This is a genomic window from Plastoroseomonas arctica (genome assembly GCF_018128965.1).
Taxonomy (GTDB): Bacteria; Pseudomonadota; Alphaproteobacteria; order Acetobacterales; family Acetobacteraceae; genus Plastoroseomonas; species Plastoroseomonas arctica.
Genome location: NZ_JAAEDH010000023.1, coordinates 1 through 55,430, shown reverse-complemented (window position 1 = coordinate 55,430; position 55,430 = coordinate 1). Strand labels below are relative to the sequence as shown.

At 70.1% G+C, this 55,430-nt stretch carries 55 protein-coding genes and 1 pseudogene (1 of these 56 running past the window's edge); 26 read left to right on the top strand and 30 right to left on the bottom strand.

The features are described from left to right. The 3 genes from GXW79_RS17695 to GXW79_RS17685 all read right to left on the bottom strand — a co-directional run. Positions 1-198, bottom strand: partial view of an ABC transporter substrate-binding protein gene (locus GXW79_RS17695; RefSeq protein ID WP_211875768.1) — the beginning only. 1,383 nt of this gene lie to the left of the window's left edge; 198 of the gene's 1,581 nt are visible here — the first part of the coding sequence; its start codon is at positions 196-198; its stop codon lies off the left edge, out of view. 113 nt (positions 199-311) lie between these two features. Then, positions 312-557 (bottom strand): phage baseplate assembly protein V, encoded by a 246-nt coding sequence (locus tag GXW79_RS17690; protein WP_211875767.1) that lies wholly within the window; start codon positions 555-557, stop codon positions 312-314. A 62-nt stretch (positions 558-619) separates the two neighbouring features. Next, positions 620-1,267 carry a Tat pathway signal protein gene (locus GXW79_RS17685; protein WP_211875766.1) on the bottom strand — a complete coding sequence of 216 codons (648 nt, stop codon included), beginning with the start codon at positions 1,265-1,267 and terminating at the stop codon, positions 620-622. Between the two features lie 153 nt (positions 1,268-1,420). On the opposite strand from GXW79_RS17685, the gene GXW79_RS17680 reads away from it, so the two are divergent. From GXW79_RS17680 to GXW79_RS17670, 3 genes are read left to right on the top strand one after another with little or no spacing between them, the layout of a single operon-like run. Continuing rightward, complete coding sequence (locus GXW79_RS17680) at positions 1,421-2,077, top strand: glutathione S-transferase family protein (protein WP_211875765.1); 657 nt, start codon at positions 1,421-1,423, stop codon at positions 2,075-2,077. 40 nt (positions 2,078-2,117) lie between these two features. Beyond that, positions 2,118-2,450: an FKBP-type peptidyl-prolyl cis-trans isomerase gene (locus GXW79_RS17675; RefSeq protein ID WP_367614950.1), complete on the top strand. Its 333-nt coding sequence runs from the start codon at positions 2,118-2,120 to the stop codon at positions 2,448-2,450. Further along, positions 2,443-3,069 (top strand): NeuD/PglB/VioB family sugar acetyltransferase, encoded by a 627-nt coding sequence (locus GXW79_RS17670; protein WP_211875764.1) that lies wholly within the window; start codon positions 2,443-2,445, stop codon positions 3,067-3,069. The genes GXW79_RS17675 and GXW79_RS17670 overlap by 8 nt, the downstream gene beginning before the upstream one ends. Here GXW79_RS17670 and GXW79_RS17665 read toward each other — a convergent pair. Next, a complete protein-coding gene (locus GXW79_RS17665; RefSeq protein WP_211875763.1) occupies positions 3,066-3,956 on the bottom strand; it encodes a fumarylacetoacetate hydrolase family protein in 891 nt (296 codons plus the stop codon). The two genes, GXW79_RS17670 and GXW79_RS17665, sit on opposite strands and share 4 nt — an antisense overlap. Before the next feature lie 67 nt (positions 3,957-4,023). Further along, positions 4,024-4,974, bottom strand: coding sequence for a M14 family metallopeptidase (locus GXW79_RS17660; protein ID WP_211875762.1), 951 nt, complete (start codon positions 4,972-4,974; stop codon positions 4,024-4,026). Between the two features lie 155 nt (positions 4,975-5,129). Here GXW79_RS17660 and GXW79_RS17655 point away from each other — a divergent pair, with 155 nt between their 5' ends. Then, complete coding sequence (locus tag GXW79_RS17655; RefSeq protein WP_211875761.1) at positions 5,130-6,653, top strand: M81 family metallopeptidase; 1,524 nt, start codon at positions 5,130-5,132, stop codon at positions 6,651-6,653. Positions 6,654-6,889: 236 nt separating this feature from the next. After that, complete coding sequence (locus GXW79_RS17650) at positions 6,890-7,969, top strand: Hint domain-containing protein (RefSeq protein ID WP_211875760.1); 1,080 nt, start codon at positions 6,890-6,892, stop codon at positions 7,967-7,969. 39 nt (positions 7,970-8,008) lie between these two features. Here the strand turns inward: GXW79_RS17650 and GXW79_RS17645 are convergent, their stop codons facing one another. From GXW79_RS17645 to GXW79_RS17630, 4 genes are all read right to left on the bottom strand, one after another. Further along, entirely contained in the window at positions 8,009-8,350 is a 342-nt protein-coding gene (locus GXW79_RS17645) for a hypothetical protein (RefSeq protein ID WP_211875759.1), read from the bottom strand. 106 nt (positions 8,351-8,456) lie between these two features. Next, a complete protein-coding gene (locus GXW79_RS17640) occupies positions 8,457-9,647 on the bottom strand; it encodes an MFS transporter (protein ID WP_211875758.1) in 1,191 nt (396 codons plus the stop codon). A 1-nt stretch (position 9,648) separates the two neighbouring features. Beyond that, positions 9,649-12,447 carry a DNA polymerase I gene (gene polA / locus GXW79_RS17635; protein ID WP_246504092.1) on the bottom strand — a complete coding sequence of 933 codons (2,799 nt, stop codon included), beginning with the start codon at positions 12,445-12,447 and terminating at the stop codon, positions 9,649-9,651. Next, positions 12,434-12,661, bottom strand: coding sequence for a zinc-finger domain-containing protein (locus tag GXW79_RS17630; RefSeq protein ID WP_211875756.1), 228 nt, complete (start codon positions 12,659-12,661; stop codon positions 12,434-12,436). The genes polA and GXW79_RS17630 overlap by 14 nt, the downstream gene beginning before the upstream one ends. Before the next feature lie 197 nt (positions 12,662-12,858). On the opposite strand from GXW79_RS17630, the gene GXW79_RS17625 reads away from it, so the two are divergent. The 3 genes from GXW79_RS17625 to GXW79_RS17615 all read left to right on the top strand — a co-directional run bounded on the left by GXW79_RS17625 (position 12,859) and on the right by GXW79_RS17615 (position 15,623). Then, positions 12,859-14,181 (top strand): NAD(P)/FAD-dependent oxidoreductase, encoded by a 1,323-nt coding sequence (locus GXW79_RS17625; RefSeq protein WP_211875755.1) that lies wholly within the window; start codon positions 12,859-12,861, stop codon positions 14,179-14,181. 98 nt (positions 14,182-14,279) lie between these two features. Continuing rightward, the gene (locus tag GXW79_RS17620; RefSeq protein WP_211875754.1) at positions 14,280-14,828 is read left to right on the top strand and encodes a papain-like cysteine protease family protein; all 549 of its coding nucleotides are present in this window, start codon (positions 14,280-14,282) and stop codon (positions 14,826-14,828) included. A gap of 153 nt (positions 14,829-14,981) precedes the next feature. Continuing rightward, positions 14,982-15,623, top strand: a complete 642-nt coding sequence (locus GXW79_RS17615) for a tetratricopeptide repeat protein (protein WP_211875753.1) — start codon at positions 14,982-14,984, stop codon at positions 15,621-15,623. A 52-nt stretch (positions 15,624-15,675) separates the two neighbouring features. Here GXW79_RS17615 and GXW79_RS17610 read toward each other — a convergent pair whose 3' ends face one another. Genes GXW79_RS17610 through GXW79_RS17600 form a run of 3 tightly spaced genes read right to left on the bottom strand, consistent with a single transcriptional unit; the run spans position 15,676 to position 17,542 of the window. Continuing rightward, the gene (locus GXW79_RS17610; RefSeq protein ID WP_211875752.1) at positions 15,676-16,449 is read right to left on the bottom strand and encodes a substrate-binding domain-containing protein; all 774 of its coding nucleotides are present in this window, start codon (positions 16,447-16,449) and stop codon (positions 15,676-15,678) included. 20 nt (positions 16,450-16,469) lie between these two features. After that, complete coding sequence (locus GXW79_RS17605; RefSeq protein ID WP_211875751.1) at positions 16,470-16,985, bottom strand: chromate transporter; 516 nt, start codon at positions 16,983-16,985, stop codon at positions 16,470-16,472. Continuing rightward, positions 16,985-17,542, bottom strand: coding sequence for a chromate transporter (locus tag GXW79_RS17600; RefSeq protein ID WP_211875750.1), 558 nt, complete (start codon positions 17,540-17,542; stop codon positions 16,985-16,987). The genes GXW79_RS17605 and GXW79_RS17600 overlap by 1 nt, the downstream gene beginning before the upstream one ends. Before the next feature lie 100 nt (positions 17,543-17,642). Between GXW79_RS17600 and GXW79_RS17595 the strand changes: the two genes are divergently transcribed. Then, entirely contained in the window at positions 17,643-18,668 is a 1,026-nt protein-coding gene (locus tag GXW79_RS17595; RefSeq protein WP_246504090.1) for an alpha/beta hydrolase family protein, read from the top strand. Positions 18,669-18,736: 68 nt separating this feature from the next. Beyond that, positions 18,737-20,182, top strand: a complete 1,446-nt coding sequence (locus tag GXW79_RS17590) for an MFS transporter (protein ID WP_211875749.1) — start codon at positions 18,737-18,739, stop codon at positions 20,180-20,182. Here the strand turns inward: GXW79_RS17590 and GXW79_RS17585 are convergent. Both GXW79_RS17585 and GXW79_RS17580 read right to left on the bottom strand, forming a co-directional pair. Further along, positions 20,179-21,138 (bottom strand): L-threonylcarbamoyladenylate synthase, encoded by a 960-nt coding sequence (locus tag GXW79_RS17585; protein WP_367614948.1) that lies wholly within the window; start codon positions 21,136-21,138, stop codon positions 20,179-20,181. The two genes, GXW79_RS17590 and GXW79_RS17585, sit on opposite strands and share 4 nt — an antisense overlap. Beyond that, positions 21,135-21,908, bottom strand: a complete 774-nt coding sequence (locus GXW79_RS17580) for a 3'(2'),5'-bisphosphate nucleotidase CysQ family protein (protein ID WP_246504089.1) — start codon at positions 21,906-21,908, stop codon at positions 21,135-21,137. The genes GXW79_RS17585 and GXW79_RS17580 overlap by 4 nt, the downstream gene beginning before the upstream one ends. A gap of 90 nt (positions 21,909-21,998) precedes the next feature. Between GXW79_RS17580 and GXW79_RS17575 the strand changes: the two genes are divergently transcribed. The 3 genes from GXW79_RS17575 to GXW79_RS17565 are packed head-to-tail and all read left to right on the top strand — an operon-like array spanning position 21,999 to position 25,368. Further along, positions 21,999-23,489: a leucyl aminopeptidase gene (locus GXW79_RS17575; protein ID WP_211875747.1), complete on the top strand. Its 1,491-nt coding sequence runs from the start codon at positions 21,999-22,001 to the stop codon at positions 23,487-23,489. Further along, complete coding sequence (locus GXW79_RS17570; RefSeq protein ID WP_211875746.1) at positions 23,489-24,919, top strand: M17 family metallopeptidase; 1,431 nt, start codon at positions 23,489-23,491, stop codon at positions 24,917-24,919. The genes GXW79_RS17575 and GXW79_RS17570 overlap by 1 nt, the downstream gene beginning before the upstream one ends. Then, complete coding sequence (locus tag GXW79_RS17565; protein WP_211875745.1) at positions 24,919-25,368, top strand: DNA polymerase III subunit chi; 450 nt, start codon at positions 24,919-24,921, stop codon at positions 25,366-25,368. Before GXW79_RS17570 ends, GXW79_RS17565 begins: the two co-directional genes overlap by 1 nt. Before the next feature lie 18 nt (positions 25,369-25,386). Here GXW79_RS17565 and GXW79_RS17560 read toward each other — a convergent pair whose 3' ends face one another. The 6 genes from GXW79_RS17560 to GXW79_RS17535 all read right to left on the bottom strand — a co-directional run bounded on the left by GXW79_RS17560 (position 25,387) and on the right by GXW79_RS17535 (position 34,243). Then, positions 25,387-26,013, bottom strand: coding sequence for an ankyrin repeat domain-containing protein (locus GXW79_RS17560; RefSeq protein ID WP_211875744.1), 627 nt, complete (start codon positions 26,011-26,013; stop codon positions 25,387-25,389). A 38-nt stretch (positions 26,014-26,051) separates the two neighbouring features. Continuing rightward, entirely contained in the window at positions 26,052-28,124 is a 2,073-nt protein-coding gene (locus GXW79_RS17555) for a hypothetical protein (RefSeq protein WP_211875743.1), read from the bottom strand. Then, a complete protein-coding gene (locus GXW79_RS17550) occupies positions 28,121-29,296 on the bottom strand; it encodes a low temperature requirement protein A (RefSeq protein ID WP_211875742.1) in 1,176 nt (391 codons plus the stop codon). The genes GXW79_RS17555 and GXW79_RS17550 overlap by 4 nt, the downstream gene beginning before the upstream one ends. Continuing rightward, positions 29,296-32,028: a DUF4159 domain-containing protein gene (locus GXW79_RS17545; RefSeq protein WP_211875741.1), complete on the bottom strand. Its 2,733-nt coding sequence runs from the start codon at positions 32,026-32,028 to the stop codon at positions 29,296-29,298. The genes GXW79_RS17550 and GXW79_RS17545 overlap by 1 nt, the downstream gene beginning before the upstream one ends. A 303-nt stretch (positions 32,029-32,331) precedes the next feature. After that, the gene (locus tag GXW79_RS17540; RefSeq protein WP_367614947.1) at positions 32,332-33,213 is read right to left on the bottom strand and encodes a DUF58 domain-containing protein; all 882 of its coding nucleotides are present in this window, start codon (positions 33,211-33,213) and stop codon (positions 32,332-32,334) included. 22 nt (positions 33,214-33,235) lie between these two features. Further along, a complete protein-coding gene (locus GXW79_RS17535; RefSeq protein WP_211875740.1) occupies positions 33,236-34,243 on the bottom strand; it encodes an AAA family ATPase in 1,008 nt (335 codons plus the stop codon). Between the two features lie 166 nt (positions 34,244-34,409). Here GXW79_RS17535 and GXW79_RS17530 point away from each other — a divergent pair, with 166 nt between their 5' ends. The 3 genes from GXW79_RS17530 to GXW79_RS17520 all read left to right on the top strand — a co-directional run bounded on the left by GXW79_RS17530 (position 34,410) and on the right by GXW79_RS17520 (position 35,975). Next, complete coding sequence (locus GXW79_RS17530) at positions 34,410-35,006, top strand: DUF1285 domain-containing protein (protein WP_246504088.1); 597 nt, start codon at positions 34,410-34,412, stop codon at positions 35,004-35,006. Next, positions 35,003-35,590: a CoA pyrophosphatase gene (locus GXW79_RS17525; protein ID WP_367614945.1), complete on the top strand. Its 588-nt coding sequence runs from the start codon at positions 35,003-35,005 to the stop codon at positions 35,588-35,590. The genes GXW79_RS17530 and GXW79_RS17525 overlap by 4 nt, the downstream gene beginning before the upstream one ends. A gap of 205 nt (positions 35,591-35,795) precedes the next feature. Beyond that, positions 35,796-35,975, top strand: coding sequence for a hypothetical protein (locus GXW79_RS17520; protein ID WP_211875738.1), 180 nt, complete (start codon positions 35,796-35,798; stop codon positions 35,973-35,975). Positions 35,976-36,003: 28 nt separating this feature from the next. Here the strand turns inward: GXW79_RS17520 and GXW79_RS17515 are convergent, their stop codons facing one another. The 4 genes from GXW79_RS17515 to GXW79_RS17500 are packed head-to-tail and all read right to left on the bottom strand — an operon-like array spanning position 36,004 to position 39,367. After that, positions 36,004-36,300 carry a hypothetical protein gene (locus tag GXW79_RS17515; protein ID WP_211875737.1) on the bottom strand — a complete coding sequence of 99 codons (297 nt, stop codon included), beginning with the start codon at positions 36,298-36,300 and terminating at the stop codon, positions 36,004-36,006. A gap of 60 nt (positions 36,301-36,360) precedes the next feature. Further along, positions 36,361-36,528, bottom strand: coding sequence for a hypothetical protein (locus tag GXW79_RS17510; RefSeq protein ID WP_211875736.1), 168 nt, complete (start codon positions 36,526-36,528; stop codon positions 36,361-36,363). Continuing rightward, positions 36,528-38,063, bottom strand: coding sequence for a UxaA family hydrolase (locus GXW79_RS17505; RefSeq protein ID WP_211875735.1), 1,536 nt, complete (start codon positions 38,061-38,063; stop codon positions 36,528-36,530). The genes GXW79_RS17510 and GXW79_RS17505 overlap by 1 nt, the downstream gene beginning before the upstream one ends. Before the next feature lie 59 nt (positions 38,064-38,122). Next, entirely contained in the window at positions 38,123-39,367 is a 1,245-nt protein-coding gene (locus GXW79_RS17500; RefSeq protein ID WP_211875734.1) for a Zn-dependent hydrolase, read from the bottom strand. A gap of 90 nt (positions 39,368-39,457) precedes the next feature. On the opposite strand from GXW79_RS17500, the gene GXW79_RS17495 reads away from it, so the two are divergent. Further along, positions 39,458-40,246 (top strand): aldolase, encoded by a 789-nt coding sequence (locus tag GXW79_RS17495; RefSeq protein ID WP_211875733.1) that lies wholly within the window; start codon positions 39,458-39,460, stop codon positions 40,244-40,246. Continuing rightward, positions 40,234-41,112: a DMT family transporter gene (locus tag GXW79_RS17490; protein WP_367614951.1), complete on the top strand. Its 879-nt coding sequence runs from the start codon at positions 40,234-40,236 to the stop codon at positions 41,110-41,112. Before GXW79_RS17495 ends, GXW79_RS17490 begins: the two co-directional genes overlap by 13 nt. Before the next feature lie 68 nt (positions 41,113-41,180). Here GXW79_RS17490 and GXW79_RS17485 read toward each other — a convergent pair whose 3' ends face one another. Next, positions 41,181-42,164 (bottom strand): Bug family tripartite tricarboxylate transporter substrate binding protein, encoded by a 984-nt coding sequence (locus tag GXW79_RS17485; protein WP_211875732.1) that lies wholly within the window; start codon positions 42,162-42,164, stop codon positions 41,181-41,183. Between the two features lie 240 nt (positions 42,165-42,404). Between GXW79_RS17485 and GXW79_RS17480 the strand changes: the two genes are divergently transcribed. From GXW79_RS17480 to GXW79_RS17465, 5 genes and pseudogenes are all read left to right on the top strand, one after another. Continuing rightward, positions 42,405-43,565 (top strand): class I SAM-dependent rRNA methyltransferase, encoded by a 1,161-nt coding sequence (locus tag GXW79_RS17480; protein ID WP_246504086.1) that lies wholly within the window; start codon positions 42,405-42,407, stop codon positions 43,563-43,565. A gap of 57 nt (positions 43,566-43,622) precedes the next feature. Next, positions 43,623-45,263 (top strand): annotated as a pseudogene (locus tag GXW79_RS17475) (N-acyl-D-amino-acid deacylase family protein); the annotation flags it as partial. Beyond that, positions 45,157-45,471 carry a four-helix bundle copper-binding protein gene (locus GXW79_RS21835; RefSeq protein ID WP_367614943.1) on the top strand — a complete coding sequence of 105 codons (315 nt, stop codon included), beginning with the start codon at positions 45,157-45,159 and terminating at the stop codon, positions 45,469-45,471. The pseudogene GXW79_RS17475 and the gene GXW79_RS21835, both read left to right, overlap by 107 nt. Beyond that, positions 45,417-46,127, top strand: a complete 711-nt coding sequence (locus tag GXW79_RS17470) for a metal-dependent hydrolase (protein ID WP_211875729.1) — start codon at positions 45,417-45,419, stop codon at positions 46,125-46,127. The genes GXW79_RS21835 and GXW79_RS17470 overlap by 55 nt, the downstream gene beginning before the upstream one ends. Before the next feature lie 142 nt (positions 46,128-46,269). Beyond that, positions 46,270-46,743: a VOC family protein gene (locus GXW79_RS17465; RefSeq protein ID WP_211875728.1), complete on the top strand. Its 474-nt coding sequence runs from the start codon at positions 46,270-46,272 to the stop codon at positions 46,741-46,743. A gap of 89 nt (positions 46,744-46,832) precedes the next feature. Here GXW79_RS17465 and GXW79_RS17460 read toward each other — a convergent pair whose 3' ends face one another. Beyond that, positions 46,833-47,663, bottom strand: a complete 831-nt coding sequence (locus GXW79_RS17460; protein WP_211875727.1) for a sugar phosphate isomerase/epimerase family protein — start codon at positions 47,661-47,663, stop codon at positions 46,833-46,835. A 143-nt stretch (positions 47,664-47,806) separates the two neighbouring features. On the opposite strand from GXW79_RS17460, the gene GXW79_RS17455 reads away from it, so the two are divergent. Genes GXW79_RS17455 through GXW79_RS17445 form a run of 3 tightly spaced genes read left to right on the top strand, consistent with a single transcriptional unit; the run spans position 47,807 to position 51,652 of the window. Next, entirely contained in the window at positions 47,807-48,844 is a 1,038-nt protein-coding gene (locus GXW79_RS17455) for an ABC transporter substrate-binding protein (protein WP_246504085.1), read from the top strand. Positions 48,845-48,848: 4 nt separating this feature from the next. After that, positions 48,849-50,582, top strand: a complete 1,734-nt coding sequence (locus GXW79_RS17450; protein WP_367614942.1) for an ABC transporter permease — start codon at positions 48,849-48,851, stop codon at positions 50,580-50,582. After that, entirely contained in the window at positions 50,582-51,652 is a 1,071-nt protein-coding gene (locus GXW79_RS17445; RefSeq protein WP_211875726.1) for an ABC transporter ATP-binding protein, read from the top strand. Before GXW79_RS17450 ends, GXW79_RS17445 begins: the two co-directional genes overlap by 1 nt. 81 nt (positions 51,653-51,733) lie before the next feature. Here the strand turns inward: GXW79_RS17445 and GXW79_RS17440 are convergent, their stop codons facing one another. From GXW79_RS17440 to GXW79_RS17425, 4 genes are all read right to left on the bottom strand, one after another. Beyond that, positions 51,734-52,210: an RNA pyrophosphohydrolase gene (locus tag GXW79_RS17440; protein ID WP_211875725.1), complete on the bottom strand. Its 477-nt coding sequence runs from the start codon at positions 52,208-52,210 to the stop codon at positions 51,734-51,736. Further along, positions 52,207-53,001, bottom strand: a complete 795-nt coding sequence (locus tag GXW79_RS17435) for a divergent polysaccharide deacetylase family protein (protein ID WP_211875724.1) — start codon at positions 52,999-53,001, stop codon at positions 52,207-52,209. The genes GXW79_RS17440 and GXW79_RS17435 overlap by 4 nt, the downstream gene beginning before the upstream one ends. 325 nt (positions 53,002-53,326) lie before the next feature. After that, positions 53,327-54,712, bottom strand: a complete 1,386-nt coding sequence (locus tag GXW79_RS17430; protein ID WP_246504084.1) for a S41 family peptidase — start codon at positions 54,710-54,712, stop codon at positions 53,327-53,329. A gap of 188 nt (positions 54,713-54,900) precedes the next feature. Further along, the coding region (locus GXW79_RS17425) for a murein hydrolase activator EnvC family protein (protein ID WP_211875723.1) at positions 54,901-55,430 on the bottom strand (530 nt) is incomplete at its 5' end.

Below are 55,430 nucleotides of genomic sequence, written 5' to 3'. Positions count from 1 at the left end.
CGCGCCATCCATGCCGTAGAGCGTGTCGAACACCATGTAGCCGTGGTTGCGGCTGACATAGGCGGTGGTCGTCACCGGATCGAGCGTGACGAGGTCCTGCTGCGGGGTGAAGCGCAGCGTCGTCGCGGATTGCGCGCGCAGGGCGCGGGGCGCTGCGAGCGTCGCCGCCGCGGCCGTCATCAGGGTGCGTCGCTGCATCATCCGCCATCCTTTGAAGCTGGGCATGAGGCGCGACGACGCGACGGCGTCGGGCAACCCATGCAGTCCAGCCTGGGATCAAGCAGGATTCATACCGCACGCCACGGCGAGGACTATCCGACGAAGCCCATCACCACGGGAAAGGCGGGATCGCCGCCTTCGAACGCGACGATACAGCTCGCACCCACCCGCACCGCCGAGCCCACGCTACCCGCCGGCCGGCACACCGGCGCCCACTGGCTGCTGATGCCCATCGCGGGGATGGTCACCTGCACCCGCCCCTGGCTGAGCGGATCGCCCGCGCCCTGCACCGTTCCGCGGTAGACGCCGGAGTAGCGCCGGCCCGTATCACCTGCCATCAGAACACACTCCTCATGCCGGTTGGAGCGGGTGGACCCGGGCGATCAAGGCGCCCGGGGCGTTACCGCCAGGTGAGTTGCTGGATCGAGCAGGTCTCCACACCACGCCGTTCGTTCGCCGCGCCATTCATGTAGACGACGCGGATATCGGCCGTGCAGCCACCGCCCTGCGGTAGCGGGATGAACAGGCTGCCACCGGGCTGAAGCGTATTGGCGCCCAGACGGTCCGGGCCCCAGTCGCGCTGGCTGGAGAGCGAGCTGTAGATCTCGCGGATGACCGTCCCAGTCCCGTTCACGATCGTGAAGGAAGGATTGCCCGTGGTCGCGCGGCCATAGCCCGGGCCGCCGCCGATCGCCGCACCGGGTGCCACGGGTGCGACGCCCCCGCCGCCGAACACGACACGGCTGATGTTGCAGGCATTGACCTGCATGCGCGTGTCATCGGTGCCGTTCGCGTAGCGGACGCGGACGTCGAGCACGCAGTCGGGGAAGTTCGGCGTCACCCAGACCTGGTTGCCGACCGGCAGCACGCCGGCGCCGAGGATGTCCGGCCCCCACTCGGAAATGCGCGAGGGCGAGACATAGGCTTCTTGGATGACCTGACCGGAGCCGTTCACCAGGTAGAAGCGGTTCTGCGCCGCCGCCGGCCCCGCGCCCATGAGCAGGGTCGCGAATGCCAGGAGCCCCGCCAAAATCGGGATACGGACCATTTTGTTTGCCTCCGGTCATTATCGATGCGTCATGCGGAACGATATCATGGGATGCGCGCGCCGCAAGCACGCTCAAGCAAGAGTTTACCGCGCCACGCGGCTTGACGGCGGCCCCCGCTGCCGGGATCGTCAATCGCCATCGGGGGACGGGCAGTGTTCACGATCTACGGGGTCTATCGCTCGCGCGCGTCGCGCAACATCTGGCTCGCCGAAGAGATGGGCGTGCCCTGGCGGCATGTGCCGGTCATCCAGCACTACCGGCTGGGCGACTGGGCGGCCGATGGGGCGCCGCTGAACACCCGTTCGGCGGAGTTCCTCGCGCTGAACCCCCGCGGCCAGGTACCGGCCCTCGATGATGACGGGCTGGTGCTCTGCGAATCCCTTGCCATCAACCTCCATCTCGCCAAGCGGCATGGTGGCGCGCTGGGGCCCGCCGATGTCGCCGAGGACGGGCTGATGACCATGTGGTCGCTCTGGGCGGCGACCGGCGTGGAGCCCCACGCCATCGAGGTGCTCTACAACCTCGTCGCCAAGCCACCCGGCGAGCGCGACGCAGGCCTGGCCGAGCGCTCGATCGCCGCGCTCGACGCCCCCTTCACGGTGCTGGAAAGCGCGCTCGAAGGCCGTGGCTATCTCGTCGGCGGCCGCTTCACAGTGGCCGACATCAACGTCGCCGAGATCGTGCGCTATGCGGCGCCGGCGAAATCCCTGTTCGAGAACCGGCCGGCCATCGCAGCCTGGCTCGAGCAATGCCACGCGCGCCCGGCCTTCCAGCGCATGTGGACCACCCGCGACGCCGAGCCCGCCTGAGGGCAATGACGGTGCAGCGACTCACGAAAGGAATAAATCCGTGACGGATACCAGGGTTGGCGACGGCGAGGAGGCCCTGCCGGGCATGCCGGTGGCGGTGCACTATTCCGGCTGGCTGTTCGACGAGAACGCCCCCGACAACAAGGGCACGAAGTTCGACAGCTCGCACAATCGCGGCACGCCGTTCCGCTTCGAACTCGGCGCCGGGATGGTGATCCAGGGCTGGGATGAGGGCGTGGCCGGGATGCGCGTCGGTGGTGCCCGTACGCTGATCATCCCGCCCGAGAAGGGCTATGGCGCGCGCGGCGCCGGCGGCGTCATCCCGCCCAACGCGACGCTGCTGTTCGAGGTCGAGCTGCTCGAGATTGGCTGAACGCGCCATCCTGGTGCTCGGCGCGGGCGGGCACGGCAAGGCCGTGCTCGACCTGCTGCTGGCGTCGGGTGATTTCGTTGTCGCCGGCGTGGTCGACGCCGCGCCGCGCGTCGCTTCGGTGCTGGGCATCGCGGTGCTGGGCGACGAGGCGGCGGCGCCACGCATCCTCGCCGAAGGGGTGGGCGACGCGCACCCGGCGATCGGCGCCAATGCCGCACGGCTTTCCGCCGGTGCGCGGCTGGAGGCGATGGGGTTCGCGCTGCCGGCGCTGGTCCATCCGAGCGCGGTGCTCGGTCGTGGCGCCACGCTCGGCGCCGGCGCGGTCGTGATGGCGCGTGCCGTGGTGGGGCCGGACGCGTCGATTGGCCGCCTCGCGCTGATCAATACCGGCGCCATCGTCGAGCATGATTGCGTGGTGGAGGAGGGGGCGCACCTGGCACCCGGCGTGGTGCTGGCCGGCGGCGTACGGGTCGGCGCGCGCGCCATGCTGGGGGCGGGGGCGGTGGTGCTGCCCGCCGTCAGCATCGGCGCCGACGCGATCATCGGTGCCGGAGCGGCGGTGATCGCCGACGTCGCACCCGGCCTCACCGTGACCGGGGTGCCGGCGCGCGCGGTCTAGGCGCCGACCGGGTTGTCCAGCCGCCCGATGCCCTCGATCTCGATCTCGACCATGTCGCCGGTGGTTAGGATGCGCGGCGGTACCATCGCGTAGCCCACGCCCTCGGGCGTGCCGGTCATGATCACGTCGCCGGGCAGCAGGGTGAACCCCTGGCTAAGCTGGCTGATGATCTCGGGCACGTCGAAGATCATCTTGCTGGTGCGGCTGGACTGCCGCTGCTCGCCATTGATCCACAGCTTGATCGCAAGGTCCGAGGCATCGAGATCCGCCGCGGGGATGATCCAGGGGCCGAGCGGACAGGAGCGGTCGAGCGACTTGCCCTTGAACCACTGCCCGTGGCGGCGCTGCAGGTCGCGACCCGTCACGTCGTTCGCGATGGTCCAGCCGAACACGTGCTTCAGCGAATCCTCGCGCGCGATGTCGCGCCCGGCGGTGCCGATGACCAGCGTCAGCTCCGCCTCGTAGTCGAGGTACTTGGTGACGTCCGCATGGCTCGGGATCTCGGCATGCGGTGCGATCACCGTGTCCGGCGCCTTGGTGAAGAATTGCGGGTATTTGGGCAGTTCGGAATTGGTGATGCCACGCGTGCGGTCGCCTTCCGCCACATGGTCCATGTAGTTGCGCCCGACGCAGAAGACGTTGCGGTGCGGGCGGGGAATCGGGGCGAGGAGCGTGACGGCGGCAGCATCGAGCAGCGCGGCTTCGGGCGGCGCTTCGGCCAGGCTGCGCAGGGCGGGCACCACGAAGGGACCCGCCTCGATCAGCGCCTGCATCGTGGCGAAGCGCACGCCGGCGGCGGCCAAATCCAGCACGCGGCCGCCTTCGAGCATCAGCCCGGGGCGCGCGCCTTCGGCATCGGAGAAGGTGATCAGGCGAAGCTGGGACATGGGCGGTTTCCTGGCCGGTGTTTCGAGCAAGGGAGCGCGGGTGCGACGCCTTGTCCAGAGGCGCCGGTCAGTCGAACTGCGCGAGGCGCACCGCGGTGTGTCCGCGCAGCGTGCGCGGGGACGGCATCACCAGCAGGCAGTCGTCGTGCGGCGTGCGGATCTCGGCCTCGCCATCCAGCGCGATCAGCGTGTTGCGCTCGGCGATGACCTCGCCGCCGCGATAGTCGCGCAGGAAGGCGAAATTGTCGGTCTGCGCGGTGACCGTGCGGGTGACGTGCGCAAGGCGCCCGGGCGGCAGAGCGGCGACCGGTGCCAACAGGCCCAGCCGGCCGGCGAGCTGGCGGAAGCATCCCTCCATGGTGGCGACGGTCGCGGCCTCCCAGTGCTGCCCGGCCTCGACCAGCAGCGCGCCGCGGCCGGGCGCCGGCTCGGCCAGGCGGTGATAGTCGATCAGGCGGCGGCCCCCGGTGTGGCCGTCATCGGCGACGACGGTGGGCGGCAGGCCGATCGCGACACCCAGCGCCGCCGCCTGCGCCGAGCGCCCGGTGAGGATCAACGGGTCCGAGGGCCACAGCATCGAATGCAGGTCGAGCACGACATCCGCCTGGTCGACCACCGGGCGCAGTTCGCGCGCGCGGCGCAGCTCGGCGGTGCGGCCCGAGCCATCGAGCACATGCTCCTCCCAGACGCGGTTCATGTCCTCGTCGATGAAGCGGCTGGCGGTCGGGTCCTCCGGCTGGAAGCGGGCGAAGGCATCGAGATTGGCGAGAGCGAGGGTGATGCGACCGCGGCGCGGCGTGAGCGTCGCGCGCAGCAGGCGGTCAAGCAGGATGGCCCCCGCGATCTCATTGCCATGGATCAGCGCGGTGACCAGCAGGTGCGGCCCGGCCGCATCGGCGGCGAAGCTGTGGACGCCCGCGATGCCGGTGTTGCCGATCCGCCAGCGCGTCAGGTCCGGCGCTGCCAGATTGACCGGAAACCGTGGCGTCGGCGTCGGGACCTCCCGATCAAGCGGCATGGCGAAGGGCTCAGACACGCGCGAGCGTGGCCGGCACGGCGGCAACGACGTGATGCGGCGAGTTCGAATGAGCGCCCATCGGTCCCAAAGCGGTCTCCCCTCGGAGTGCCATACTCTATACGGGTGTTTGAACCTGTCCAACGGGAGGCCAAGGGATGCCACTCACCGCGCCGCGCGTCGCCGTTCTCGGACTGCATCTGGAGGCGAACGCCTTCGCCCCGGTCACCGTGCTCACCGACTTCGCGCAGCAATGCCTCGAAGACGGTGCCGCGATCACGACGCTGGCGCGGGCGGAGGTGTCGCACCTGCCGGCCGAGTTTCCCGGCTTCTATCGCCGCATGGACGCGACCGGGCCCTGGCAGCCGGTGCCGATCCTCGTCGCGGCGGCACCGCCGGGCGGGCCGATCGCGCAGGATGTCTTCACCGGCTTCCTGGACGCGATGCGCACCGGGCTCGCGGCGGCGCTGCCGCTCGACGCGGTCTATCTCGGCAGCCATGGCGCCGCCTCGGCCACCGGCGACGAGGACCCCGATGGCACCATCGCCGCGATGATCCGCCAGGTCGTCGGCCCCGCGGTGCCGATCGCCGTGAGCCACGACCTGCATTGCAACCTCTCCGAGCGGCTGGTCGCGAGCGTGGATGCCTTCGTGGGCTATCGCACCAACCCACATGTGGACATGGCCGCACGCGCGGCGGAATGCGCGGATCTGATCCGCGAGATGCTGGCGGGGATGCGCCCCATGCGCCACTTCATCCGCCTGCCGATGGTGCCGCCCACCGTGACGCTGCTGACGAAATCCGGCCCCTATGCCGACCTGATCGCCGATGCCGAGGCCGCCATGCGCGACGACCCCGGCGTGCTCAACGCCTCGGTCACCGGCGGGTTCGTCTATTCGGATCTCCCCAAATGCGGGCTCTGCGTCACGGTCACCGCGCGTGACGCCGTGACGGCCGAGGCGACGGCGCAGCGGCTGGCGGCGCGCGCCTGGGCGGAGCGGGGCCGCCACACGCGCCGCCTGCTCTCGGTGGCCGAGGCCACGGCGATGGCGGTTGCGGCCGGCGAGGGACGCGAGGCGCCGGTGATCTTTTCCGACGCCGGCGACAATCCCGGCGGCGGTGGCCGCGGCAACACGGCCTGGCTGCTCACCGCTCTGCACGAGGTCGGCGCGAAGGGCGTCGCACTCGGCAACTTCATTGATCCGGAGCTGGCGTCCGAAGCCCATGCGCTGGGCGAGGGCGCCAGCTTCCAGGCGGTGTTCAACCGGACCGAGAGCGCCTTCTCCAAGCGGTTCAGCGCGCGGGCGCGCATCGTGGCGTGCGGCGACGGGCGCGGCGTCGGCCGGCGCGGCACCATGGCCGGGCGCGCCTACAACCTCGGCGCCGCAGCCCTGCTGGAACTCGACGGCAGCGGCCTGCGCGTCGTCGTGGCGAGCCTGCGGCGGCAACTGCTGGAGCCGCGCATGCTGGAGATGTTCGGCATCGACATCGGCGCCGCGCGGACGGTGGTGGTGAAGAGCCGCGGCCATTTCCGCGCCGGCTTCGACGAGTTCTTCCCCGACGACCGCATCTTCGAGGTTGACGCTCCGGGACTGACCTCGCCGGTGCTGGCGAATTTCGCCTGGAAGCGGCTGCCGCGGCCGGTGTTCCCGCTTGATGCCGAGGCGCGCTGGCCCGCATGAAGGATGCTGTTTCGCTCGGGGAGCAAGCGTGGCGGCGTCGGGCCGTCTCTGATACAGGGGTCGTGTGAAACCGGCATCACGGACCCCGGCATGCCCGTAAGCCCTGTGCTGATCCGGACTGATCGCGTGCATCCGGGTGCATGCGTCGGGGTGAGGCGGCGGGTCATGCGCCCGGAATCCACCCGGCGCGCCGCAGGGCCCGACCGAGCCTCGCCGGCGCAGGGCGAAGGGGTGCGATGAGCGGCGTTATCGGCACCGAATTCGCTGAATTCACCGGCGACGTCGCCGCGGCGTCGATCGTGTGTTTTGCCGCCGGCACGCGCATCGCCACGATGCGCGGACAGGTCGCGATCGAGCGGCTGCGCGTCGGGGACATCATCAGGCTCGCCGATGGCGGCGTGCAGCCGGCGCTCTGGATCGGGCAGGTCGAGATCGCGATCACGCGCCATCCCCATCCGGGCACGGTGCGCCCGGTGCTGATCCGCGCCGGCGCGTTTTCCGACGGCGTGCCGCTGCGCGACCTGCGCGTCTCGCCCGACCACGGCATGCTGTTCGGCGACGTGCTGGTGCCCGCCGCGATGCTGGTCAATGGTGCGACGATCCTGCAGGAGCCGTTCTGGGAGACCATCACCTACTGGCATGTCGAGGTGCCGGAGCATGCCATCCTGCTTGCCGAAGGCGCGCCGGCGGAGAGCTACCTCGATGATGGCGGTCGCGCCGCCTTCGACCATGCCGGCATCGCCGCGCAGTTCATCGATTTCGCGGTGCGCCGCGAGGCGGGGCTGTCCACCACGCTGCCCTGCCGCCCGGTGCTGCGCGATGCGGCGCGCAGCGCACCGTTCCGCCGCCATCTCGCCGCCCGCGCGCGCCGGCTCGGCGCCGACACGGTGGGCGACCCTGGGCTGCGCCTGATCGTGGGCGGCGCGGTACTGCCCTTCGCCGGCGCCTCGGTGAGCCTCAACGCGGCGGAGGCCGCCATAGCCCGCGCGCAGGGCGCGGTGCTCGCATCGCGCATATCCCTGGCGACGGCGGCGGCGGGCATGATGCGCGGCGTCGGGCTTGCGGGGCTGGTGCTGCGCGGCGGCGCCGAATTGCTGCGCTTGCCTGCCGAAGACATGCGCCTGCGCGGCGCGCGCGGGCTCGGGCCGCTGGAGGGCGGGTTGCGCTGGACCGACGGTCAGGCCTGGCTGCCGGGCGCGGTGTTTGCCGCCATGTCGCCTGGCGAGGTGACGGTCGACGCCATCCTCGCGCCAGGCGGCGAGTACTGGCGGCTCGAGGAGGCGCGGGACAGCCTGCCCCGCGCGGAGAACGCCTGAGGCGTGACACGCTGATGCGCGCCACGCCCGCGGATCGCGTTACTGCGCGTTGATGGCCGACGCGGTCACGGTGATGGTGCTGACGGCGCAGATATCGACGCCGCGGCGTTCCACCGGCGCGCCGCCATCGAACACCATGCGGAAGTCGTAGGCGCCGCCGACGGTGGGGCGGAACGCCTTGCTGGCGCCGGCCGCGAGCACCTCGGTGCCGAGCTGGTCGACGCCCCAGCTGTTCTGGCTCGCGGGGCTGAAATAGATCTCCATGATGGTGCGGCCGGAGCTGTTGACCACCGTGAAGCTGGTATCGCAGTTCTGCGCGAGCGCAGGCAGGGAAAGCGTGGCGCTCAGCAGGGCGAGCGCGAGGACTGCACGACGGAACATGGGATTCTCCAAAAAACCCGTCCGGGGATGGCGGGGCGATGTTTGATAGAGGATGGCAAGCGACGCTGGCGTTAAATTGTTGAGAGGCTTTTTTTGCCCCGTTGCGCTATTCCGCGGCGGCCAGGGTCGCTCTGCGGCGGGCGCTGAACTCCTGCCGGATGGCCATGGCCGCTGTCATCGCCGTGAAACACGCGGCCAGGAGGAAGACGAGGTTGGGGCGGCCGCCATCGAGGATCGCCCCGAAGATCAGCGGTCCGATCGCGCCGCCGATGTTGAAGCCGGTCGACACGATGCCGAACACCCGGCCCTCCATGCCGCGCGGCGCCGCGGCGCGCACCATCATGTCCCGCGAGGGCATGATGGCGCCGGTCATGAGTCCGGACGCACCCATCAGTAAAATAATCGCGATCCCGGGCAGGGGCAGCAATGCGATGGCCAGGATCAGCACGGTGGCCAGGGCGAAGCCCACGGCGGCCACGACGCCATGCTGCCGGGTGCGGTCGGCGATGAAGCCGCCGGCCAGCACGCCGATGGCGCTGAGCGTGAGCCAGGCGGTCAGCGCCGCGTTCGCGACACCCAGCGACAACCCGCGTCCTTCGGTGAAGGCCACGATGGAAAAGCTCTGCAGCCCTCCGGAGGAGAGCGACAGCAGGACGAAGAAGCCGGTCAGCGCGAGGATCGCCGGCGACAGGATCCTTCCCATCGGCACGGCCTGCGCGGCCTTGTTCACCGCGCGGGCGGCGGGCGTCTCGGCCATCGCGCCGCGCACCAGGGGCAGCGCGGCGAGCGGCCCGATGAGGCCGGCGATGAATAGCGCCGCACCCAGCCCGAATTGCGTGGCGAGGACCAGCATCAGCACCGGCGTCACCGCCCCGCCGAAATAGCCCGACGCGGTGTGGATGGAAAACGCGCGCCCCATGCGCCCCTCGCTCATGCTGCGCGACAGGATGGCGTAGTCGGAGGGGTGGTAGACCGCATTGGCGAGCCCGGCCATCAGCGCGGCGGCCAGCAGCACCGGGTAGCTCGGAAACAGGCCCAGCAGCATGAAGGCGGCTCCGCCCAGGCTCAGTCCGCCGACCAGCACGCGCCGGGCGCCCACCCGGTCCACCAGGAACCCCATCGGCGCCTGGGTAAGGCCGGAGACGATGTTGAACAGCGTCAGCGCGAAGCCGAGCTCGACGAACCCCACGCCGAGCGCATCGCGCAGCTGCGGGAACAGCGGCGGCAGCACCAGGATGTGCAGGTGGGAGGTGAAGTGGACGGCGCAGATCGCGGCCAGGGTGCGGCGCTCGCTCACGTCAGTGCGCGTCCGACCAGCTGCGCCCGGCGCCGATATCGACGGCGAGCGGCACCCGCAGCTCGGCCACCGTCTCCATGATGCGCTTCACGATCATGCTGGTCGCCTCAAGCTCCGCGTCGGGCACTTCGAAGACCAGCTCGTCATGCACCTGCAGCAGCATCCGCGCGCCGAGCCCCGCCTCGCGCAGCGCGCGGGGCAGGCGGACCATGGCGCGCTTGATGACCTCGGCCGCACCGCCCTGGAAGGGTGCGTTGATGGCGGCCCGCTCGGCGCCGGCGCGGCGCTGCGGGTCGCGCGAGCCGATCTCGGCGATCCACAGCTTCTTGCCGAAGCTGGTGCGGACATAGCCATGCTCGCGCGCCTCGGCCTTGAGGCGCTCCATGCAGTCGCGGATGCCCGGGTACTGGCCGAAATAGGCGTCGATGATGCCGCGCGCCTCGCCCGCGGTGATGCCCAGGCGCCCCGCCAGGCCGAAGGCGGACATGCCGTAGATGATGCCGAAATTGATGGTCTTGGCGCGTCGCCGCGCTTCCTTGTCCACCTGGCCCGCGGGGATGCCGAAAATCTCCGAGGCGGTGCGGCTGTGGATGTCCTCACCGCGGGCGAACGCCTCGCGCAGGGTCGGCACGTCGGCCAAATGGGCGAGCAGGCGCAGCTCGATCTGGCTGTAGTCGGCGGCGAGCAGCACGTGGCCGGGCTCGGCGACGAAGGCCGCGCGGATGCGCTGGCCTTCTTCGGAGCGCACCGGGATGTTCTGCAGGTTGGGCTCGGTCGAGGCGAGGCGTCCGGTCGAGGTATTGGCCAGGGAATAGTTGGTGTGCACGCGCCCGGTGCGCGGGTCGAGCTGCGCCTGCAGGCCATCGACATAGGTGGATTTCAGTTTTGCGATCTGGCGCCAGTCGAGCACGGCGCGGGCGAGGTCGATGCCCTGCGCGGCCAGGTCCTCCAGCACCGTCACGTCGGTGCCCCAGGCGCCGGCCTTGCCCTTCTTCCCACCCGGCAGCTTCAGCTCGTCGAACAGGATCTCGCCCAGCTGCTTCGGTGAGCCGACATTGAAGGGCTTGCCCGCGAGCGTGTGGATGCGGGCCTCCATGGTCACCAGGCGCTGGGCGAAATCCTCGCCGATGCGGGCGAGCTCGGCGCCATCGACCTTGATGCCGGTGGTCTCCATGGCCTGCAGCACGCCGATGATGCGGCGGTCCACCTGTTCGTACAGCGCGAGCGTCTGTTCCGCGCGCAGCCGCGGCTTCAGCACGTGCCACAGCCGCAGCGTGACGTCGGCATCCTCGGCGGCATAGGCGGTGGCCTTGTCGAGCGGCACCTCAGCGAAGGGGATGCGCGCGCGGCCGGTGCCGGTCACGCTGTCATAGGTGATGGGCGTGTGGCCGAGATGGCGCTGCGACAGCTCGTCCATGCCGTGGCCGTATCTCCCGGCCTCCATGGCGTAGGAGATCACCATGGTGTCGTCGATCGGGGCGACGGCGATCGCGCCATTCTCCGGCCGCGCCAGCACCTCGAGGTCGTATTTGGCGTTCTGCAGCACCTTCAGCACGGAGGGGTCTTCGAGCAGGGGCTTGAGGGCCGCCAGCGCCGCCTCGGGGCTGATCTGCGTGGGCGCCGGCGCGCTGAGCATGTCCTGCGCCACGGCACCGTGGCGCAGCGGGATGTAGCAGGCGCGCCCGGGCCGGGTCGCGAGCGAGATGCCGCTGAGGGCCGCGCGCAGCGAATCGAGGCTGTCCGTCTCGGTGTCGAGCGCCATGATCCCGGCAGCCTTCGCCTCGGCGATCCAGCGGCCGAGCGTGTCGAGGTCGGTGACCGTCTCATAGGGGCCGAAGGGCGGCGCCTCGGCGGGGGCCTCCGGCATCGGCGTCGAATCGCGCCGGGCGGCGGGGTGCAGCGCGGCCTCGCCAAAACCCAGCCGCGCCAGCAGGCTGCGGAAGCCCTGGGTGCGCAGGAAGAACTCGAGCGCCGCGGGGTCCGGCGAGCGTGCGACCATCGCCTCGATCGCGAGCGGCATCGGCGCGTCGTCGTCGAGCAGCACCAGGCGCTTGGAAATGCGCGCGAGCTCGGCATTCTCCATCAGCGCCTCGCGCCGCTTGGGCTGCTTGATGGTGTGCGCGCCGGCCAGCAGCCCTTCGAGGTCGCCGAATTCCGCGAGCAGCGCGGCCGCGGTCTTCACCCCGATCCCCGGCACGCCCGGCACATTATCCGTCGCGTCGCCGGCGAGCGCCTGGACATCGGCCACCAGGCGCGGCTCGACGCCGAATTTCTCGAACACCTCGGGGGCGCGGATCGGCTTCTGCTTGATCGGGTCGAGCATCTCGACGTCGTCGCGCACCAGCTGCATCAGGTCCTTGTCGGAGGAGACGATGGTCACGCGGCCGCCTTCCTCGGTGAAGGCGCGGGCATAGGTCGCGATGAGGTCGTCGGCCTCGTAGCCGTCGAGCTCGATGCGCGCCACACCCACGGCATCCGTCGCCTCGCGGATCAGGATGAACTGCGGGATCAGCTCGGGCGGGGCTTCCGGGCGGTGCGCCTTGTAGCCAGCGTAGATGGTGTTGCGGAAGGTCATCCGCCCGGCGTCGAACACCACGGCAATATGGGTGCCAACGTGCTTCTGCAGGAACTGGGTCAGCATCTGGGTGAAGCCGAACACCGCGTTCACATGGGTGCCGTCGGGCCGCGTCATCGGCGGCAGCGCGTGGAAGGCGCGGAAGATGTAGCCCGAGCCATCCACCAGGATCAGGTGGCGCTCCCCGGGCGGGGTGGGCGGCAGCTCCGCCTCAGTGGTGGCCATCGCCGCCCGCGCCATCCTTCAGAACATAGGTGATCGAGCAGTAGGGGCAGGTGACCTCGTGCCCCTCGATCCGCAGCCAGACACGGGGATGGCCAAGCGCGCCGGCCACCTCGCCGTCGCAGGGCACGGCGCGGCGATCGACCATGACGCGCTGGTCCGGCGTGATCCCGGCGATCGCATGCGGGGTGTAGCCGGTCTGGTTCGGGTCGCGCATGGCATTCCTCGAGGCGGGCTTCGGCGTCGCGGCGCACCTTACTGAGGGATGCCGCGCCCGGCCAGGGGAGGGGCAGGGGCGCCAACGCGCGCTTTGTCTTGGCGCCGGTCCCGGCGCGGGCCAGGATGGCGGTCGCGGCACCAGGGCTGCCGAGGCTATCACGCCCCCGGCCTTACCCGCGGGGGGGATCAGGGCCGATGGGTCAAGCCGGCGAACGTCATCGCATCGTCATCGTCGGCGGCGGCGCCGCGGGCCTGGAACTCGCGACCCGGCTCGGCAACCGCTACGGGCGCGGGACCCGGGCGAGCGTCACCCTGGTCGAGCGCGCGCGCACGCATCTGTGGAAGCCGCTGCTCCACTCCGTGGCGGCCGGCAGCCTGGACCGCGCGCAGCACGAGCTGAACTACATGGCCCAGGCGCATTGGCACCATTTCACCTACAGCTTCGGCGAGATGGTCGGACTCGACCGCGCTGCGCGAGAGATCGAACTCGGCGCCATGTCTGATGATGAGGGACGTGAGATCACGCCGGCGCGGCGCGTCGGGTACGACACGCTCATCATCGCGGTGGGCAGCGTGACCAATGATTTCGGGACGCCCGGCGCGGCGCAATTCGCCATCCCGCTGGAGACGCCCGACCAGGCGAGCCGCTTCCACCGCCGCCTGGTGAACGCGTGCCTGCGCGCGAATTCACAGCCCGAGCCGGTGCGCCCGGGCCAGCTGCACGTCGCCATCATCGGCGCGGGGGCCACGGGCACCGAGCTCGCGGCCGAGCTGCACCGCACCGTGCGCGCCGTCGTCGCCTATGGCCTGGATCGCATCCTGCCCGAACGCGACATCCGCATCGTGCTGGTCGAGGCGGCGCCGCGCATTCTGCCCGCACTGCCCGAGCGCATCTCCACCGCGACCGCCGACCTGCTGGGACAGCTCGGCGTGGAGGTGATGGCCGGCACCCGCGTCTCGGAGGTGCGGGCCGATGGCGTGGTGATGGCCGATGGGGCGGTGGTGCCGGCGGAACTCGTGGTCTGGTCGGCGGGGGTCAAGGCGCCGGATTTCCTGCGTGAGATCGGCGGGCTCGAGACCAACCGCATCAACCAGGTCGTCGTGCTGCCGACGCTGCAGACGACGCGCGACCCGGCGGTCTTCGCGATCGGCGACTGCGCATCCTGCCCGCGCGAGGGCCACCCGGCGCCGGTGCCGCCGCGTGCCCAGGCGGCGCACCAGCAGGCCAGCCACATGATCGCGCAGATCGATCGGATGCTGAGCGGCAAGCCGCTCACGCCCTTCGTCTATCGGGATTTCGGCTCGCTGGTCTCCTTGGGCAAATACAGCACCGTTGGCAGCCTGATGGGCTTCCTGGTCGGGAAAAGCATGTTCATCGAGGGCTACTTCGCGCGGCTGATGTACCGCTCGCTCTACAAGATGCACCTCACGGCGTTGCATGGCGGGGCGCCGACGCTGTGGCGCACCATCGCGGGCCTGCTCTCCCAGCGGGCGGAGCCGGGGGTGAAGCTGCATTGAGGGCACTGGTTGCCGTTGTTTCACTACCGGCAGCCGGAAGATCTCGCCTATCGTTCCGTGCCCGATACAGGGCCCGCTGGGATCGCAGGGAGGATACCATGGCCGACGCGCTTCAGATGGCACCGAACTGGGAAACCATGAAGCAGTACGCCCAGACCATCAACACCGAGTGCTGGTTGATGTGCCTGCGCATGATGTATTCGTACAAGAACTGGGATGAATTCACCATCGAAGGCAAGCTCAGTGGTGCCGGCATTCAGGTCGATTCCGCCAAGAAGACCACCGGGTTGCTGACGCGGGACTACATGAAGGCGGCCAAGGCCGTGGGCCTGCATCCCTGGGGCGCCGGACAGTCCTGGAGTGCGAGCGATTTCCGCAAATGGCTGACCATGGGCCCCGTCTGGGTCGCGGGCCGGTGGAACCCGGCGGGGTCGCACAATGTCGTCGTGGTGGGCGCGAGCGACACCAAGATCCGCTTCATCGACCCGTGGAACGACGTGATGCCGGTGGCCGAGGACCGCACCTGGGACGCGGACACCTTCATCAAGGGCAACCCGGCCAATCGCGCGAGCGCGCCGGGGACGGATTTCTACATGACCAAGATCGGCGCGATCATGAACTTCGCGTCCTTCAAGGACATCTACTGACGCGCCGGCTACAGCCCCGTCGCATGGATCGCCTCGACCACCTCCGGCCCGGTCGGCAAACCAAGCATCGCGCGGCCGCATGGACGCCACTGTATTGACGAAACGATGCGAATTGCTACGATATAAAAACAATTTATGGTAACGAGGCCTGTCTTGCGAACGCTCTTTAATATCGTCACCGGTTTTGCCCTTCTGGTGGCGCTGATCGGCATCGGCACCCGCTGGCTGCTGAAGGATGATGACGGTTCGCGGGCCTGCCAGCGCGTGAACGAGGCGCCGGCAGCCGCGGTCGCCGCCTGTACCGTCCTCCTCGATCGCGGCGCCGAGATCCGCGCCGCGCGCCGCGCCGTGGCCTTTGGCAATCGCTGCGTCGCCTACGAGAATTTGGGCAACCGGGATGCGGCGCTTGCCGATTGTGACGAAGCGATCCGTCTCGATCCCCGCCTCGCCGGGCCCTACAACACGCGCGGCGTCGTCCATATCAACCGCGGCAACCTCGATGCGGCCTTCGTTGACCTCAACGAAGCCGTTCGCCTCGATCCGCGCTCGCCGCGCCCCTACAACAACCGCGGCAACCTCCATGGGCTGCGCGGCAATGCCGATGCCGCCATCGCCGATTACAGCGAGGCGATCCGGCTCGACCCAACCTATGCACTGGCGTTCCACAATCGCGCGCGCGTGCATGCGTCTCGGCGAGACATCGAGGCAACGCGCGCAGACCTCGCGGAGGCCAACCGCCTCGGCCGCACCGAAGCTGGCGCCGAACTGGCGTTGATCGAGCAGAGGCTGCGGTAGCCGCGAACGAGGGCGCGGCGGTTCGGACGGACGTCCTCTCCGCCGGCTTTGCCTAGCGCAACGGCTCCAGACCCGCCGCACGGATCGCTTCCACCACCTCCGGCCCGGCGAGGAAAGCCACCAGGGCGCGCGCTGCTGCCGGCTCCTCGGCGCGCGTGCCGATGCCGGCCGAGAAAATCGTCGCCTGCTGCACCGAGGGCGGCAGCACGCCGATGAAATCCAGCCCCGCGATCGGGAGCAGCTCGCTCACCTGCTGAAGTCCCAGCTCGGCATCGCCGCGCGCCACCACCGCGCCCACCCGCTCGCTCAGGATACGGCGCGCCTTGGGGCCGATCTCGGCCTCGAGGCCCATGCGCTGGAGTAGCGTCTGAGAGAAGTAGGTGCCGCTCGCGCTTGCCGAATAGGCGATGGAACTCGCCTCGCGCAGCGCGCGCACGAAGCCTTCTTCGGTCGAGATGTCCCACCGCCGCGCGCCCGCGCGCACGCTCATCCCGATCAGGCTGCGCACGAGATCGACGCGGCTGCCCGGGGCCGCCTGGCCCGAGGCGATGAGTGCATCCAGCGCCGGCGCGGCGAGGATCATCACCTCCGCCACCTCGCCACGCGCAAGGCGTACCGGGATGGCGTCCGGCGCATTGCCCATCGACGCACCCTGGATGGTCACGACGCGGTGGCCGGTCGCGCGCTCGAATTGCGGCACCACCTGGCGAAACGGTTCGAAGAAGGCGCCCGAGATCATCACGCGGATGTCTGCGGCCGTCGCAAGGCCCGGCATCGCCAGCAGAAGCGCAGCGAGGCAGGCGCGCCGCAGCATCATCATCGTCATTCCTCGTATCCTTCCCCGTTTCAGCCGATGATAAGCCCGAGAACGGCGCCGCACGCCAGCATCCACAGCGGCGAAAAATTCGTCCGCCAGACGAAGGCGGCGCTCAGCGCCGTCATGCCGATCCAGCCCCAGCCATGCGCGGCGGCGGTCGCCGCCAGCGTCACCCCGCCGGCCAGGATCAGCCCGACGGCCAGCGGCACCAGCCCGCCATTGATCGCCTTGAGCGCCGGATGCCCCTTCAATCGCTGCGCGAGGCCGCCGACGAAGAAGGCCAGCGTGCCGGCCGGCAGCAGCATCCCCGCCGTTGAGGCTGCCAATCCCGGAAGGCCGGCGATCCAGTAGCCGAACAGGCTCACGGCCAGCACGTTCGGCCCGGGCGCGGCCTGGGCGAGGGCGAACAGCTGCCCGAAGGTGCGGTCGTCGAGCCAGTGGCGGTTCTCAACCAGCTGCCGGTGGATCTCGTTCAGCGAGGACGTCGCCCCGCCCACGGCGATGAGCGAGATGGACGCAAATATGACGAACAGGCCCCAGACCATCAGTGCGCCGCCTCGGGGCGCTGCCGGCGCCAGGCACAGAAGATGCCGACCGGCCCGAGCCCGAGCACGATCAGTGGCAGCGGCACCCGCCACCAGAACGCCGCGGCGGCGGCGAGCAGCCCGAGCGCAACCATCTCGGGTGGCGCCTTCAGCCGCGACCCCATCTTGATCGCGGTCCCGATCACCATGCCGGCGGCCGCGGCCGCGATGCCCTGCATCAGCGCGCCGATGCGCGGCACCTGGCCATAGGCATCGTAGAAGGCCGCCAGCAGCAGCAGGATGCACAGCGGACCGATGTAGAGCCCGGCGGTGGCGCAGAGCGAGCCGGGAAGGCCATGAAAGCGCCGCCCGATCATGACCGCCGCATTGCCCACATTGGGTCCCGGCAGCACCTGGCCCAGGCCAAGAACCTCGGCGTATTCGCGCTCGGTCAGCCAGCGCCGCTCCTCGACGATGATGCGCCGCGCCCAGGCCGCCACACCCCCGAAGCCGAACAGCCCCGCCTTGGCATAGCCGAGGAACAGCTCCCCCCGCGTCGGCACAACCGTCTCGTTCACCCGAATCCCCCCCCGCCCAGCACGGCACAGCCAAGGACCGTTCCGCCCCCTTCGCAAGCCCCCGGGCCTGCGCCATCATTCGTGCGCCGGGAGAACGAGCATGAAGAACACGATCCGCGCCGCCGCCATCGCCGCCGCCCTGCTGCCGGGCGCGGCACCGGCCGACGAGCCCCTCACCCTCGCGCGCTGGGGCAGCTTCCATGTCGGCGGGCGCGAGGTGGTGGTCTCGGGCCAACCGATCCGCGAGGTGCTGTTCGCACCCGGCGGCGTTCCCGCCCGCGTCGACCCCAACGGCACCTACCTGATGGGCGGCATGTACGCCCAGTACATGGTGCCCGCGCCGATGCGCGGTCGCGTGCCCTTGCTCATGTGGCATGGCGGCGGCCTCACGGGCGTGACGTGGGAGACGACGCCCGATGGCCGCGAGGGCTGGCAGCACTTTTTTCTGCGCCGCGGCTGGGCCACCTATGTGAGCGACGCGGTCGAGCGTGGCCGCGCGGGATGGAGCCAGATCCCGGAGCAGACCGGCGGCCAGGCGCTGACGCTGACCCTGGACAACCCCTATGAGCGCTTCCGCATCGGCGCCGGGCAGGGGTCCTATCGTCGGCAGGAGCTGCTGCCGGGCAACCAGTTCCCCGCCGATCGCGAGAGCTACCTGGCCTTCATGCGCCAGGTCGTGCCGCGCTTCACGACCACGGATGCGCTCGCGCTCGACGCCTACCTGGCGCTGCTCGACCGCGTCGGGCCATCGGTGGTGATGGTGCACAGCCAGGCCGGTCTGTTCGGCTGGCGCGCGGCGCAGGAGCGGCCGGAGGCGGTGCGCGCGCTGGTGCTGATCGAACCGGCCGCGGTTGGCGACCCGGCAAAGGTCGCCGCGCTCCGCAACATCCCCATCCTTATGGTGTATGGCGACTACATCGCGGGCGATCCGCGTTGGCCGACCATCCGCGCCAACGGCGTGCGCTTCGCCGAGGCGGTCCGCGCCGCCGGCGGCAGCGTCGACGTGGTCGACCTTCCCGAGCGCGGGATCCGCGGCAACAGCCACATGATCATGATGGACCGCAACAGCGACCAGGTGGCGGCGCTGGTGCAGGACTGGCTGGCGGCGAAGGGGCTGTGGCAGTGATCGCCGGCTGAGCCGCAACATTCCTGGCTGCCTCGCGTTCTGCCCCGGACGCAAGGGGAGCGCGGCGCATGTCGGAACGCAGCCAGCACGGCACAGTCTTTTCCACTGATGTGCCGGCCCGGCTCGATCGCCTGCCCTGGTCGCGCTTCCACTGGCTCGTCTGCGTCGGGCTCGGCATCACCTGGACGCTCGACGGGCTGGAGGTCACGCTGGTCGGCTCGCTCGCCCCCGCGATCCACAACAGCCCTTCGCTTGCGCTCACGGAATCCCAGGTCGGGCTGACGGCTTCGGCCTATCTGCTCGGCGCCGTGGTGGGCGCGCTGTTCTTCGGCTGGCTGACCGATCGGCTCGGGCGCAAGCGGCTGTTCACCATCACGGTGCTGGTCTACCTGCTCGCCTCGATGGCGACCGGGCTGTCCTGGGACGTGTGGTCCTTCACCTTCTTTCGCTTCCTCACTGGCGCGGGCATCGGGGGCGAATATTCGGCGGTGAACTCGGCCATCCAGGAGCTGATCCCGGCGCGTCGCCGCGGTGCCACGGACCTTGCCATCAACGGCACCTTCTGGCTGGGCGCGATGGTGGGTGCCGGCGCGTCGTTGCTGCTGCTCAACCCCGCGGTGATCGACCCCGAGCTCGGCTGGCGCCTGGCCTTCCTGATCGGCGGCGCGCTGTCGGTCGTGGTGATCTTCCTCCGCCGCTGGATCCCCGAGAGCCCCCGCTGGCTGATGACCCATGGCCGCAACGCCGAGGCCGAGGCGATCGTCGCGCAGATCGAGCGCGAGGTCGCCGCCGAGCGCGGCCCGTTGCCGCCGACGGAGTATGGCGCCATCCGGCTGCGCACCCGTGGCCATGTCTCGATCGCCGAGGTCGTGCAGGTGATGTTCCGGCAGTACCGCGAACGCAGCATCCTCGCGCTCACGCTGATGGCCTGCCAGGCCTTCTGCTACAATGGGGTGTTCTTCACCTATGCACTGGTGCTGACGAAGTTCTACGGCGTGCCGGCGCAGGACATGGGCTGGTACATGCTGCCCTTCGCCGTCGGCAACCTGCTCGGCCCATTGCTGCTCGGGCCCCTGTTCGACAGCGTGGGGCGCCGCATCATGATCACCCTCACCTACGGCGCCGCGGGGCTGCTGATGGCAGCGACCGCCATCCTGTTCCAACAGGAGATGGTATCGGGCACGATGCTTACGCTGCTGTGGACCTGCATCTTCTTCGTGGCCTCGGCGGGCGCCTCGGCCGCCTACCTAACGGTCGGCGAGAGCTTCCCGCTCGAGATGAGGGCGATGGCCATCGCGCTGTTCTACGCGATCGGCACGGCGGCGGGCGGCGTGGTGGCGCCCTTCCTGTTCGGCGCGTTGATCCAGGGCGGCGAGCGGATGGACGTGCTGTGGGGCTACATGGCGGCGGCGGCGTTGATGCTGGTGGCCGCGGCGACCGAGTGGAAGCTGGGCTTCGCGGCAGAGGGACAGCCGCTCGAGAGTGTGGCAGCGCCGATGGGGCGGGCCGATTAGCGGGGTGCGGCGGCGCGGGCCAGCCGGTCGTTGATCGCCGCGCCAAGCCCGGTCTCCGGCACCGGCATTACGGCGATGGCGCGCAGCCCGGGCAGCGCGTCCAGCGCGCGCAGCCCGGCAAAAAGCCGCGCCGCCGCTTCGCGCAGATCGGCAGCCGCGCTCAGCTGAAACACCGCGCCGGCGCCCGGCAACGCGCCGCCAAAGGCGAGCAGCCCCTCATCGGCCAAAACGTCCATGGCGCCGAGCCGTACCGGCAGGCCCGGCGCGTAGTGGGACAGCATCATGCCCGGGCTTCGAAACGTGCGCGCGGCCGCGCCCGCACTGAGCGGCAACGGCCGCCCGACCGGGCCGATCACCGCCTCGATCGCCTCCACCGGCACCCCGCCATGGCGCAGCAGCACGGCGCCGCCGGTGAGGTCGAGCACCGTGCTCTCCACGCCCACCGCGCAGGGGCCGCCATCGATCACCGCCGCGATCCGCCCGTCGAGACCCGCGAGCACATGCTCGGCCGTCGTGGGGGAAACACCGCCCGAGCGATTGGCCGACGGTGCCGCGACGGGACCGTCCATGGCCGCAATCAGCGCGAGCGCGATGGGATTCGCCGGCACCCGCACCGCCAGGGTGTCCAGCCCGGCACCGGCGAGCAGGTCGACCACGCAGCCGGGCTGGCGCGGCAGCACCAGGGTCAACGGTCCGGGCCAGAACGCCGCGGCAAGTGCCCGCGCCCGCCCATCCGCCTCGACCTCGGCGAAGGCGGCGTCCGCGTCGGCGAAGTGGCAGATGAGCGGGTTGAAATGCGGCCGGCCCTTGGCCTCGAACACGCCGGCCACGGCGCGTCCGTTCCGCGCATCCGCGCCCAGGCCATAGACGGTCTCGGTGGGGAAGCCGACAAGGTCCCCCGCCCGCAGCATGGCCGCGGCGCGTGCGATATCCCCGGGGCCGAGGCGCTCCGTCACGCCGCGCCCGTCACCAGGTAGCCGGGGTTTTCCCAGCCCGGCTTGCCGTAGCGCAGCGCGCCGCCACCCCAGAGCCTGAGGCTGCCACCCGCCGCTTCCAGCACCGCCTGGGGTGCGGCCGTGTCCCATTCCATCGTGGCCTGGAAGCGCGGATGCACATCGGCCGCGCCCTCCGCCACCCGTAGCATCTTGATCGAGGAGCCGATGTTTTCCACCCGCGCCACCGCGCGGCCGGCGATCCAGGCGGCCAGGCGCGGGTCGTTCGCGTGATGCGCGCTGCCCATCACGACCAGCCCCTCGGCGGGTGCCGGGCGAACGCGGATCGCGCGCTCGCCGCCGGCGTCGCGCTTCCAGGCCCCAAGCCCGGCGCCGCCCCAGAACACCTCCGAAAACTCCGGCACCGCGACCACGCCCAGCACCGGGACACCGTTGCGCACCAGCCCGATATGGACCGCGTAATGCGGCGTGCCGCGCGCGAACTCGCGCGTGCCGTCGAGTGGGTCGACCAGCCAGTAGGCATCGCCCGGGGCGGTGACGAGGCCACCAGCCACCTCCTCCTCCGCGACCACCGGCAGATGCGGGGCCGCCTCGCGCAGGCCGTCCACGATGATCACCTCGGCGATGCGATCGGCCGCGGTGACGTAGGTCGCGTCGGATTTCCGCTGGACGACGAATCCGGCCCGCTTCACCGCAATGATCGCCGCCGCAGCGCGCTCCGCGAGCCCCACGGCGAGGGCGAGCAGCGCGTGCCTGTCCTGTTCGGTGTCCATGTCTCCTCATCCCGCGTCCGCGCTGCCTATGGCAAGCCCGGCGCCGGCGTGGTGTTCTGTCAGGCAGTCTTTTTTCTTCCAGGAGCCAGCATGGCCGACATCGCCTTCACCAAGCCCGCACTGCCCCGCCATGGCGCCCTCGTGCTGCTGCTGCCTGAGGAAGGCTCCGGCGGCACACTGCATGAGGCGGCGATCGCCGCGACGGATGGCCGGCTGCCAAAGGCGCTGGAGGCGGCGGGCTTCAAAGGCAAGAAGGGCCAGACCGCGACGCTGTGGGCGCCGGGCGGAGGCCTGTCCAAGATCGTCGCCATCGGCCTGGGCAAGCCCGGCGACATCACGGCCGAAAACCTCGAATCGCTCGGCGGCACCGCTTGGCCCCTGATCGCCGCCGAGCGCGAATCGGTCATCGCGGGGGAGGCCCTGACGCCGGAATTCGCCGCGCGGATCGGGTCCGGGCTCAAGCTGCGCTCCTACCGCTTCGACAAATACCGCACCAAGGAGAAGGAGGAGGACAAGCCCAAGGCCGAGCGCATCGCCATCGCGACCGCCGACCCGGCGAAGGCCAAGGCTGCCTTCGCCCCGCTCGCCGCCATTGCGGAGGGCATCTTCCTCGCCCGTGACCTGGTCTCCGAACCGCCCAACGTGCTGTTTCCCGCCGAGATGGCGGATCGCTGCAAGGTGCTCGAGAAGCTCGGCGTCGTGGTCGAGATCATGGGGCCGAAGGAGATGAAGAAGCTCGGCTTCGGTGCGCTGCTCGGCGTGGCGCAGGGCTCCGTGCAGGAAGCGCGCATGGTGGTGATGAAGTGGATGGGCGCGCCGAAGCCCGCCGGCCGCGGGAAGAAGGAGGCGAAGAAGCCGCTGTGCTTCGTGGGCAAGGGCGTGACCTTCGACACGGGTGGCATCTCCATCAAGCCCGCCGGCGGCATGGAGGAGATGAAGTTCGACATGGCCGGCGCCGGCACGGTGATCGGGCTGATGGCGGCCCTCGCCGGGCGCAAGGCGAAGGCGGACGTCATCGGGCTGGTGGGCCTGGTCGAGAACATGCCCTCGGGCAATGCGCAGCGCCCCGGCGACGTGGTGACCTCCTATTCCGGCCAAACCATCGAGGTCATCAACACCGACGCCGAAGGCCGCCTCGTGCTGGCCGACGTGCTCTGGTACGCGCAGGAGAAATACGACCCGGCCTTCATGGTCGACCTCGCGACGCTGACCGGCGCGATCATCGTGGCCCTCGGCCATGAGCATGCCGGGATGTTCGCCAATGACGAGGCGCTGGCCGAGAAGCTCGAAGCCGCGGGCAAGGCGACCGGCGAGCTGGTCTGGCGCATGCCGCTCGGCGATGCCTACGACAAGCAGATCAAGTCGGACATCGCGGACATGAAGAATGTCGGCGGCCGTCCGGGCGGGTCGATCACCGCGGCGCAGTTCATCCAGCGCTTCGTGAACGGCAAGCCCTGGGCACATCTCGACATCGCCGGCACCGCCTGGGCCTACAAGGACGTGCCGCTTATCCCGAAGGGCGCGAGCGCCTACGGGGTGCGGCTGCTCGACCGTCTGGTCGCCGACCACTACGAGGATTGATGCAGATCCGCCTCCGCACGGTAGCGCCCCGCGCGGGGGAGGCGGTGGCGCTGCCCTGGGCGCAGGGCACGCCGGCGCCTGAGGCCATGGCAGCGGCGATCGCGGCGGCGCATTTCACCGGCGAGGCCGGCACCAGCCTCGCCTTGTTCAGCCCTGACGCCGTGATCCTGGCCGGCACCGGGGCCGCGGCCGCGCCGCTCGATTTCGAACGCGCCGGCGGGGCGGCCATCGCCGCCCTTGGCGATGCGTCGGCGCTCGTGCTGGATGCGCGTGGCCTGCAACCGGCCGAAGCCGCCGCCTTCGCCGCCGGCGCGATGCTGCGTGGCGCGCCGCCGCTCGCCATCCGCAGCGTGCCCGCGGGCAAGCCGGCGCCGCGCGTGGAGCTGCTGACCGGCGACCGCCCGGGCACCATCCCGCACTGGCGCGCGGCCGAGGCATCGGCGCGCGGCACCCTGTTCGCGCGGGACCTCGTCTCCGAACCCGCGAACTACCTCACGCCGGCGATCTTCGCGACGCGGCTGCGCAGCCTCGAGGAACACGGCATCACGGTGAAGGTGATCGGACCCAAGCGGCTGCGCCGGCGCGGATTCGGCGCGCTCAGCGCCGTGGGTCGCGAGGCCGCGTCCGGCCCGCGCCTCGTCACGCTGCGCTGGAAGGGCCGGCTGGACGCGCGCCCCATCGCCTTCATCGGCAAGGGGCTGTGCTTCGACACGGGCGGCATCTCGATCAAGCCGGCCGCGGGAATGGAGGAGATGCGCGCCGACATGGCCGGTGCCGCCGCCTGCGCCGGCGCGATGCTGGCGCTGGCTTTGCGGCGCTCGCCGGCGCCGGCGGTCGCCATCCTCGCCATCGCGGAGAATTCCACCGGCGGCGACAGCTACCGCCCCGGCGACGTGCTGACGACGCTCTCGGGCCGCACGGTGGAGGTGCTGGACACCGATGCGGAGGGAAGGCTGGTGCTGGCCGATGCCCTGCACCACGCCCGCCATCACCGCCCGCAGGCGATGATCGACCTCGCCACACTCACCGGCTCGATCGTGACGGCGCTGGGCCACCACCAGGCCGGGCTGTTCTCCAATGATCCGCCGCTCGCCGCGGCGCTGGTCGCGGCAGGAGCCGCTGTGGGCGAGCCGCTATGGCCGATGCCGATCGGCGTGCGTCACCGCGAGGATCTCAACAGCGACATCGCGGATATCAAGCAATGTGCGCCATCAGGTTCCGGCGCCTCTGGCGGCCGCCTGATGCCCGATGCCTGCCACGCCGCCGCGTTCCTGCGCGAATTCGTGGGCGGGGTCGCCTGGGCGCATCTGGACATCGCTGGGGTCGAGGCCCGTGCCGAAGCCGATGCGCTGGGACCCAAGGGTGCCTCCGGCTTCGGCGTGCGCCTGCTCGACCGGCTGGTCGCAATGCGGTTCGAGGAGGAGCGCTGATGGCCGAGATCGGCTTCTACCACCTGACCCGGACAAGCATCGACGCCGCCGCGCCCAAGCTCCTCGGCCGCATCCTCGCGGGCGGCGGGCGGGCGCATGTCTTGTGCGGCACGGCCGAGCGGATGGAGGCGCTGGACGCCTCGCTCTGGCTCTCGACAGACCCGGACTGGCTGCCGCACGGTCGCTCCGACACCGAACATGCGCGGCACCAGCCGATCCTGCTCGCCACCGGGGATGTGGCTCCGGTCAACGGCGCACGGTTCCTGCTGCTGCTCGACGGCGCGAGCACCATGCGTGCGTCAGAATACGACCGCGTGCTGGACCTGTTCGACGGCAATGACGAGGGTGCGACAGCCGCGGCGCGGGCGCGATGGGCGAGTGCCAAGGCCGCCGGGCACGGCCTCAGCTACATGAAGCAGGGCGCGAAGGGCTGGGAAAAGGCCGGCTGAGCGCGCGGTCCGAGGCGTCTAGCGGCCGCGGCCGGCGTCGAAGCCCAGGAACCCCACCTCGGGTCGCGGGGCCCCGCCGTCATTGGCGAAAAGCCGCGGCGACTGCGGCGCGGCGGCACGCTGCACGGTGGCCGGTGCCGCGCTCGACGCCCGTGTCGCCGCACGCTCCGCGGCCAGGCGTTCGGCGGTCAGGGCACGCTGGCGAGCGGCACGCTGCTGCGGGGTGTCGTTGGCTTCGGGCGGCGGGGCCGGGTTGCGCGCCGTCGACCGCGCCGAGAGCAGGTAGAACAGGATCTCGTTGCGGCCGCGATCGACCGCGGCATCGACCGGGGTGAGCCCGAGCACATTGCGCGAATCGAGATCGGCGCCGCGGGAGACCGCGTCGCGGGCAGCCGGAAGGTCACCCCGGGTGATGGCGTCGAACAGCGCGTCGGTGGGTTCCAGCACGCGCGAGGTATCGGCCGGGATCGGCTCCGGCGCGCGCCGCGCGGCAAGTCCGGGCAGCGCCGGCGGGGGACCGGCGGGCGCACTGCCCGGGCGCGCCTGGGTCTGCGGCGCGCCGCTCGCCCCGGCAAAGCCCGGCTGCGCCAGGGCGGGCAGGGCGGCGAGGGAGAGAAGCATCGCGGCGAGCAGGATTTTGCGCATCAGCAAGTTCTAGCGGAGTTCGCGCCGCGGGGAAATCGTCAGCGGCCCTCGCGCCGCCAGGCGATGATGGCCACGCCCAGCACCAGCGGCAGCGCGAGCCAGGGCGGCAGCAGGGCCATGGCCGAAATCCCGGTCACCGTGTGGTCCGCATTGCGCCGTAGCCCGATCCAGCTCGGCCCCGATGCGTCGCGCCCCGCCGCCACGCGGCGGATTTCCGGAAGGCTCGGCGCCTCGCCGGTGCCGAGCCAGCGGATCGCACCTCCGGTCGCCTGCGCCACCAGTCGCAGTCGCTGGTCATCGGCGCGGAGATCGGCGATTTCGAGCGGGTTCGCCGCGGCCGAGGCGGCGAAGGCGGTGCGCCGCCCGTCGCTCGCCTGCCAGACGCCGGGCTGGGTCGCCGCCATGCGCAGCACGGCGCGGCCACCGGGTCCCGGCTCCGGGCGCGTGCGCGTCACGCTACCGTCCGGCGCGGTGACCGCGATCTCCGGCGGCGGTCCCGCCTCGACGCTGCGGCGGGTGACGGTGAGGCCGCCAACCTCGATCCGGGCGGAGAGGTCCTCCTCCTCCAGCTCCGGCTCGCGCATCAGCCAATGGGCGATGCGGCGCAGCACCTCCTGCTGCGGGCCGCCGCCATCATGGCCACGCGACCACAGCCAGATATGGTCGGAGAGCATCAGCGCCACGCGGCCCTCGCCGACCCGGTCCAGCACCAGCAACGGCGCGCCATTCGGTCCCTCCATCACGGTGGTGCCGCCGCGCTGTTCGGCGCGCAGGTAGCGGTACCAGCGGCCCCAGCTCGGCTCGGCATCGGGCGGTGTCAGGCCCTCGGTCACCGGGTGGCGCGCGCCCAGCGCCGAGACCCGCGGGCGGAAGGCGCCCTCAACCACGGCCTGCGCCCCGCTCGGCCGCGCCGGCAGCACAGGACCGAGGGGCGTGAGGGCGAGGCTGATGGGGCCGGAGAATTCGGGGCCGGTGCTCATCAGCAGCGCCCCGCCGCCGCGCACGTAATCGGCGATGTTGCGCAGGTAGACGGGGGGCAGGATGCCGCGATTGGCGAATCGGTCGAACACGATGAGATCGAAATCGCGCAGCTTCACCTGGAACAGCTCGCGCACCGGGAAGGCGATCAGCGCCAGCTCGTTGAGCGGGGTGAGGTCGTCCTTCTCGGGCGGCCGCAGGATGGTGAAGTGCACCAGGTCGACATTCGGGTCGGCCTTGAGCAGTCGCCGCCAGGTGCGCTCGCCGGCATGGGGCTCCCCGCTGACCAGCAGCACGCGCAGCCGATCGCGCACGCCGGTGATGGTGACGACCTGGCGATTGTTGAGCGTGCTGACCTCGCCGGTGCGGGTAGCGGCCGCGACTTCCACCACGGTGGGCCCACCGCGCTCGATCGGGATGGTGATGCGGTGTTCGCGTCCGACCGCAACACTTTCCTGGCGCGGCGGCTGGCCGTCGCGGCGGATGGTGAGCATCGCCGCCCCCCCGGCCTCGCGCGCCCCGAGGTCTTCCACCACCACGCGCAGGTCGACGCTGCGCCCGACGATGCCGAAGCCGGGTGCCTCGATGACGCGGAGCCGACGGTCCACCTCGCCGGGCCGGCCCGCGAGCAGCGCGTGGAAGGGTGCGTCGATGGGGGACGCGGCCGGCACGTCATGCGCCTGCCCGTCGGTCAGCGCGATGACGCCGGCGAGGCGCGCGCGCGGGATGTCGGCAAGCGCGCGCTCCATCGCGGCGAATAGGCGGGTGCCCTGGTTGCCGCCCTCCTCGGCAGCAACGGTGCGCAGCTCCAGCTCCGGCAGGCGGCCGATACGCTGTTCCAGCAACTCCCTCGCGGCCTCGATCCGCGCGTCGCGGCCATTGATCCGGGCGCTGTCCGAGCGGTCCACCACCAGCAGGGCGATATCGGGCCGCGTCTCCCGCGTCTCCTCGACCAGGCGCGGATTGGCCAAAGCGAGGAGAAGCAGGGCGAAGGCGACCGCGCGCCAGACCAGCCCTCGAGCCCGACGCACCGCGCCCGGCACCAGCACCAGCACGGCGATGAGGGCGAGCGCCCCCAGCATCCAGATCGGAAGGATCGGCGCGAAATCGACGCCCGCGAAAGCCTGCCTCATCGACGCACCATCTTCAGCGACCGGTATTCCCAGGCCGCGACAAGCATCAGAGCCGCCGTGCTCGCGACGCTCAGCACCAAGGGAGAGACGAAGAAGGCCAGGCCCACGCAGACCACAAGCGCCCCGAGCCCGATCCGATGCGACAGCGGGAACCAGCCGAGGCTCATCCGCTTGAACAGGCCGCACCCGGCCAGGTACAGCGCCGGTCCGCCGATGATGGCCGCCGCCGCGGCGGTCGAGACCGCACCCTGCGGATGCGCCAGCACGATCTCATCGGCGACGGCGCAGAGCACGACGCCGCCCACGATCGGCACATGAAGGTAGGTGTAGCCGTTCCGCGCGATGCGGCCGGGGTCATTCGAATCGACGATGTGCGCGGTGCCGCGCTCCGCGCCGACATGGAAATACACCCACCACATCGCGACCGAGCCGAGCAGGCAGGTCGCGAACGCGATGCTGTGCACCGCGTCCCAGCTCTGCTTCGCGAAGGTCGCTCCGCTGACCAGGATGCTCTCGCCCAGGCCGATGATGATGAACAAGGCGCAGCGTTCGGCGAGGTGGGCGCCTTCGACCTGCCAGTCCTCGGTGGTCGAACGGCCGAGGCCGGGCGTCCAGAAGAACGCCAGCGGCGAGACGTACTCGATCGCGAGGGCCACGATCCAGAGGGTGAGCCGGGTCTCGGCATCCGCCAGCCCGCCCGCGATCCAAAAGATGCCGGCAAAGGCGAGCCAGGCGAAGATGCGCACGAAGTTCAGCCGCAGCGCCGGAATGTGCGGACCGATGGCCCAGATCATGAAGACCGTCCGCCCGACCTGCATGCCGACATAGGCCAGCGCGAAGTGCAGGCCGCGCGCGGCGAAGGCCTCGGGCAGCGACATCGACATGACTAGGCCCGCGCCCATCAGCGCGAACAGCATCAGCCGTGTCGCGGCACGCTCGGGGTCGACCCAGTTGGTCACCCATCCGGTGTAGATCCACACCCACCACACCGCGAGGAACAGCAGGCAGGTGCGCGCCACGTCCAGCACGGAGTGGGACTCCAGCAGGGTGTGCGAGAGCTGCGTGACCGCGAAGACGAAGACGAGGTCGAAGAACAGCTCGGCATAGCCGACCTTCGCGTGGGTGTCCTCGCCGCGTGGCCGCAGCAGGCCCTCGCCGCGCGCGCCATCCATCAATTGCCGAGCCTTTCGAGAATGGCGGGCACGTGCACCTGGTCGCCCTTGTAGTTGCCGGTGAGCGCGTAGATCACGAGGTTCATGCCGAACCGATAGGCGAGGATACGCTGCCGCGCCCCGCCGGGGATCACCGCGTGCGGATTGGCACCCCGCGCATCCACCGCCCAGGCCGCCGCCCAGTCATGCCCGCCGACGATCACCGGGGAGACGCTGTCATTGGCACGGTCGCCGTCGCGCGCGACCCAGACCTGGCCGCCGGTGAAGCGGCCCGGCAGGTCCTGCAGCAGGTAGAAGGCGCGGCGCAGCACGTGGTCGTCCGCCACCACCGCCAGCGGCGGGACGGAGAGCTCGCGCGTCACCCGGCGCAGCGCGGCGCGCGCGCCTGGGGAAAACCCCTCGCCGGAGCCCTCGTCGCGAGTGTCGAACAGGATGATGCCGCCGTTGCGCATGAAGCCGTTGAGTGCGGCGACCGCCGCCGGGCTTGGCGTCGGCGCGTCGGGCAGGATGGTCCAGTAGATCAGTGGGAAGAAAGCCAGCTCGTCCTGGCCCGGTACCACCGCGAGCGGCTCGGCGAGTGCGGTAGCGCTGCGCCGGTTCACGAAATCCGACAGGCCCGTGAGGCCCTGGCGCACCGTCTCGTCCACCGTCGCGTCGCCGGTCAGCACATAGGCGAGGCGCGTCGCGAGCGAGGGGCTGGCCTCGCCTGGGGCCTGGCCCTGGGCCAGCGCCGGGGTCGCGAGCAGCATGCCCAGAAGCGCGACGCGCAGCGCCGGGCGCAGCAGCAAGCCGCGCAGGCCGAGCGAGACCAGCATGTCGATGGCGAACAGCAGCAGCGCCGCCGCCAGCAGCCACGGCCCTAGGTCGCGATCCGCGGCGACACCGCCGATCGACACGCTCGACGCCGTGGCGGGCGCCGCACCCGCGGGCGTGGGCGCCGCGAGACCCGCCGAGAGGTTGAGCGCACGTCGATAGGCCGCGCCGTCATCGGCCTGCCCCGGCGCGCCATACCATCCCGGCGGCTGCCGCGGCGACGGCGCCGCGCCTTCCACCTGGTTGGCCGCGATCGCGGCCGCCGCCGGCGGCGCCGGACCGAGGCGCCCAAACCCGTCGAGGCTTTCGAGCGGCGCCAGCATCGACGCGCCCTCATTGCCTGCGACGCCGGCGGAGAGCGCCACCAGCCGCCGCAGCATGTCCACGAATAGGCCGGAAAGCGGCAGGTTCGACCACTCGGCTTGCGCCGTGACGTGGAACAGCACCACCCGCCCCGCACCCCGCGTTTCGAAGGTCACCAGCGGCGTGCCGTCCGCGAGGCGCGCCCAGCTGCGCGCGGACAGCTGCGCCGAGGGCTCCGCCAGCACCTGGCGCTCGACCAGGATCTCGGCCGGCACGACGAGCCCCGCGAACGGCGAGCCATCGGGGAAAGGGGCCAGCGGCTGCGCGCGTTCCCAGGTCATCGCGCCGCCCAGCTGGCGCTCCCCGGCGCGCAACGGCACCGGCAGCAGAGGGTCGGGGTTTTCCGCCATGCGCGGGCCGGCGAAGCGGATCAGCGTGCCGCCCTCGCGTACCCATTTCGCCACCGCCTCCCGCTCACGCGCATCGGAGAGGTCGCGGTCGGCGAGGACTAGCACCGCCAGCTGTCGCGCGAGCAGCGCGTCGAGGGTGCCCCGACGGATCTCCGCATAGGGTGCGAGCGCGCGATCCAGATAATACAGGTCGCCGATCAGCGGCACGTCCGCCTGGGTCTCGGTGCTGGCGAGCAGGCCCACGGGACGGCGGCGAAAGCGCTCGTCGAGCAGCAGGACGCCCGCCGCGCCCGCCCCCGGTTCCAGATCCAGCCGCACCACTTGGTTGCGGATCTCGACCGGCAGTTCCAGCACCGCCTCGCCGGCCCGCTCGCCGGCCGGGATGGCGATTTCGGCGCGTGCGAGGGTGCGGCCATCGCCGGTGCGCGCTAGTACGGCGGCGGTGCTCGCGCCGCTCACCGGCAACTGCGTGACGCGAAGGGTCAGCCGGTCGGCCTCGGCGCGCGGCAGCATCAGCATGCGCGCGACCGGCGCCTCCGCACGTGCGAGGGTCAGCGCCCCACCCTCGCCCAGCGCCGCGGCCAGAGCCGCAAAGCCCCCAGGCGCATGATCGACGCCATCGGCGACGTAGTGGGCGGCAAAAGGCCCAGGTGCGAGTGCGCGAAAGGCCGCAAGCGCCGCGAGCGCCGCCGCGTGGTCAGGCGCCCAGGATTTCGGGCGCAACGCGGCAAGCCGTGCACGCGCCTCCTCCGCCGGCATCAGGCCGTTCACGCGCGGCGCCTCTCCGGTCTCGCTCGCGGCGGTCGCCAGCAGCGCCACCCGGCGCCCCTCGCGCCCCGCCGCTTCAAGCGCTGCACCCGCAGAAGCCATCCGCGACGGCCAATCCGCCGCCGCCGCCCACCCATCATCGATGACGATCAACAAAGGCCCACTGCCACTCACCGCCGCCCCCGGCCCCCAGATCGGCCGCGACAACCCCAACACAATCAACGCCGCCGCCACGATGCGCAGAACCAACAACCACCACGGCGTGCGCGACGGCGTCTCCTCGACAACAGGCATGTCCCGCAACAACCGAATGGCCGGGAAACTCTGCCGCCGCGCCGCCGGCGGCGTCACCCGCAACAACCACACCAACACCGGCAACGCCCCAAGCGCGACCAGCAGCCACGGCGCGGCAAAGGCCAGCGGGCCGAGGGTCAGCATGGGAAGGAAGGCCAGGGGCTCTGCCCATGAACCCCGCCAGGATCGTGTCGATCATGGACCGCCAATTGTTGGTTCATGGTCTTGGAAGGGGGTGTCGCCGGAGGCGAGCAGGGATGGGGAGAGGGCGCGTGAATAGAGCAACCGCGCCGCAGGGACCGCCATGCGCCCTCTCCCCAACCCGGCGCTTCAAGCAATAGGCCCCTCCCAAATCCAGGACCCGCACATGCAGGGGCCCGGGATCGGCCCGATCCCCGGCGGGGGTCCAGGGGGCAGCGCCCCCTGGCGTTGCTTCCTGTGCCGCCCTCATCCCGGTGCCAGTGCCATGTGCAGTGCCAGCAGGGCGGCTTCCGGTGGTTGGTCGGTGTGGTGCAGGGCGAAGCGCCAGCCGGCCGCCGCGCAGATGGCCTTGAGGCCGTCGCGGTGGGCGGCGAGGCGTTCGGCGTAGAGGCTGCGGACGCCTTCGACGCGGGGGAGCAGGGTGTGGGTTTCGTCCTGCAGGCCTTCGAAGCGGATGCGGCCGGTGTAGGGAAGGGTTTCTTCGGCGGGGTCGAGGATTTGCACCAGGTGCCCGCGCACGGGGCGGGAGGCAAGGGCGGAAACGGCTCGGCTGATGTCAGGGAGTGGGGAGAGGAAGTCGCCGAACAGGACCACGCGGGCGTGGCGGGGCAGGCCTTCGTCCTCGGGCGGGGGGCTGGCGCGGCCCAGCGCTTCGGCAAGGGTGACGAGGGCGCCGCGCCCGGCATGGCTGCGGCGGCCGGCGCCGAGCAGGCGCACGCGTTCGCCGCCGCGCAGCAGCAGGGCGGAGAGGGCGAGGAGCAGCAGGTCCGCGCGCTCGCCCTTTTCGGTCTTTGCCAGGGTGGAGCGCCAGGCCATGGAGGGCGAGGCGTCGCGCCAGACGGCGACGGTCTGGGCGGCTTCCCATTCGGTTTCGCGGATGAAGAGGCGGTCCGACTTCGCGCTCTGGCGCCAATCGACGCGGGAGGCAGCATCGCCGGCGAGGAAAGGGCGGAATTGCCAGAAGGCGTCGCCCTGGCCCGAGCGGCGGCGGCCATGGACGCCCTGCATCACGGTCGCGGCGACGCGCTCGGCTTCGACCACCAGCGGCGGCAGCCGTGCGCCCAACGCCTCGGCGCGATTGGCCGCGAGCAACGGTGCCGCGCCGCCACGGGAATGTCCGGGTGTCACAGGATGCGTGGCCTGGTTTCGCTCACCCGGCGATCCTGGCCTTCAGCGCGCCGATCACATCGGCCAGCGTCACGCCATCGGCGCGCGCCGAGAAATTCAGCGCCATGCGGTGGCGCAGCACCGGTTCTGCCAGGGCCGCGACATCCTCGATGCTCGGCGACAAGCGGCCGTCGAGCACGGCGCGGGCGCGCGTGGCGAGCATCAGCGCCTGGGCCGCGCGCGGGCCGGGGCCCCAGGCGAGGTGCTTCTTCACGGCATCGAGTCCGCTGGTCTCCGGCCGGGCACCACGCACCAGGCGCAGGATGGCGTCGAGCACCTGCTCGCCGACGGGCATGCGACGGATCAGCGCCTGCGCCTCGATCAGCTCGTGCGCGGTCATCGCTGCAACGGGCTTGGCTTCGCGGGCACCGGTGGTGGCGAGCAGCATGGCGCGCTCGGCGGCCTCGTCGGGATAGCCGACCTCGACCTCGAGCAGGAAGCGGTCAAGCTGGGCTTCGGGCAGCGGGTAGGTGCCTTCCTGCTCGATCGGGTTCTGCGTGGCGAGCACGTGGAAGGGCTCGGGCAGGGGGTGGATTTCGCCGCCGACCGCGACGCGGTGCTCCTGCATGGATTGGAGAAGCGCGGACTGGGTGCGCGGGGAGGCGCGGTTGATCTCGTCGGCCATAAGCAGCTGGCAGAACACCGGGCCCTTGATGAAGCGGAAGGCGCGGCGGCCATCGGCCCCTTCCTCCAGCACTTCGGAGCCCAGGATGTCGGCGGGCATCAGGTCGGGGGTGAACTGCACCCGACGCGCATCAAGGCCCATAACCGCGCCCAGCGTCTCGACAAGCTTGGTCTTGCCCAGGCCCGGCACACCCACCAGCAGCACGTGACCGCCCGAGAGCAGGGTGATGAGCGTCTGCTCGACCACCACCTCCTGCCCGAAGATCACCCGCCCGATGGCGCGCCTGGCCTTGGCCAGCTTCTCGCCCAGCGATTCGACGCCGGCGACGAGACTTGCCGGATCCGTCATGTTCGCCACTTCAACCATGCCATCCCGCTTCCCATACTAAGGTCCGAAGCCTATCGCCAATCCGTCCCGGGCTTCGAGCAAATGCGCTGTCACCCCGGCGGCACCTTCAGCGGACATCGTCCCGAGGGCGCCCGCCGCAAGAGCGAAGTACAATGCTATGACCGGAAACCGCGCGGACAAAGCGATGATCGGGCCTTATGCCCATCCCGTGAAGCCCAATGCCCTGAAGGAGCGGCCGCCGCGTATCGATCACGGCGAGTACGCCATCAGGATCGCGCGTTGCGGCACCTGGTACTATCGCGGCAGCCCGATTTCGCGAAAGCCTCTCGTTTCCCTCTTCGCCTCCGTGCTCAAGCGTGAGCCCGACGGCGGCTACGTGCTCGAGACGCCGGTCGAACGCGGCCGCATCGAGGTCGAGGATGCGCCCTTCGTCGCCGTCGAGCTGTTTTGGCGCGACTGCGCCTGCCCCGATACCGGCAAGCCGCGGCAATGCCTGACCTTCCGCACCAACCTCGACGAGATGGTGACCGCGAATGCCGCGCACCCGATCCGGGTCGCGCTGTGCCCCGTGACGCGCGAGCCGCGTCCCTATGTGCTTGTGCGCCCGGGTCTCGAAGCCCGCATTTCACGGCCGGTCTTCTATGAGCTGGTCGCACTCGCGCAGCCCGAGACGATCGATGGGCGCGAGGTACTGGGGCTCTGGAGCGAGGGCGCGTTCTTTCCGATCGACGATCTGCCCGCCGAAGAAGATGCCGAGGGCGACCTGATCAGCGCCGCGTGACGGAAGCCGAACTCCGGCGGCGCTTCGCCGATCCTGAACGCCGCGCGCGCCTCGCGCCAACCGGCAGCGACGACGCGCTGGACATCATGCCTGAGCGGCGGATCGACGCCGCGGTGCTGGTGCCGATCATCCTTCGTGCCGAACCCGAGATCCTGCTGACCTTGCGCGCGGCGACCCTGTCCTCGCATGCGGGGCAGGTGAGTTTCCCCGGCGGCCGGATCGAGCCGGGCGAGACGCCCGAGCAGGCGGCGCTGCGCGAAGCGGCGGAGGAGGTGGGACTCGACCCGCGCCTGCCGAGCGTGCTCGGCGCCCTGCCGGAACACCGCACCGTGACCGGCTACCACGTGACGCCGGTCCTCGCGCTGATCGAGCCGCCCTTTACCCTCACGCCGGATCCCGCCGAGGTGGCGGAGATATTCGCGTATCCGCTGGCGGAGCTGCTGCGTCCCGGCGCGGTGCAGCGGCAGAGTGCGGCCTTTCGTGGGCGCACCCGGGAATACTGGGTCTGGCCGCATGACCGGCACCTGATCTGGGGGGCAACAGCGGCAATGCTGCGGAACCTCGCGATTCTGCTCGCCGACTGAAGACCGCGCCCGTAACCTTCGCGCCGATCCCGCCGAACCATCAACACGGAGCGAGCATTGTGGAAGCGGTCCTCGGCGTCACCTGAGACGCCGGGTCATCTTTCCTTGCAGCGATACTCTTGCTCCGGCGTTGAGGACAGCAAGCGCGCCGGCGGCATTGGCCGCGGCGCAACGAAAGGGATGGATTCACATGAGGATGTTCTTCTTGTCTTTGATGCTTGTGCTGACCTGCGCCGCCTGCGCGACGGCGCCGGGTGGTCCCAACGCCACCACCTCGCATGCGGCCAGCCAGGATACGGGTGCCGGCCAGGCGGGTGCCCCCGCCCCGTGGACTGGCGGACGAGAGCGGTCCCGGGCCTACAACACCTCCAACGGCGGCGGCTGACGGCCGAGGTTTCGACAGAGGCGCTGGCTCAGGGAGTCCCATTGGGTAGCGTCGATGGCTGCTCGCTAGTGAGCGCAATCAGGATGATGCCGGCGAAGCAGAACAGCGCGGCCCGGCCGTAGCGTCGCCAGGCCGCCCTGATGTGCGGGCGTGCCGCCGGTGGCTGCAGCGACGTGTTGAACCACATCATGCCGCCGGACCACCAAGGCAGGCCGTTGCGCCAGGCCTGAACGATGGCGACCATGCCCCCGACGAGAAAGACCATTCCCGTGGCAAGCAGAAGGCAGCCAGCCACGAGGAGGATGGTGTCGATGATCGGGTGCATCGCGCGCCTTCGCCAGAATGGGTCAGCCTTGGCCCAACTTGCGCCGAAGGCGGTGATCCGTCACCCCATCGAACCGCTGTTCAGCACGGCGATGGCGGCGAAGAACATCACCACCGCGCCGCCCAGGATCCAGGTCTCGCCCGAACCATCGCCACGCCGCTTGAGCGCGAAGCCCTTCCCGATCAGTCCCAGCGACACCGCCAGGAGGATTGCGGCCGGAACCAGCATCACATCGTCGCTCCAATGGTCCAGGGGGCGAATTCCGAGGCGCCGAACCCAAGCGCCTCGCTCTTGGTGGGCTCTCCGCTCGCCACCTTGAGCATCAGCTCGAAAATACGTTCGCCGCATTGCGCGACGCTCTCATCGCCGGTCAGCACCGTGCCGCAATTCACATCCATGTCGTCGCTCATCCGCTCATACATCGCCGTGTTGGTGGCAAGCTTGATGGAGGGCGCTGGCTTCATGCCGAAGACACTGCCGCGCCCGGTCGTGAAGCACATCAGATTGGCCCCGCCCGCCACCTGTCCAGTGGCGCCGACCGGGTCGTAGCCGGGGGTGTCCATGAACACGAAACCCTTCTGCGTCACCGCCTCCGCGTAGCGATAGACCTCCATCAGGTTGGTGGTGCCGGCCTTGGCCATGGCGCCGAGGGATTTCTCCAGGATGGTGGTCAGCCCGCCAGCCTTGTTGCCCGGCGAGGGGTTCGCGTTCATCTCCGCTTCCTCGCGCTCGGTGTAGCGTTCCCACCAGCGCATCAGTTCGACCAGCTTTTCGCCCACCTCGCGCGATGCCGCGCGCCGGGTCAGAAGGTGCTCCGCGCCATAGGTCTCGGGGGTTTCAGACAGGATTACCGTGCCGCCGTGGCGCACGACGAGGTCCGACGCGGCGCCCAACGCCGGATTGGCGGAGATGCCAGAGTACCCATCGGATCCGCCGCATTGCAGCGCCACGCACAGCTCGCTCGCGGGCACCATCTCGCGGCGCGCCGTGTTGCTTTCGTCCAGCACCTCGCGGACGAAGGCGATGCCCTTGTCCACGGTCTTCCGCGCGCCGCCATTGTCCTGGATGTCCATGCTGCGCAGCCGACCCGCAAGGCGCTGCTCATCCAGCATTGGCGCGAGCTGGTTCACTTCGCAGCCCAGGCCGATGGCGATGACGTGGGAAAAATTCGCATGCCGCGCGAAGCCCGCGAGCGTGCAGCGCAGCAGCGTCAGTGGCTCGCCCATCGTCATGCCGCAGCCGGTCTTGTGGGTCAGCGCCACCACGCCATCGACATGCGGCCAATCGGCGAGCGGGTTGGTCCCGGTGATCGGGTTCGGCTCGAACTGCCGCGCGATCAAATCCGCCACATGGGCGGAGCAGTTCACCGAGGTGATGATGCCGATGTAGTTGCGCGTGGCGACGCGGCCATCGGCGCGGCGGATGCCCTCGAAACTGGCCGGCGTGTTGGCGTAAAGCGTGGGCTTGGCATCCACGCCCCAGGCGTAGTCCTTGGCGAAATCGCCCATGGCGCAGTTGTGCGTGTGGACCCAGGCGCCGGGAGCAATGGCCTCCGTCGCGAAGCCGATGATCTGGCCGTAGCGGCGGATGGGCTCGCCGATCGCGTGGGGGCGGATGGCGACTTTGTGGCCGGGCGGGATGCGCCGCTCGGCCACGGTGACGCCGGGGGCCACCACCGTGCCAGGGGCCAGCGCGATGCGGGCAATGAGGACGCCGTCATCGTGATGCAGGCGGATCGTGGGCGACAGGGTGGCGGCGTCCATGGCGGTCCCTCGTATTTTTTCGGAGCCTAGCAGGCTCCCGACAGGCCGCCAGGGGTCGCTCAGATCACCCGGTTCGCCCGCGCCAGGACGGCCTGGAACAGCACCTGCGTCCCCGCCTCGGCCTCCTCCGGCTCGATGCTCTCGGCCTCGTTGTGGGAGAGGCCATCCTTGCAGGGGGTGAAGATCATCGCGGTCGGCACACTGCGCGCGACATAGACGGCGTCGTGGCCGGCGCCGGAGATGATGTCGCGCGTGGTGTAGCCAAGGCGCGCGGAGGCCTCGCGCACGATGCCGACGCAGCCCGGATCGAAGGGCTGGTGCGGCAGCAGGAACAGCTCCTTGAGGTCGAGCGGCGTGCGGTTGGCGTTCGCGATCTCCGCCGCGCGCTGCGGGAAGGCGGCGGCGATGGCCTCGATCGCCGCAGTCTCCGGGTGGCGGAACTCGACCGAGAAGCGCACCTCGCCGGGCACCACGTTGCGGCTGGCATTGACCACCTGCAGCCAGCCCACCGTGCCGCGGCCGTCATCGCCATGGGCGCGCATCATCTCGTCGACCAGCGCGATGATCCTCGCCGCGGTCAGCAGCGCATCCTTGCGCGCGGAGGGCGGGGTCGTGCCGGCATGCGCGTCCTGGCCGGTCACCACCGCATCCCACCAGACCTGCGCCTGGGCGCCGGTGACGACGCCCACCTGCTTGCCCTCGCGCTCGAGGATCGGGCCCTGCTCGATGTGCAGCTCGAAATAGGCATCCGCCGGAAAGGGTTTGGCGGGGTGCTCGCCTTTGGCGCCGATCCGGTCGAGCGCGTCGGAGACGGTGACGCCATCAATATCCGCCCAGCCATAGGCAGCGTCCTGCGGGTAGACGCCCGCCCAGACGCCGCTGCCCATCAGCGATCGGCCGAAGCGGCTGCCTTCCTCGTCGGTCCAGTTGATCAGCTCGACCGGCGCCTCGGTCTGGATGTTGAGCTCGTGCAGCGTGCGCATCACCTCCAGCCCCGCGATCACGCCCAGCGCGCCGTCGAACTTGCCCCCCGTCGGTTGGCTGTCGAGGTGGCTGCCCATCAGCACCGGCAGGCGGGTGGGGTCGCGCCCCTCGCGCCGGGCGAACATGTTGCCCATGGCGTCGACGCGGACCTTGAGGTCCAGCGTCTCGCACCAGCCGCGGAAGCGCGCGCGGCCGTCCTTGTCCACATCCGTCAGGGTGAGGCGGCGCACGCCGCCCTTAGGCGTGGCGCCGATCTCCGCCATTGCCATCAGGCTGTCCCACAGCCGCTTGCCGTCGATCCGCTGGTTGGTCCCGCTCATATCCGCCATCGCTCCACGCAAACCCCCTGCTATCGCGCGCGCGGCGGCGATGGCAAGCTGGCAGCCGTTCTGACCGGGAAGACCCTTCGCATGGCCCATGCCCTCGGCGCTGCCGCCGCCCCCGCCATCCTGCGCAATTCAGACCTCGGAACCGAGGCGGTGCGCCAGGCCCGCATCGACCTCGCCGCCTGCTTCCGGATGGCCGCGAAGCTCGGCATGCACGAGGGCATCTGCAACCACTTCTCGGCGATGGTCCCGGGCCGCGACGACCTGTTCCTGGTCAATCCCTATGGCTGGGCCTTCGCCGAGATGACGGCCTCTCGCCTGCTCATCTGCGACTTCAAGGGGAATGTGGTCGCCGGCGAGGGTGTGCCGGAAGCCACCGCCTTCTTCATCCATGGCCGGCTGCACCTGAAGAACCCGCGCGCCAAGGCGGCCTTCCACACGCATATGCCCAACGCCACGGCGCTCGCCATGCTCGAAGGCCCGCCGCTGGTCTGGGCCGGCCAGTCGGCGCTGAAATTCTATGGCCGCACCGTGGTCGACGAAGACTACGGCGGCCTGGCGCTGGACGAGGCGGAGGGCGACCGCATCGCTGCCTCGATGGGCGACGCCGACATCGTCTTCATGCGCAACCATGGCGTCATGGTGACCGGGCCCACCATCGCCGAGGCCTGGGACGACCTCTACTACCTCGAGCGCGCCGCCGAGGCGCAGCGCCTGGCCATGTCCACCGGCCGCGCCCTGAAGCCGGTCTCGCCCGAGATGGCGCGCAAGACCTACGACCAGATGCGCGAGGGCGATCGCGAGAGCGCGCGCCTGCACCTCGAGAGCATCAAGCGCATCCTGACCCGCGAGGCCCCCGAATTCGCGCACTGAGCCCCCAGACGACGGGTTTCCTCCTCCTCCTGTTCACCGCCTGCGGCTGGGGCTTCGCCTGGCCCTCGATGAAATTCCTGGTGGGCGAAATGCCGCCGCTCGCGATGCGCGCCTGGCCGGCGATGGTCGGCGCGGGCGTGCTTGCGACGATCGCGCTCGCGGCCGGCGAGAGCCTCGCCGTCAGCCGCGCGGTCTTCCCCAGGCTCGCGCTCGCGGCCTTTCTCAACGTTGCGTGCTGGATGGGCTTTTCCACCTTCGCGCTGCTCTGGCTCTCGGCGAGCGAGGCGGCGATCACCTGCTACACCATGCCGATCTGGACGGCGCTGCTCGCCTGGCCGGTGCTGGGAGAACGGCCGAACGCGCGGCGCGTGATCGCGCTGCTGATCGGCTTCGCCGGCGTTGCGGTGCTGATGCTGGGGCAGGGCGTCTCGCTCGGCGTCGCCAAGCTGCCGGGCGTGCTGCTGACCACCGGGGCCGCGGTGACCTTCGCGATCGGCACGGTGGTGACGAAGCGCTGGCCGCTGGCGCTGCCCCCGCTGACCAGCGCGGCCTGGCAGGTGGGGCTCGGCGGCGCGCCGATGCTGCTCGCCTCGCTGCTGTTCGAGCGTTTGGATCCCGGCGCCATCTCGACGACGGCCTGGGCGCTGCTGGCCTATTCGGCGGTGATCCCGCTGTGCCTCTGCTACGCGGGATGGTTCGCGGCGCTGCGGCGCCTGCCGGCGTCGGCGGCTTCGATCGGCACCTTGCTGGCACCGGTGATCGGGGTGTGCGTGGCGGCACTGACCCTGGGCGAGCCGTTCGGGACGCGGGAGGTGGTGGCGCTGAGCCTGACGCTCGGCGGCGTGGTGCTGGCGGTGCGCGGGTAGCAAGGCCAGGGACTGCGCCCCCCCTTCGACGTATATGTCGAAGGGGGGGCGGAGCCCCCCGCCTTGCTTCAGCTCACCGTGATGTTGAACTGCCGCGCCACGGCGGTCCATTGGGCGATCTGCTCGCGCATGATGCCGACGAAGGCGGCGCCGAGTGGCGGCGGGTCGCGCGGCAGCGTCTGCAGGTCTTCGAACCGCGCCTTCAGCTCCGGCCGCGCGAGCAGCGTCGGGATCAGCGCGGTGATGCGCTCGGCGATCGGTGCGGGCAGGTTCTTCGGTGCCGAAAGCCCCAGCCATTGCGCCGAGGTCAGGCGCGGGAAGCCTTGTTCGGCGAAAGTGGGGATGTTCGGGAAGGCCGGCAGGCGCTGCGGGGTGGAGACGCCGAGGCAGCGCAGCACCCCGTCGCGCAGCAGCTGCACGTTGGTGGTGATGGGGTCGATGAAGCTCTCAATCTGATTGGCCATCAGGTCCTGCATCGCCGGCGCGCTGCCGCGATAGGGCACGTGGTCGAGGTTGGGTGCCCCCGCCTCGCTCGACAGCATCGCGCCGAGCAGATGCGGCGCCGAGCCGATGCCGGAGGAGCCGAAGCGCACGGGCCGGGTCTTCGCCGCCTCCAGATACTGGGCGAGCGTCTGGAACGGCGATTCCGCGCGGACCAGCAGCACGTTCGCGGCTTCGACGAGCATGCCCAAATGGGTAAAATCGGTGACCGGGTCGAAGGGCAGCGTCGGCATCGTGGCGGTCGAGAACACATGCACGGAGGCGTGGCTGACCAGCAGCGTGTAGCCATCGGCGGGCTGCTTGGCGACGAAATCGGTGCCGATGACGCCGCCGGCGCCGGCGCGGTTTTCCACCACCACCGTCTGGTTCAAGGCCTGCCCGAGCCCGGGCGCCATCAGGCGACTGATCGTGTCGACCAGGCCACCGGGTGGGAATTGGGCGACGAGGCGGATCGAGCCGCGGCTGGGCCAGGCGGCGCCCTGCGCGCGCAGGATGCCCGGTGCAGCCAGCGTACCGGCGGCGCCGGCGAGAAGATGACGTCGGTTTAACATGGTTGCCTCCTGGCTGGACGTGATGGCGCGGAACTAGGCGGGTTTGGGCTCCTGGCGGAGCAGTGACCTGCGGTTTTCCGTAGTGACTGGGAGATTTTGCAAGCTTCGGGCCACCGCGGGTGGGCCTCGCGTCATGGAGGCTTCATCCGCCATTCATGGCCGACAAGGGAGGCAAGGCGGGGGCTCCACCCCTGGCCTTGCGACCCTGACTGCGCCTATCCAACGCGGATGAGCATTCCGTTGATCCGTCTGATGCCTGGCCGCGACAAGCGCGCCAAGGCTGGCCACCCTTGGGTGTTTTCCAATGAGGTCGCCATGACGCCCGAGACCAAGGCCCTGCCGCCGGGGGCCGTGGTGCGGCTGGAGGGCGATGACGGTGTCAAGCATGGCGTGTGGCATTTCAACCCGCACAGCCTGATTGCGGCGCGGGTGTTGGACCGCGATCCCGGGATGGTGGTGGGAGAGGGATGGTTCCGGGCGCGAATCGCGGCGGCCCTGGCGCTGCGGCAGCGGATGTTTGCGGCGCCGTTCTATCGCCTGGTGCATGCGGAGGCGGATGGCCTGCCGGGCCTGGTGATCGACCGCTATGGCGACACGGTCGTGTTGCAGGCGAACACGGCCGGGATGGAGGCGGCCACGCCTTGGATCGTGGCGGCGCTGCATGAGCTCGTGCGGCCTGAGACCATTGTCGCGCGCAATGATTCCGGAGTGCGGGCTCTGGAGATGCTTCCGCTGGAGACGGTGCGGCTGCACGGGGATGCCTCGCGCGCCTGGGCCGAGGAGGGCGGGCTGCGGTTTCCGATCGACCTCGATGCCGGGCAGAAGACCGGCTGGTTTCATGACCAGCGTGAGCATCGGGCGCGGATTGCGTCACTCGCGCAGGGTGCGACCGTGCTGGACGCCTTCTGCCACACGGGCGGGTTCGGCCTGCAGGCGGCGGCGCGGGGGGCTGCGTCGGTGACGCTGCTCGATGCCAGTCAGCACGCGCTGGACCTGGCGATGGAGGCGGCCGCCGATGCCGGCGTGGCGGAGCGCGTGACGCCGCGGCGCGCCGACGCGATGGAGGATCTGCCGCGCATCGAAGGACACTTCGACATCGTCATCGTGGACCCGCCGGCCTTCGCCAAGGCGCGCAAGGACAATCCGGCGGCGCTGCGCGCCTATGGCAAGCTCGCGCGTATCGCGGCGGAGCGGGTGGCCAAGGGCGGGTTCCTGTTCATCGCATCTTGCTCGCACCACGTGGCCCCAGGCGAGTTCGCCGATGCGGTGCTGTGGGGCGCGCTTCGGGTGAAGCGCGATGCGCGCATCCTGCACCAGGGCGGCGCCGGCCCGGATCATCCGCTGCACCCGGCGCTGCCGGAGAGCGCCTACCTCAAGGCCGTGCTGCTGCAGTTTCCCTGAGCCTGGACAGGTGCTGCGCGCCGGGGCCATGGTCCTGGCGACAAGGGAGGCCCAAAGATGACCGAACAGGTCGATATCCTCATCCGCGGCGGCATGATCGCGGACGGCAATGGTGGCGAACCTTACAAGGCGGATGTCGCCATCCGTGACGGTCGTATCGCCGCCGTCGGGCGCGGCCTGGATGCGCGGGGCAGTGAGGAATTCGACGCCCAGGGCCTGCTCGTCACCCCCGGCTTCGTGGACCTGCACACGCATTACGACGCGCAGGTCACCTTCTCCGAAACCATCGGCTCCTCCTCCTGGAACGGCGTCACCACGGCGCTGATCGGCAATTGCGGCGTGGGCTTTGCCCCCTGCCTGCCGGAGCGGCGCGAGATGCTGATCCGGCTCATGGAAGGCGTGGAGGATCTGCCCGAGGTCGTCCTGACCGCCGGCATTCCCTGGAACTGGGAAAGCTTCCCGCAATTCCTCGATGCGCTCGCCGCGCGCCGCTACGACCTCGACATCGCGACGCAGGTGCCGCACTCGGCGGTGCGCGTCCACGTCATGGGCCAGCGCGGCGCCGAGCGCGAGGACGCGACCGAGGCCGACCGCACCGAAATGGCCCGCCTGGTCGGCGAGGGCATGCGCGCCGGCGCGCTGGGCTTCGCGACCTCCCGCGCCATCGCGCACAAGACGTTGGCCGGCGAAGCCATCCCCACCCTGGGTGCGGCCGAAGCCGAGCTTGCCGCCATTGCGGATGCGGTGCGGCATGCGGGGCAGGGCTGGCTGCAGGTGATCTCGGATTTCGACGATGTGGATGCCGAATTCGCCATGCTCCAGCGCGTCGCTGCTCGCTCCGGCCGACCGATGACCTTTTCGCTGCTCCAGCGCGAGAGCAAGCCGCATCTGTGGCGCGAATTGCTGGCAAAAGTCTCGGCCGCGAACGCCGCTGGCACGCCGATGCTGGCGCAGGTGATGGGCCGTCCGGTGGGCTTAATGTTCGGCTTCGAGCTCAGCCAGCACCCCTTCCTGCATCGGCCCTCGTTCAAGCCCATCGCCGATCTGCCCTTCGCCGCGCGGATGCAACATCTGCGCGACCCGGAATTCCGCGCCCGCATCCTGGCCGAACACACCGCCGACCCGATGCTTCGTGCGCGCCACGAAACCTGGTCGCGCATCTTCAAGCTCGGTGACCCGCCGGAGTACGAGCCGCACCCGGACACCTCCGTCGCCGCCGAGGCCGCGCGCCGCGGCGTGGACCCCGCCGCGCTCTGCTACGAATGGATGCTGGAGAAGGACGGCCACGCCATCCTGAACCGCCCGATCCTGAACTATGCCGATGGCGATCTCGAAGCGATCGGGGAGATGCTGCGCCACCCGCATACGGTGACCGGCCTCGGCGATGGCGGCGCCCATGTCGGCTACATCTGCGACGCGAGCGCGACCACGCATCTGCTGACACATTGGTCGCGCGACCGGTCGCGCGGCGCCACGCTGCCGCTGGGCTTCGTGGTCAAGCGCCTGACGCGCGACAACGCCCTGGCGGTGGGCCTCACCGACCGCGGGCTGATTGCGCCGGGGCACAAGGCGGACATCAACATCATCGACCATGCGCGGCTGCGCCTCCACGTGCCGGAGATGCGCTACGATCTGCCCGCCGGCGGCAAGCGCCTGGTGCAGCGGGCCGAGGGCTATGTCGCCACCATCCTATCCGGCACCGTCACCTTCCGCGAAGGAATCGCGACCGGCGCGCTGCCGGGGCGGTTGGTCCGCGGCGCGCAGCATCCAGGCTGAGGTCGCGGCGCCCCCTTGCCCGATGCGGTGGAGGCGCCACACTCCGGCCTTCCACCGCTTCAGGAGCCCCCCGCCATGGAACTCACCTGGTTCGGCCATTCGGCCTTCCGCCTGCGCTTCGCCGATGTGAACGTGCTGATCGACCCCTTCCTCACCGGCAATGGGACGTTCCAGGGTGACATCGCGGCCGACACCGCCGGCACCACGCATATCCTGCTCACCCACGGCCATTCGGACCATGTGGGCGACACGCTCGGCATCGCCGAGCGGACCGGCGCGAAGGTGGTCACGAATTTCGAGATCTGCATGTATCTCGGCAAGCGCGGCCTGAAGGCGTTCGACCCGATGAACACCGGCGGCGCGACCGACCAGGGCGCCTTCACCGTCACGCTCACCCAGGCGCTGCACTCCTCGGCGGCGATGGATGAGAACGGCGTCCAGCAGGATCTCGGCCTTCCCAACGGCCTGGTCGTCACCCCGAAGGACGCCGCGGAGCCCACGATCTATCACATGGGCGACACCGACATCTTCTCCGACATGGCGCTGATCGCGGAGCTGCATGAGCCCAAGGTGGTCATGGTGCCGATCGGAGATCGCTTCACCATGGGCGCGCGCAGCGCGGCGTTGGCGGTGACGCGCTTCCTGCCGGGCGCGAGCACCGTGATCCCGTGCCACTACGCGACCTTCCCGATGTTGGCACCGAACGCCGACGCCTTCCTTGCCGCGATGGGCGAGAATGCCGGCTGCGTGACGGTGGCCGTGCCGGGCGTACCTTTCACGGTGTGAAGGCGCCCGACGGTCGCTTTCCCCCTACGATCGCGCGAGCATGGCCCGTGCTGGTTGGAGAAGCGCCTCGCGGCGACCTATCCTGCCGGCGGGTGGAGAACGACGCATGGCCTGAATGGGCCCAAGGGCGAAAGGAAGCCTCATGCACAAGAACACGATCTGCGTCTGGTACGACAAGGACGCCGAAGCGGCCGCGCAGTTTTACGCGGCGACCTTCCCCGACAGTGCGGTGAGTGCCGTCCATCGTGCCCCCAGCGACTATCCCTCCGGCAAGGAAGGCGACGTGCTGACGGTGGAGTTCACCGTGCTCGGCATACCCTGCCTCGGCCTCAATGGTGGCCCGGTGTTCAAGCACAGCGAGGCTTTCTCCTTCCAGATCGCGACCGAGGACCAGGCGGAGACCGATCGCTACTGGAATGCCATCGTCGGCAATGGCGGCAAGGAGAGCGAATGCGGCTGGTGCAAGGACAAGTGGGGGATTTCCTGGCAGATCACCCCGCGCGTGCTGACCGAGGCGATCGCCGTCGGCGGTGCGGAAGCAAAGCGCGCCTTCGACGCGATGATGCACATGAAGAAAATCGACGTCGCAGCCATCACCGCTGCGCGCCGCGGTTAGCGGCGATGCAACCGTGCGCAACGCGCATCCCCAGACAAAAATAAAAGAATGGGGTCCGGGGACATTCTTTTCCCCGGCCTTGCTTCCTTCTACGCCGCGACGCCGCGCCCCCGCGCCAGTTCCACCATTGCATGTCGCGCAGACTGCATGTCCTCCAGGGTCCCGAAGGCGTTGGTATAGGCCCCGCGGTACCCCTTCCCCTCCAGCCGCGCGAACATGTCGCCAAAATCGAAATCGCCCGCGCCGAGCACCAGGTGTTCCTCATCGCCATTGCGCCGGCAGTCGGCGAGACGCACCTCGCGCACGCGCGCCAGCGGGATGGCGTCGATCCAGGCGGGCACGCCTTCGGGCATCAGGTGCGCGTGGTTGGCGGTGAAGGAGAGCGCGAAGGCGGGGCTGTCGATGGCGTCGTAGAAATACGCCCATTCTTCCATCGTATGCGCGAGGTAGTTGACCTCCGCGTTTGCCGGTTCCTTGTTCAGGTTCTCCAGCAGCAGCAGCGCGCCGTGCTGCTCGGCGTGGGCGACCATGCGCTTGAGACGATCGCGCGCCGCTTCCATTCGCATGGGCACGTCGGCGGTGAAGTGGTAGCCGGCGTGGACCACGATCCACTGCGCGCCAAGTTTTGGGGCCACCTCGATATAGGCGCGCATGTAGCTGTCCACGGCGTCGGCCAGGAAGGGCGAATACTCGGCGACGTTGACGGCGGAGAGCGTGTGCAGCGCGACGTGCACGCCGGTCGCTTCGCATTGCGCGCGGATGGCGGCGCAACGAGCATCGTCGAACATGGTGACCTTGTTCGCCCCGGTGTCGAGCTGGATGTCGATGTGCTTCACGCCGTTGGCCGCGGCCCAGGCGATGGCATCCTCGAGCTTCAGCTTGCGGCCGATATCGACCCCGATCCGGTCCAACAGCGACATGGTGATCCTCCCTGGCGTTTTGCCCAGGTTTACGGACCGGCACCCGCATGGCAAGCTTCGCGCCAAGGGACAAGGAAACGCGCGGCTCGCAGAAGCCGGCACAGAACGCGTGCCCTCTCCCCGGGAAAACGGAGACGGCCATCATGCTCATCTCTCGCCGCACCATCGCTGCCCTCGCCGCCGCGCTGCCCTTCGCGGCCCGCGCGCAGGACCTGCCCGCGCATGAGCGCACGCTGCACGAAGCGGCGCGGCGCGAGGGCGAGCTCACCTGGTACTCGGGCCAATACAGCGCCGAGCATTCGGAGACGGTGGGCCGCGCTTTCACCGCGCGCTTTCCGGGCGTGCGCTGCAACGTGGTGCGCTCGACCTCGCAGGTGGCGTTCCAGCGGCTGAGCCAGGACATGCGCGCGGGGGCCGCGCAATGCGACGTCTTCAGCTCCACCGATTTCGGCCATTACAGCCTGCTCAAGCGCGAGAACCGGCTGCTGCAATACCGGCCCGAGAACGATGCGGGGCTGTTCCCCGACCTCCGCCGCGCCGACCCGGATGGGTACTACCACACGAGCTTCATGGGCCTGTACCTGATGGCGCACAACACGCGCCGCGTGCCCGAGGCCGATGCGCCGAAGAAGTGGACCGACGCGCTGGATCCGAAATACCGCAACCAGATCGCGGTCGGGCATCCGGGCTTCTCGGGCGCCATCGGCATCTGGGCGGTGCAGATGCGCAAGATGTACGGTTGGGACTATTTTACGCGGCTTGAACGCAATCGGCCGATGATTGGTCGGTCGTCGCTGGACCCGGTGACCGCGCTCAACGCGGGCGAACGCGGCATCGGCCTCGCGGTCCCTTCTTCCTCCACTTCTCTGTCGATTTCGCGCGGCAATCCGCTGAAGCTGATCTATCCGGAGGAGGGGGTGCTCGCAACCATCTCGCCCTCGGCGATTCCGCGCAACGCGCCGCATCCGAACGCGGCCAAGCTGTTCATGGAATTCACCACCAGCCGGTATTTGTCGGACGCCATCCGCCCGATGTTCGGCGATCCGATCCACCCGGACACGGCGCCGGCCGAAGGCATGCGTGCCGTGAGCGAGATCCGCCTGATCTCGCCGACCCAGGCCGAGGCCGAGAGCGGCGTGCCCGAGGTGCGCGAGCTCTGGCGCGACACCTTTGGCGTCTGATCGCGTGGCATCGGACCAGGCGCTGCCTCGACCCGCCGCAGCGCGCACCGGATGGGCGGCGCGCCTGCGCAATGTCGAGCCGATCATGGCGCTGTGGATCGCGCTGGCTCTCGCACTGGCGTTCCTCGTCGCCTTCCCGCTGATCAAGCTGATGATCGCGAGCGTCGAAACGCGCGACGGCGCCTTCACGCTGAACAACTACGCGACCGCCTATGGCCGCGCGCGCTATCTCGAAGCGCTGTTCAATTCGCTCAAGCTCGGCGCGCTGTCGGCGGCCATCGCGACGCTGATCGCCGTGCCGATGGCCTGGGCGGTGTCGCGCACGGACATGCCGGGGAAGGGGTTCTGCTGGGCGATGGTGATGGCGGCCTTCGTCCTGCCGCCATACCTGGGCGCGATCGGCTGGATCCTGCTCGCGGGGCCTAATTCGGGGTTCCTGAACGTGCTGTGGCGCGCCGTCACGGGTGCCGAGGATCCAATCGTCAACATCTACACCTTCTCCGGCCTCGCCACCGTGATCGCGCTGCATTCCTTTCCGCTTGTCTTCCTGTTCGTGAAATCCGCGCTCGACCTGATCTCATCGGAGATGGAGGACGCGGCCAATATCCTCGGCGCGGGCACCTTTGCCACGATGCGCCGGGTGACGCTGCCGCTCGCGGGGCCGGCCATCCTCGGCGGCTTCATCATCGTTTTCCTGGAGACGATCGCGCTGTTCGGCACGCCGGCGATCATCGGCATCCCCGCACGGATCAACGTGGTGACGACGCAGCTGTGGCAATTCTTCGAACACCCCGTGCGGATGGAGGTCGCGGCCGCCTATGCCATGCCGCTGCTGCTGATCACGGTCGCCATGATCGGCGCGCAGAAGCTGCTGCTCGCGCGCAAGGGCTTCGTGTCGCAGACGGGCAAGGGCGGGGAACGGCGGGAGATCAAGCTCGGCGCCTGGCGGTGGGTGATGTTCGCCTGGTGCGCCGGCGTGGGGCTGTTCGCGGTGATGTTGCCGGTGATGGTGCTGGTCCAGGCCTCCTTCGCGAAGGCCTGGGGGCGCGGGCTGTCGGTGGATAACTTCACCTTCCGGAATTATTATCACCTGCTGTTCGAGCACGACATGGCGCTGACCTCGGTGTGGAACACCATCTGGTTCTCGGCGGCCGCGGCGACCATCGCGCTGATCATCGCTCTGCTGGTCGCCTACATGGTGGTGCGCAAGCTCTCGCGCTTTGCCGATGCGCTGGGCTTCCTCGCCATGGCGCCCTTCGTCATCCCGGGCATCATCATGGCAATCGGCTTCTATGCCGCATACGCCTCCCCACCATTCGCGATGTACGGCACTGCGGCGCTGATCATCCTGGCCTTCGCGGCGCGCTTTCTTCCCATCGCCTTTGCCAATGCCAGCGCCGCCATGCGCGCGGTCCACCCCGAGATGGAGGAGGCGGTGCGCATCCTGGGCGGCGGGCGGATGACGGCCATCCGCTTCGTCACCGCGCCGCTGGTCAAGCGCGCACTGCTGGGCGGTTGGCTGATCGTGTTCATCGTCGCCACGCGCGAGCTTTCGGCCGCGGTGTTCCTCGTGGGACCCCGCACGCGGACCATGTCCGTGCTGCTCTACGACCTCTCCGAGGCCGGCAATTTCGAGGTGCTGGCGGCGTTTGGCGGCATCCTCCTCGTCATCACCATGGTCTTCGTCGCCGTCGGCATGAAGCTGGCGGGCCGGGACTTCATGCTCAGAAGGTCCTGATGTCCCGGCTGATCCTGTCCAATCTGACCAAGCGCTACGGCGCGCTCACCGTCGTCGATGGCGTCGACCTCGCGCTCGAGGAGGGCGAGTTCGTCTCCCTGCTCGGCCCCTCGGGGTGCGGAAAGACAACCACGCTGCGCATGATCGCGGGGTTCGTGCCCCCCGATGGCGGCTCCATCGCGCTCGATGGCGCGATCATCTCGGCGCCTGATTCCGTGCTGCCGCCGGAGCGGCGCGGCATGTCGATGATCTTCCAGAGCTACGCCATCTGGCCGAACATGACGGTCGAGGAGAACGTCGCCTTCGGGCTGAAGCTGCGCAAGCTGCCCAACGCGGAGGTACGCGCCCGCACCGCCGAGATGCTGGAGACGGTGCAGATGGCGCACCTCGCCGGCCGCTACCCGGCCGAGCTTTCCGGCGGGCAGCAGCAGCGCGTCGCACTCGCGCGCGCCATCGTCATCAAGCCCGCGGTTTTGCTGCTCGACGAGCCGCTGTCCAACCTCGACGCCAACCTGCGCGAGGAGATGCGGTTCGAGATCCGCCGGCTGCACAACGCCTTCCGCATCACCACCGTCTACGTCACCCACGACCAGGCCGAGGCGATGGCGACGTCCGACCGCATCGCGGTGATGCATGCCGGCCGGGTCGAGCAGATCGACGCGCCGCACCTGCTCTATGCCCGCCCGCGCACGCGCTTCGTCGCCGGGTTCATCGGCCGCACCAATTTGATCGAGGGCAATGTCGCCAACGACATCTTCGCCGCAGACGGGTTCTCGCTGCCGGCGAGTTCCATGGCGGGGCAGGCGTTGCCGCCTGGCCCCACGCTGGTCTCGGTGCGCCCGCAGAGCATCGGCCTGCACCGTGGCGTGCCCGATGCGCCGAGCGGCCACCCGGTCATGCAGGGCACCATCCTGGAGCGCACCTACCTTGGCGAAAGCTGGGACTATGTGGTGAGCCCGGCCGAAAGCGGTCTGCGACTGCGCGTTGCCGCCCCGCCGCTCGATGTGCACGACGTCGGCGGCGCAGTCTGGCTGGCGTTGGACCCCCGCCAACTCGCGGTGGTCCAATGACTCGTCGCTGCGCCTTCAGCCGGTACCAGTAAGCAAAAATAAAAGAATGGGGTCTGGGGAAATTCCTTTCCCCAGCCTTGCTTAAAGCCCCGCGAAATCCCGCGCCAGCGCCTCATAGATCGCGCGCTTGAACGGCACCGCGAGGCTCGGCAGCTCGGCCAGCGGAACCCAGCGCCAGGCGTCGAATTCCGGATGCGGGTCGAGATCGAGCCGGATGTCCGCATCCACGCCCATGAAGCGCAGCGCGAACCATTTCTGCCGCTGTCCGCGATACTTGCCCTTGAGCGCCTTGCCGATGAGTTCGGGCGGCAGGTCGTAGGTGAACCAGTCGGGGTGCTCGGCGATGATCTCGGCGCGGTCGGTGCCGATTTCCTCGGCCAGCTCGCGCAGCACCGCCGTGCGCGGGTCCTCGCCCTCGTCCATGCCCCCCTGGGGCAATTGCCACCCGCCCGGCGCGCCTTCGGCATTGGGCATGTCGGCCCGCCGCGCGACGAGGATCAGGCCCTCGGCGTTGAACAGCACGGCGCCGACATTGGGCCGGTAGGGCAGGTCGCTCATGGGGTGCGGTTCTCGCTGACGATGCCGTCGGGGCGGCGGATGAGGATCGAGGCCGGCGCCAGCGCCAGCCCCTTGGCGGCGAGCGTCTCGCCCCAGGCGGCCAGCCGTTCCACCAGCACGGGCGTCGGGCTGCCGGCGAGACCCAGGGCGCTGCCGCGCTCACGCGCGATGCCCTCGAGTACGGTGAGGCGGCGCTCGATCTCGCCGCGTGTCGCCGGTTCGTCGATGACCAGGTCCACGGCGCGGCCCCAGGCGCGGGCCGGGTTCCGCGCACCGGGGCGCGGGTCGATGTAGAGCAGGCCGCGCCCCTGCAGGCTGTCCTGCACCATCAAGAAGGCCTCGCCCGATTGCGCGAAGCGCTCGCCGCGCATGTTGCCGATGGCGCCGATCGCGCCGGCATAGCCCTGGGTGCGCGACAGCGTCCACGACAGCCGGTCGAGGTTTTCCGGCAGCGACAGGGAGGTGAGCAGGGCGCGGTCGCCCGGGTCGTTCATCGGAAAGCCGGCGGGCTCCATCGGGATGGCGATCAGGGTTTCCATGCCGCGCTCTCGTGCGCGTTCCGACCAGGCTGGCAGCCCGTAGCCATAGGGGGTGATGGCGAGGCTGACCGCGACGGGAAGCCTGCGCAGCGCGTCGTCGCTGTGCGAGGCGTTCAGGCCGAAGTCACCGACGATGATGGCAATGCGCGGGCGGGTGTCGGCCCGGTCGAACGGACGGCCATAGGTGCGTATTGGGGTGCGGCCGTCGGCGGAGATTCGCGGCAATGGGCCATGGCGGCCGGGCTCGGTCAACGCGGGATCGATCCCGGTCGTCGGGCGCGCAGTGCCGGATGCCGTGGCCGGTGCCTCGGGCTGTGGTTCGGGCGGTATCAATGGAGCAGGTTGGGCTGCCGTCGGCGGTTCAGCAGGCTGCGTCGCAAGGGGCGGCGCTTCTGCGCGCGGCGTTTCGCCCACCCGTTCCAAGACCCGCGCCTCGCCCCGCGCCGGCAACGGCCCCAGTCGATGCAGCCAGTAGGCTCCGCCACCAACCACCACCAGCAGCACCGCCCAGGTGATCCCGAGCGCGCGCCAGCCGGGAAGCCTCATCGCCGGGCCGGTGTCACAGCGGCCCCGGCGGTCAGCGTGCGGCGCGGCGCTGCGCTGGCGGCAGGGCGGCCACGGCGCGCAGCAACGTCACCGCCTGCTGCAGCTGGTTGTCCGTCTCCGGCTTGGTCGGGTCGAAGGCGGGCGCGCCCTCGGCGGGCAGGCGCACAACGCGCTCGGTGATGTTGGCCGGCAGGTTGAGCGGCGGCAGCGGCGGCTGCGCGGGCGCCTGCGCGCCGGTGCCCTCGTTGCGCAGCGAGCGGCGGAGGTCCGCCTCGCGCTCGCGCGCGGCACCCGGGGTCGGCGTCTCGCGGGTGTTCAGCACCTCGATGTCGGGCTCGATCCCGAGGCCCTGGATGGAGCGGCCCGACGGGGTGTAGTAGCGCGCCGTGGTCAGCCGGATGGCGCCGTTGCCGGGGATCGGCATCACCGTCTGCACGCTGCCTTTGCCGAAGGAACGCACGCCCATGATGATGGCGCGGCGATGATCCTGCAGCGCGCCGGCGACGATTTCGGACGCCGAGGCCGAGCCGGGGTTGATGAGCACGACCATCGGCAGCCCTTGCGCGATGTCGCCCGAGCGTGCGTTCCAGCGCTGTCCGTCATCGGCCCGGCGCGACCGGGTCGAGACGATCTCGCCCTGGTCGAGGAAGTCGTCGGAGACCTGGACCGCCTGGTCGAGCAGGCCGCCGGGGTTGTTGCGCAGATCGAGCACGATGCCGCGCAGCCCGTTGTTCGACTGGGTACGCAGCGTGGCGACCGCGCGACGCAGCGCCGTCTCGGTCTGCTCGTTGAAGGAGGCGAGGCGAACATAGCCGATGTCGTTGCCTTCGAGGCGGAAGCGCGCGACCTGCGGGCGAATCACCTCGCGGGTGATGCTGAGCTCGATCGGCCGGTCGGTGCCCTCGCGGCGGATGGTGATGCGGATGGTGGAGCCGCGCTCGCCACGCATCTGGTCGACCGCTTCCTGCAGCGACAGCCCCTGGGTGGAGGTGCCGTTGAGGTGGGTGATGATGTCGCCCGGCCGAACCCCGGCGCGCGCCGCCGGCGTCTCGTCGATTGGCGAGATGACCTTCACGTAGCCGTTTTCCTGGGTGACCTCGATGCCGAGGCCGCCGAACTCGCCGCGCGTCTGCACCTGCATGTCGCGGAAGCTGCGCGGGTTGAGGTATGACGAATGCGGATCCAGCCCGGCGAGCATGCCCTGGATCGCGTTCTCGATAACGTCGCGGTCGTTAACCGGTTCGACGTATTCGGCGCGCACGCGTTCGAAGACGTCGCCGAACAGGTTGAGCAACCGGTAGGTTTCGGCACGGCCGCCATCCTGCGCCCAGGCCGCCACCATGGGCCCGATCGCGAGGCCCGCGGCAAAGGCCGCGCCCACGGTGCCAACCATACGGACCTTGTTCTTCATCGCCATCGGGGACCTCTCCGGCGGCCGGGACACGGCCGCACTGCAACAATAGAGCGTATCAGACGCCAGAGTCCTAACAAAGCACGCGATGCCGCGTCAGGGGGCGTTACCTTTCGTCTCGGCCTTGGACCTCAGCGCATGGGCGCCGCCAAGCATATGGGCCGCCAGCGGAATTCCGTGAGGGATGCCCAGCGTCACGAGCGGGCGGCAAGCCAGGGACGCGGGTCGGTCACCTGCCCGTTCCGCCGCAACTCGAGGTAGAGCGCCGCGCGGCCGGCCGAGCCCCCGCCCTCGCCGAGAACCCCGACGGGCTCGCCGGCCGCGGCGCGATCACCGGTCGTGGCATCGAGGCGGGCGAAACCGGCCAGGACTGCGTGCAGCCCGTCGCCGCAATCGAGGATCAGCAACTGACCATAGCTGCGGAAAACGCCAGCGAAGGCCACACGCCCGCCACAGGGTGCGACCACCCGGGCGCCGGGCGGCGCCGCGATGGTCAGGCCGCGTGCGGGGCCGGCATCAGTCGGCGCGCCGAATTCGCGGCTGACGCGCCCCGCGACCGGCAGCCCGCCGAGCCCGGCCACGGGCGGCGGCGCCGGCAGAACGACCGGCTCGACCCGCGGGGGTGGGGTGGGCAACCGCGCGATCATCTCGGGCAGGTCGGCCGCGCGGGTGGCGACCACCTGGGCGCGCTCGGCCTCACGCGTGGCGGCCGCCTCGCGGCCGG

Excerpts from the sequence above, each read along its gene's own strand:
- GXW79_RS17690 (WP_211875767.1), bottom strand. The coding sequence starts at position 557 with ATGGCAGGTGATACGGGCCGGCGCTACTCCGGCGTCTACCGCGGAACG.
- GXW79_RS17685 (WP_211875766.1), bottom strand. The coding sequence starts at position 1,267 with ATGGTCCGTATCCCGATTTTGGCGGGGCTCCTGGCATTCGCGACCCTG.
- GXW79_RS17665 (WP_211875763.1), bottom strand. The coding sequence starts at position 3,956 with ATGTCCCAGCTTCGCCTGATCACCTTCTCCGATGCCGAAGGCGCGCGC.
- GXW79_RS17660 (WP_211875762.1), bottom strand. The coding sequence starts at position 4,974 with ATGCCGCTTGATCGGGAGGTCCCGACGCCGACGCCACGGTTTCCGGTC.
- GXW79_RS17655 (WP_211875761.1), top strand. The coding sequence starts at position 5,130 with ATGCCACTCACCGCGCCGCGCGTCGCCGTTCTCGGACTGCATCTGGAG.
- GXW79_RS17650 (WP_211875760.1), top strand. The coding sequence starts at position 6,890 with ATGAGCGGCGTTATCGGCACCGAATTCGCTGAATTCACCGGCGACGTC.
- GXW79_RS17645 (WP_211875759.1), bottom strand. The coding sequence starts at position 8,350 with ATGTTCCGTCGTGCAGTCCTCGCGCTCGCCCTGCTGAGCGCCACGCTT.
- polA (WP_246504092.1), bottom strand. The coding sequence starts at position 12,447 with ATGGCCACCACTGAGGCGGAGCTGCCGCCCACCCCGCCCGGGGAGCGC.
- GXW79_RS17630 (WP_211875756.1), bottom strand. The coding sequence starts at position 12,661 with ATGCGCGACCCGAACCAGACCGGCTACACCCCGCATGCGATCGCCGGG.
- GXW79_RS17625 (WP_211875755.1), top strand. The coding sequence starts at position 12,859 with ATGGGTCAAGCCGGCGAACGTCATCGCATCGTCATCGTCGGCGGCGGC.
- GXW79_RS17620 (WP_211875754.1), top strand. The coding sequence starts at position 14,280 with ATGGCCGACGCGCTTCAGATGGCACCGAACTGGGAAACCATGAAGCAG.
- GXW79_RS17610 (WP_211875752.1), bottom strand. The coding sequence starts at position 16,449 with ATGACGATGATGATGCTGCGGCGCGCCTGCCTCGCTGCGCTTCTGCTG.
- GXW79_RS17605 (WP_211875751.1), bottom strand. The coding sequence starts at position 16,985 with ATGGTCTGGGGCCTGTTCGTCATATTTGCGTCCATCTCGCTCATCGCC.
- GXW79_RS17595 (WP_246504090.1), top strand. The coding sequence starts at position 17,643 with ATGAAGAACACGATCCGCGCCGCCGCCATCGCCGCCGCCCTGCTGCCG.
- GXW79_RS17590 (WP_211875749.1), top strand. The coding sequence starts at position 18,737 with ATGTCGGAACGCAGCCAGCACGGCACAGTCTTTTCCACTGATGTGCCG.
- GXW79_RS17580 (WP_246504089.1), bottom strand. The coding sequence starts at position 21,908 with ATGGACACCGAACAGGACAGGCACGCGCTGCTCGCCCTCGCCGTGGGG.
- GXW79_RS17575 (WP_211875747.1), top strand. The coding sequence starts at position 21,999 with ATGGCCGACATCGCCTTCACCAAGCCCGCACTGCCCCGCCATGGCGCC.
- GXW79_RS17570 (WP_211875746.1), top strand. The coding sequence starts at position 23,489 with ATGCAGATCCGCCTCCGCACGGTAGCGCCCCGCGCGGGGGAGGCGGTG.
- GXW79_RS17565 (WP_211875745.1), top strand. The coding sequence starts at position 24,919 with ATGGCCGAGATCGGCTTCTACCACCTGACCCGGACAAGCATCGACGCC.
- GXW79_RS17560 (WP_211875744.1), bottom strand. The coding sequence starts at position 26,013 with ATGCGCAAAATCCTGCTCGCCGCGATGCTTCTCTCCCTCGCCGCCCTG.
- GXW79_RS17555 (WP_211875743.1), bottom strand. The coding sequence starts at position 28,124 with ATGAGGCAGGCTTTCGCGGGCGTCGATTTCGCGCCGATCCTTCCGATC.
- GXW79_RS17550 (WP_211875742.1), bottom strand. The coding sequence starts at position 29,296 with ATGGATGGCGCGCGCGGCGAGGGCCTGCTGCGGCCACGCGGCGAGGAC.
- GXW79_RS17545 (WP_211875741.1), bottom strand. The coding sequence starts at position 32,028 with ATGCTGACCCTCGGCCCGCTGGCCTTTGCCGCGCCGTGGCTGCTGGTC.
- GXW79_RS17535 (WP_211875740.1), bottom strand. The coding sequence starts at position 34,243 with ATGGTTGAAGTGGCGAACATGACGGATCCGGCAAGTCTCGTCGCCGGC.
- GXW79_RS17530 (WP_246504088.1), top strand. The coding sequence starts at position 34,410 with ATGATCGGGCCTTATGCCCATCCCGTGAAGCCCAATGCCCTGAAGGAG.
- GXW79_RS17515 (WP_211875737.1), bottom strand. The coding sequence starts at position 36,300 with ATGCACCCGATCATCGACACCATCCTCCTCGTGGCTGGCTGCCTTCTG.
- GXW79_RS17510 (WP_211875736.1), bottom strand. The coding sequence starts at position 36,528 with ATGCTGGTTCCGGCCGCAATCCTCCTGGCGGTGTCGCTGGGACTGATC.
- GXW79_RS17505 (WP_211875735.1), bottom strand. The coding sequence starts at position 38,063 with ATGGACGCCGCCACCCTGTCGCCCACGATCCGCCTGCATCACGATGAC.
- GXW79_RS17500 (WP_211875734.1), bottom strand. The coding sequence starts at position 39,367 with ATGAGCGGGACCAACCAGCGGATCGACGGCAAGCGGCTGTGGGACAGC.
- GXW79_RS17495 (WP_211875733.1), top strand. The coding sequence starts at position 39,458 with ATGGCCCATGCCCTCGGCGCTGCCGCCGCCCCCGCCATCCTGCGCAAT.
- GXW79_RS17485 (WP_211875732.1), bottom strand. The coding sequence starts at position 42,164 with ATGTTAAACCGACGTCATCTTCTCGCCGGCGCCGCCGGTACGCTGGCT.
- GXW79_RS21835 (WP_367614943.1), top strand. The coding sequence starts at position 45,157 with ATGCGCGGCTGCGCCTCCACGTGCCGGAGATGCGCTACGATCTGCCCG.
- GXW79_RS17470 (WP_211875729.1), top strand. The coding sequence starts at position 45,417 with ATGGAACTCACCTGGTTCGGCCATTCGGCCTTCCGCCTGCGCTTCGCC.
- GXW79_RS17465 (WP_211875728.1), top strand. The coding sequence starts at position 46,270 with ATGCACAAGAACACGATCTGCGTCTGGTACGACAAGGACGCCGAAGCG.
- GXW79_RS17460 (WP_211875727.1), bottom strand. The coding sequence starts at position 47,663 with ATGTCGCTGTTGGACCGGATCGGGGTCGATATCGGCCGCAAGCTGAAG.
- GXW79_RS17455 (WP_246504085.1), top strand. The coding sequence starts at position 47,807 with ATGCTCATCTCTCGCCGCACCATCGCTGCCCTCGCCGCCGCGCTGCCC.
- GXW79_RS17445 (WP_211875726.1), top strand. The coding sequence starts at position 50,582 with ATGTCCCGGCTGATCCTGTCCAATCTGACCAAGCGCTACGGCGCGCTC.
- GXW79_RS17440 (WP_211875725.1), bottom strand. The coding sequence starts at position 52,210 with ATGAGCGACCTGCCCTACCGGCCCAATGTCGGCGCCGTGCTGTTCAAC.
- GXW79_RS17430 (WP_246504084.1), bottom strand. The coding sequence starts at position 54,712 with ATGGCGATGAAGAACAAGGTCCGTATGGTTGGCACCGTGGGCGCGGCC.